This is a genomic window from Vibrio hangzhouensis, assembly GCF_900107935.1.
Classification (GTDB): Bacteria; Pseudomonadota; Gammaproteobacteria; order Enterobacterales; family Vibrionaceae; genus Vibrio; species Vibrio hangzhouensis.
Genome location: NZ_FNVG01000017.1, coordinates 57,672 through 101,652 on the forward strand (window position 1 = coordinate 57,672; position 43,981 = coordinate 101,652).

Sequence of the window (43,981 nt, forward strand, 5' to 3'; positions counted from 1 at the left end):
TAACTCGCGCTCATTAATTTGTTTCCAGATTGCGCAAGTGTTTCCGCTGTTTTCATCATGCGGATTTGCATCTCAAAGTTGCGGGTAAGTGACATCACACTGAGCAATTCATCAATGGCTGACACGTTACTGCCTTCAATGTGCTCAGGAGCCAGATTTACGGTGGCATCCGCAGCAAAAGGCTGGCCATCAAGGCTGTGCAGCAAACTGTCACTCTCTTTTTGCAGTTGATTTCTCTCCGGCTTTACCAGCTTCAGAGTGCCGACTTCCACTTCCGCGCCGCCTCCCGGTGGAATAACGCTGACCCGGCCACGCTCACTGATTTCTACCTTCTGGAATTCCGGTAGAACCATCGGACCGTTATCACCGATGACAGGGAAACCATTGATACTCATCGCACCCAGTTCATTCACTTTGATATTACCGGCACGGGTATAGGCTTCGTTGCCTGCAGGTGTCTGAACACTGATGTAACCTTCACCCATAATGGCGATATCCAGTGCCCGACCCGTTTTCACTACATCGCCAGAATCAAAGCGCGTCGCAGCAGAGTTGGTGACAACCATGGTGCGTCCATCAAAGCCTGAACCTTGCAGCGGAATGCTTTTCACGCGTTCCATATCGGCGCGAAAACCGGCCGTATCGGCATTCGATAAGTTATTGGAGCGAACGTGCTGCGCCTTGAGTACGCGACTCGCTCCGGTTGTGGCTGTGAATAACAAGCTATCCATGCGCTAACTTCCTATACCGCGTTGAACAGGGCTTGAGTCAGCTTGTCAGACGTCGAAATCGTCTTCGCATTCGCTTGGTAGTTGCGCTGAGCCGTCATCAGGTTCACCAGTTCAGAGGTCAGATCGACGTTAGAGCCTTCCAGCGCTCCCGGCGTCAGATCACCTAACACGCCTGTACCTGGCGTCCCCATCACTGGTGCGCCTGAGCTGTAGCTCTGAGTCCAGGCCGTTCCATTGGTCTTCGCCAGACCTTGAGGGTTGGCAAAGTTTGCTAAAATGACTTGTCCTTGCAATTGAGACTGGCCGTTGGTGTAAGTCGCAAACAGCATGCCGTTGTCTTCCACTCGAACCCCTGCCAGTTCACCCGAGGTATAACCGTTAGGATTGTTGGTGCTCACGCCAAATGCGGCGCCAAATTGTGTGCTGCCAGCCAGACTGATATCGATGCTCATGGCATTGGCACCCGGAGCCGGGAAAGCGACGTTGAAGGAACCGGCTGGTGACGCCAAGGTACCATCGGTATTAAAAGTCACAGGTACGGTTTGTACTGGCGTGCTGCCACCATCCACCTGCACATTGACTTCCCAGGTGTTATCAGCCGTTTTGGTGAAGTACTGAGTCACCGTGTGTGAGTTGCCCAGTGAGTCATACACTTTCGAGGTGTAAGAAGAGTTAAATGAGTTGGGATCAGCAGGGTCAAACGGATTGACCGCCTGATCTATCACATCGGAGCTGGCATCAAAATTGGCCACAAAATCCAGCTTGTCCGTCGCTTTCGCCGCCAGTGAGGAAGTGCTGATCTGCAGATCGCCGACCGAACCTGTCAGCAGGTTATTGTTGCTGTCGACGCTGTAGCCCTGAAGTTTTGCCCCTGTGTTACCGACAACATAGTTGTTTTTATCGGTACCGAATACGCCCGCGCGGGTATACAAAGTCTGGCCCATATGGTCTTTGGTCACGAAAAAGCCGTTGCCATTGATCGCCATATCCATAGAGCGACCCGTGCCCGACACTGAACCATTCTTGTCGAAATTCTGAGAAATCGCCGCGACTTCCACCCCACCAGGTTGCATGCCGTTGTAGACTGCGGAGAATTCAGTACGTGACTGTTTAAAACCATACGTGGAAGCGTTGGCAATGTTATGGCTGATTGTATTTAGCTGAGTATTGGTGGCGTCCAGGCCACTTAATGCAATATTAAAGCTCATAATGTCCTCTGATTCTGATTATTTTTCTCGTTAGAATGTGAGCGCTATGCGCCGAACTGACTGATTTTGTAGAACGGTACGCTGCCTACTCCGGCAACATTCACCATGGCAGCGCCGCCGGTACTAGGAATACGCACTTGCTGGACTTCCCCTGCCAATAACAGGTTCGGACTCGCTTGCCCTTCCTGTACTTCGACAGACACGGTGTAATTACCCGGTTTCAAGCCCAGCTCTTCCGGGTCAATGTTGAAATCCACATCACCCGCGGGGTGTGCACCAAGAGGCACTTTGGTTTTCTGGCCAAACTCATCTTCCACCACTAAAGTGACCTGATTAGAAGGATGCTCCAGCTCGATTCGTCCCTTTTGAGTCCCTTCAGCCAGTTCAAATTCATTGCCGCTGACGTACACGGTCTGACCCACCAGCCCCGCTGTCGATAACACTTGCATGTTGTCGAGCAGAACCATGCTGTTTTGCATCAGCATGGACATATTTTCAGTACTTTGTACCTGAGAGAATTGCGCCAGTTGGCTGACATACTCAGTACCATCCAGTGGATTCAAAGGGTCCTGATTCTGGATTTGTGCCACCATCAAGGTGATGAATTCGTTTTGCAGCGAGCTTGCACTGTTCATATCTTGCGGGTTAGCCGCGATCCCCGGATTACTCTGGGTTGTCGTTGGCGTATCCGTGTCCAGCGCAGTAAATTGAGCAATACTCATTAGCGTCCTTCTCCTAATCTCAGCAGCCCTTGCTGCATGCTTTTCACATTCGCCAGCACTTCCACATTGGTCTCGAAACTGCGCGTCGCCGACATCATGTCTGCCATTTCCGCCACCACATCGACACCAGGGTAATAGACGTAACCCTCTTCGTTGGCTAGCGGGTTATTGGGTTCAAATCTTTGTTCAGCCTTGGCGTCACTTTGCACCACATCGACAATTCGCACTTCCGCATTGGGGTAGACATTTTGGCCTGCGGCCAGCTGAGTCTGGCTATACACCGTGGCAAACACAGGTTTTAGTGCTTTGTAGGCATCGTCCGGGTTCGCTGACACTGCATCAGCATTCGCCAGGTTACTGGCTACCGTGTTGAGACGAACGGTTTGCGCTGTCATTGCCGAGCCCGCGATGGAATAGATATCAGTGAATGACATGATTAACGTCCCTCTATCGCTTTAGCCAGACCACTGAATTTCATATTCATAAACGTCAGGCTGGTTTGAAAATCCATGTTGTTTTGCGTGAATTTGGCTTGCTCCACGCCCAGTTCTACCGTGTTGCCATCTTTACTGTTCTGATATGGCACAGAATACTTGGTTGAAACGTCCAGCTTCGGTGTTGTCGCGTGCACACCATTTGGATTGGCCTGCTTCATAACCGTGGTAAAACTCAAGTCTTTGGCCAGGTATCCAGGCGTATCGACATTTGCTAAGTTACTAGCAAGCACCTTGGTACGCTGAACCCGAAAGTTGAGTGCCTCTGGGTGAACCCCTAATGCACTGTCAAAACTGATTGCCATGTCTCTGTCCTTAAATGGGCGAAGTACTAAGGGGTATAACAAGATACATGCCAATTTTTTTATAAAGCAAAAACAATGACTTATACAAAAAACAGGAAGCGAAACTTCCGTTTCACGGAAGCCAGAACAGGGATGAGGAAGTGGGTCGGAAGCATTGTGATATTGCTCGCAACGTGGTCTGGATACGCTGCCGAAGAAGCCAAAATGACCACCCAAGCGCTCGAGACTGCGGTCCATCTTTCGCTGCAAGAAGAAATTCAACGAGTCGCCCAGCAGCAAAACTGGCAGCACCATCAGATGCATCTCGTGATATTCGTTCCAGAGTCTGCAAAACATCTGGCACGGTGTCAGGGGCCGCTAATTGTTTCCAGCCGTGACAACCAGACCTTGCCCGTTGGCAACTTAAAGCGAAGTGTAAGCTGTCAGGATGGATTCAATGATTGGCGCATCAACACCAGCGCAAAAGTAACCCTTTCCGTGCCAGTTGCTGTTGCGACCACCACACTGAATCGCAACAGTCAAATCAATGCCAACTCCGTTAAACTGGAAACCCGAACCCTCACCCGGGCTATCCATTTTGTGCCAGAGCTCTCCCAGTTGATCGGTAAACAGGTATCAAGACGCATGCGCTCTGGCCAGATCATTGATGCCAGTTTTGTCTCTAACCCACCACTGGTCGAGAAAGGCAACGAGGTAGTGATTATTGCTGCCAAAGGCAAGCTCAATGCCAGCACCAAGGGCATTGCTCTGGAAAACGGTGGAGCAGGAGAACAGATAGATGTGCAGAATAGTCAATCAAAGCAGGTGATTCGTGCCGTAGTGACTGGCTTGAATCAAGTTCATACGCAATTCTGAGCACAGGTCAACACACCCAATTCAGCCAAACCCATAACCGACACCAATGGTTACCGTTTGTCATATTGTTAAATTTGAACACGGGTTCCAAAAGTCACGCCAGTCGTTTTATTGCAGCAAGTTATCGTAGAAGAAAAACAACGCTTATTTCAATAAAACAAAAGTGGTGGTTATGTATAAATCAACCTTCCCCAGGTGCAAAACAATAGGGTTCCTGACCCTGGTTGCGCCGTTTTCACTTGCTGCAAGCACTCTAAATATCGAGTTTGAAGATTACGACACAGGTGGCCAGAATGTTAGCTACTTTGACAGCTCTCCGGGCAACGATGGCGGCAAATATCGTGACGACGATGTCGATATCAGAAGCAACGGTTCTGGCGGTTATGCCGTGGGCTGGGCCAAAGATGGCGAGTACCTGAACTACACGGTGAATCTGGCTCAGGCAGGAAAATATCGCCTCGACGCTCAGGTCGCAGGCAGCAATACAGAACCGATGTCACTGAGCTTCCACCTCACCGATGGCAGCCACTTGGGAACGTTAACTTACTCGCCTCTGGTTGCCGATGTGCGCAGTTTTCAAACCGAAACTCTATCCGATATCTGGCTACCACAAGGGGAAATCACCGTTCAGGTTCGCTTGCACAGCGGTGCCTTATCCCTCGACAGCTTTGCCTTCATCTTAGATCAGGCCGCTTCCGCCGCCGATACTCAATATGGTGCGGGCTCAAGCCTGGTCAATTACGCCCGATTACCTGGAGACTTCATGGCGGCCGATTACAGTGGCTATTTTGATACCACCACAGGCAATGCTGGCGGCGGATATCGTCAGGACGATGTCGACATTCGAGTCAGTAATCAAACCCCTTTGGTTGGCTGGACTCAACCTGGAGAATATTTAAAGTTTGAAACATCCGTAGCACAGAGCGGTGCTTACGATGCTGTTTTCAACCTCGCGTCAGATAGTACAAGCGATAAAACGTTGGAGCTTAGAGACGAAACTGGCAACCTGCTAAGTCAGTTAACTTTTAATACTCAAGGCGCTGGTGCCTATAACCTCGAGCCGTTTACCATGACAGGGATAACACTGCTTGAGGGCCGCCAACAACTGGAGGTTCGCTTTACCAGTAGTGGCTTCCGCATTCGAAACATTGATATTGTCTCCTCGCCCGATCGCGACGGTGACTGGGTCGGCGACAACGCCGATGCGTTCCCTGATGATCCTGCCGCCAGTATCGATACCGATAAAGATGGCTACCCCAATGCTTGGAACGAAGGCAAGACTCAACAAGACTCTACGACTCCTTTAACACTGGACGCCTTCCCCGATGACCCAAATGAGCAGATCGACTCCGATAAGGATGGCGTCGGTGACAATGCCGATATTTACCCGTTGCTGCCAGATCTTTGGGTCGCACCGGTAATGTCAGTACCGGGTAGCATGCAAGCTGAACACTTTCAATATGGAGAAAATGGCGAAGCTTACTTTGACTTATCCACAGGCAACGCTAAAGAACAACATCGTTTAGACGTAGATGTGGACATTCACAATAATAACCAACCTGATAGCTCTGGTAACCCGACCTACGGCATCGCCTATATCGAGGATAGTGAGTGGTTGATGTATGATCTTGATGTAAAACAAGCGGGACTGTATCAGCTCACTCTGACCGCTGGCAGTGGCCAAATCAGCAAACCAGTTGAACTCTCCGTCCACATTAATGGCGACAGCTACCCACTTGAATATACGGCGAATGTCGCCGATCCTCGCCAATATCAAACGGTCATGCTGGATGCCGATATTCCATTGTCGACTGGCAAACAGCAATTAATGATACGTTTTGATGACGCCAACGGTGCCTCACTGGATGCTTTCTCACTGACAACTCTCGTCGATAGCGATAACGACGGTGTTTCTGACGGTCGCGATGCCTTCCCTAACGATCCGAACGAATGGTTAGATAGCGATGGCGACGGCGTGGGTAATAATGAGGATGCCTTTCCCTATAACGCCGCTGCCAGTATCGACTCTGATAGCGATGGTTACCCTGATGAGTGGAACGAAACGTGTGACTATTCATGCCAGTTAAACTCTGGTTTGAGGCATGATGAACTACCGAACGATCCTAATAACTATCGTGACAGCGATAAGGACGGCGTGGGTGATAACGATGACCAAGACGATCAGCGCTTCCATCACACCGCTTTTGCCAGCGACACGCTGCTTTTCGAACGATTTGAAATTCAGACTCGCTCTCAGAGCGGCACAGAAGTGATCGGTCGAATCCAGCCTGTCAGCAATCGCTTCGCGCCAGAATCGGCACCCGATTCCGATCTCGCCTTTGCTCTTACTCGCGATGACAGTGATCTGTTCACACTCACTAACATTCGAGATCAGGACGGCCGATTGTTCGGGGTACTGACACTGAAAACGGATGACAGCGTAGATTGGGATAACAACCATCTGGTTGAAATTGAGCTCCGGCAAGCAGGCAGCGCCATTGCCCGGGTGGAAACCTTAGTCGAAGCACTTAATACCACAGCATGGAAACAGTTCTTTGACCAGTTCTATCTCTATGCCACAGACGAAGCCTATCGCCTACACAGCGGCAGAGACTATGATTATGCTTTGGTGAGCGACCAGGTAAACACTCTGGCCAGCAACAACTATCAAGTCCGCTATGGATTTAAGAGCACCAGCTCTGGCTGGGCAGAAGACAGCAGCCTCACCATTAACTTCTATGATTATCCGAATGAAGATGATCTCGCTTATTACGGTCAGCAAGTCGTCAGCAAATCGATTTTGGCCGATGAACTTGAGCAAAGTGCGCTGCATCTTGCGGCTCTGGCTCGTGCCTATACTCACCTGCCCGAGTATCAGTCAGGCTCAGAGCGTAGCGCGTTAAAAACGACCTTGTTACATACGTTAGAGGCATGGCTTGACGCTTTCCCGAGTTCCGACTTTGGTAACTACGCCGGCGTTGAATACAACGACACCACCCATGCCTGGCGCTTCACCGACCCAATATCTGGCGTCATCATGGCGCTAGCCGACGACATCCATGAAGGCCGGGCGCAAGACAAGAGCCTGTACACGCGGGTATTTGATAAGACCAGCCAGTTCCTGTCTGAGGTGGCTTTTGACTTGCCTGTCGGTGAGGCCTCCATCGATTACCATCGCTACTACAATGCTAAGGATCTCGCCTCCTCTCCAGGAGCCTGGGCCGACGCTAACCGTGCACACCGACTCAGAACATGGGCAGCCATGGTAGCCTTCTATAAAGACTACAACCGCCCGATTACTTACAACGCATTATGGTACCCAGACTACGAGGGCAATCAGCCCGGACTTGGCTGGCAATCACAAGGAACAACAATATTACCTGGGTGGAGTCCTCAAGGCAGCTTTGGCGACCTAAAGCACTGGATCGACACCAATGGCATCAGTGCACAAAGCTATGGCCGCTCCGGTTTGTTACCAGACGGTACCATGAGTCACCACGTTGGATTAAGACAAGACTTAGCCATGTACGCCTATGGCTATGAATGGTTGACCGAGGAACCTTATGTGTTTGCCTCTTACCTGAAGGGCACCGCCTTTGAAGCCTCTCACACACCTTATGAGTTTTCACTGGATGTTCTGAACTACATCATGCCCTGGCTCATTTACGGTCAGTCGACCGACTTCCAGGCCGTCGGACGCAGTCACTATGGTAATCATATCGATGACTTTGGTAGTTATATCTTGAGTCGGGATGCAGAACTGCTCACCCACTCCGCACCATACTCTACCGATCAGGGTGCTATTACTCGATTGACGGAGTTGACCTCAAACATTAACCAAAACACCCATCAGCAACTGGGCAGCAACGCCTTTTGGGCTAATGATTATCTGATTCACCGCCGGGAGAAGTTTGATTCTAACAGCTCGGAGTACAAAGAATGGTTTAGCTCAGTAAAGCTTGAATCTCAGCGCACCCGTGGCGCAGAAAGCTTCTCTGACAGCGCATTCGGCTTTATGAACGGGCGTGGCGTACTGCAAGTCAAAACCAATGTTCAGGATTACAGTAACATTCGTTATGACTGGGACTGGCATTTGCTTCCGGGAGTCACCGAGTCATGGCGACAGGATAGCCTGCCGTTGCAATCGAGTGAAAACGCTGGCAACCCTTCAGCATTCTCGTCGGTACTCACTAATGATGCTCAGGATCCGGCTGATGCCTATGCCATGGCGGCATTCGACTACGCCAGCGATCACAGTTACTCCACAGTCACAGCCAATAAGTCCTATTTCTTCCTGGATGAAATGGTTGTCGCCATGGGCAATAACATTCAGCGAGTGAGAGACGATCTATCAACCAATGGAGGCAACTCGCCAATCTTGACCGTTATCGATCAACTGGAATGGTCCACGCCATTTACCTATAACCCGGGACAAGGGTCGAGTGTCGGTACTGACGGCGTGAAAGTGGCGCAACTGCAAACCAACTGGTCTTCCAACCCAGCCAATGATCCAACGCTGACTGAATCAGAACAGGTGATGTGGTTCCATCAGGGCAACAAAGGTTATGTCATTCTGCCGCAAAATGGGCAGAAAGTGAGAACCTACCTACGAGGAGGGGACGCCATTCCGGATTCGGATGACAGCACACAAGGTGGTGAAAATGGTGAGCGTCTGACGCCGCTTCTGATTGCCATCAATCACGGAACGGATACATCAGGAGCGGGTGAGCAGAGTCACTACACCTACCTGACTCTGCCATTCGTTAGTGCTGATGATATGCCGGCTAAGGTACAGCAGATATTGACTCAGTTGGAAGTCCATCAACTTCCGGACTCGGGCATTGAAGCTATTTATTATCAACACCCGGAAACCGACAAAGAAGTGGTTCAGATAGTCTTCAGGCAAAGCGGGGAAGTGACATTTGACAATGGCCTCAAGGTCTCTGTCAATAAGCCAGCACTAGTGCAGATGAATGAAGTCAGCTCGGGTGAATGGGATATTACTGTCACCGATCCAAACGCTCATGACGATCCTGATATCGAGGCTCCGACTAAGAGTTTCAAACATATCGCTCTTACAACCAACAATGAAATTGTTTTGAACGTAAGTCTCAACTTTTCGCCAGGCACATACTCTTATCTGACTCAAGGTATCAAAAAGGAGGCGCTGACCTCGCAACAGGTAGGGGTTTCAAGTATCAATAACGGTACCGAACTGACTTTCCAGCTGCCCGATATTAATGATAGTGAAGACTATCAGGGGAGAGAAAATCTTTACCTTGGCATGCCGGCAAGTATTCGCATCAACGAAATCAACTGATGTAGCCTAATCACAGGCAAACAAATTGTTTAATACTTTTTGTTTGCCTGTCGCCCTATACTGTTAACAACAATGCAGACAGGAATTTTGTGATGAAAATCGATAAGGTGGCAGGGGGTCATGTCCCGCAAACCAACTTCAGTCAATCGAAAACACAGGCCACAGCAGAAGCACCGACTCGAACGTCCACGACCGAGACGGCATTCAATGCGAATACTGCCGCATTAGACAAAGCGCAGGCTGAACTGTCAGCCATGCCGAATGTCGATATGGCGAAAGTCGAAGCGGTGCGCAACGCACTTGCGAAAGGTGAACTCGGGCTGGATGTTAAAGCGTTGTCTCAGGCAGTGATGCGTTTTCATACCGGACACGAGTCTTAATGATATTAACGCATTAGACATTGGGGCAGCGCCCCGGTAAGGGAGCAACACTCATGGCCGCAACAAGGACAGAGCTAGTCCAGCAATTTGTGCTATCGATAACCGAAGACATTCGGTTGTATCGCAAACTGCTCGCATTGCTACAGCATCAAAAAGCACTCTACCTTAAATTTGATGGTGAGGCGCTAAGCAACAATATCCACGGCCAGCTTCCAATACTTAAGCAACTCAGCCACAATGCCAGCAAACGCAGTCAGGCGTTATTACAACTGCAACTACCTAGCTCTGAACTGGGCGTCAAAAAGCTGATTCGTGCACTGCCAACCAAACTGGCTGACAACATTAGCAAACAGTGGCAGATGCTGGCGTCACTGATTAAAGAATGCCAAAAATACAATCACGATAACGGCCAAAGCTCCGCCGCTTTCCATGAATTGCTGGGCGAACTCACGGGCAAAGAGCGACATTCCTATGAGGAACATATCGGTTAACGTTTCGGTTTGCCGTCTCTGGCTGCACTTAGCCATTTGGTTAGTGGCGGGAATGGTTTGCTTATGGCCACCAGCTGTAAGCGCGGGCTCTGCCCCGCCAGATAGCGCCATCCAACCTCACTTAGCCAAGCTTCAGCCCTATCAGAGACAAATTCTCAACAAGTTTGAAGAGTTCAATCCGTTGGTGAGTGAAATCTTTAGTCAGCTATCCAAACGATCTCTGCCAGAGAGTTTGGTGCTAGTGCCCATGTTAGAATCATCCTATAACCCTAGCGCAATTTCGCCCGCAAAGGCGGCCGGACTGTGGCAATTAATGCCCGCTACAGCAAAACGCTTTGGTCTGACCGTTAATGAGCAGCAGGACCAACGATTTGACATCGCCCCCAGTACTCAGGCCGCGATGCAATACCTCGACTTTCTGTACCGAAAATTCAACGGTGACATCAACCTGACTCTGGCCGCCTACAACGCAGGGGAAGGGCGTGTGCAAAGGGCGATCAAAAGGGCTGGCAGCCATCAATTTGCCGATCTGCACCTCCCCGAAGAAACCATCCACTATGTGCATCGATTTCACGCTCTGCTGACTCTGGTCGACCTGTCGACGCTGAAACACGATCGCGTCAGCACCCTATGGCTTTTTGCCAGCGAAACACAATGGCAACAGACACCACTCATTGATCTGACCCCGTTACCACCTCTGATTTCGTTGTAACCCTATTATAAAAACGAAAAATTGGCTGTTTTCAGCCCACTATTCACTGGTAAGATGCTGACATTCTAATCCATTCATCCTTACTGACTTTCATGCAAAACGAACGCAAGGCCCTCCTGTTTGGCCTGTCCGCAGTACTCCTGTGGTCGACCGTTGCCACAGCCTTTAAGCTGACATTGGCAGAATTCACCCCAGCACAAATGGTGGCAGCAGCTTCTCTAGCCTCGACCGTTGCTCTGATTGTCATCTGCGCGGCTCAGGGGACACTTGCTCAGGTTAAAACAACCTTTTTATCCAACCCATTTTATTATCTGTTGCTGGGCCTGATTAACCCTCTGGCTTACTACCTGATCTTATTTAAGGCCTATGATCTGCTGCCCGCCTCTCAAGCACAGCCCATCAACTACAGCTGGGCCATTACTCTGACTCTGATGGCGGCCGTCTTCCTGAAGCAAAAAATCCGACCACAGGACTGGTTTGCCTGTGCGCTGGGTTATCTGGGGGTCGTGGTGATTGCAACCAAAGGCGACGTACTGGGGCTTCAGTTCGACAGCCCGCTGGGCGTGGGTCTGGCCCTGCTGTCTACATTACTCTGGGCAGGTTATTGGATCTTGAACACCAAAAACACAGCCGATCCGGTTGTTGGTGTACTGCTTGGATTCCTTGTCGCCCTACCCTTCGCCTTTGCCGTCGCTCTATACGAAGGGGCAGCGTGGTCTGCCATTAGCCTCAAAGGCTGGCTGGCGGTTTCTTATGTCGGACTCTTTGAAATGGGCATTACGTTTGTGCTGTGGCTCAGCGCTCTGAAATCGACACAAAATACGGCTCGAATCAGCAATCTGATTTTTGCCTCTCCTTTTATTTCCCTGATGCTACTGGCATCGGTGATTGGCGAAGAGATCCATCCTTCAACGCTGGTTGGCCTGGTACTCATTATCGTAGGACTGGTCGTGCAACAGTTTAAACGCAAAACTTAACACCCCGTCGCGGTTGCAGCGCGACATCATGTGCGCTGCAACCACCTGCGATTTTTTTCCTACTTTTTTTAACTGGTTCTCAAAAACTTAGCATCAAAAGCCACTGCCATTAACGGAACAAACCACTACTTTCATTCTTCCTGCCGCTATTTCACTCCAAAACCACAAACCCAGCCACCTTGATGGCATTGCATCACTCTGAAAAACCTGTAGAAATAATAGGGTTATTAAATAATTTCAATTCAAAGTGTAAATTTTTTATTACAGCCCAATCATTCTCATCTACGGATAATAATTACAAAGGATTTCTGCCATGGAGAATTCGATCTCTTCTTCGCCACCGGCCCGTTCCGGTTTGTCTCAGTTACTACGCTCACTTGGCCCGGGTATTATGATGGCCGCCGCCGCTGTCGGCGGCTCACACTTAGTGGCTTCTACTAAAGCCGGGGCCATCTATGGTTGGCAACTGGCTGCGCTTATTCTGCTTGTAAACCTGTTTAAATACCCGTTTTTTAGAGCAGGTGTCCAATACACCATGGGAACGGGAGACAGCTTAATTCAAGGTTATGCCAATCTGGGACGTGGATATCTGTGGGTATTCACCATACTCAATGTCATTTCTGCCATCATAAACACTGCCGCACTGTTGCTGTTCAGTGCCAGTCTTCTGGGCTATTTCCTGCCCTTTGAACTGTCTTCGCTTGTGCTGTGTGGCATAGTTCTGGTGACCTGTGTAGCGATTTTATTTGCCGGACACTACAAAGCGCTGGACGGCCTGTCGAAAGCCATTATGGCAACCCTGACGATTGCCACTGTGACAGCGGTCATCATCGCAGCCTCAAATGGCAGCGTAGCACCGGCCGACTATCAGGCTCCCTCACCATGGACCATTGCCGCGATCGGCTTCATTGTGGTCACCATGGGCTGGATGCCTGCACCGATTGAGATCTCCAGTATCACTTCAATGTGGCTTAAGAGCCAATGTAAGAAGCAGCAGGTCACCGCAGAGTCCGCTCTGTTTGATTTCAATGTAGGCTACATCGGGACTGCAATACTGGCTATCGTGTTTGTGGCTTTAGGTGCCCTGGTCATTCACGGCTCGGGGACGGAACTGTCTGCCTCTGGCGTTGGCTTCTCTCACCAGTTAGTCAGTATGTATGCCAGCACCATCGGTGAGTGGTCGCGCTACCTGATTGCAGTGATCGCTTTTTTCTGTATTTTTGGCAGCACCATTACCGTCATTGACGGCTACTCACGAGCTATCGCTGAATCACAACGCTTGATACAGAAACAAACTGAGGAGAACCCCAAGACCTATCAGGCCTGGGTCATCGTAGTCTCTGTCGCAGCTATCTCGATCGTGGCATTCTTTGCACAAGCACTGATGCCCATGCTCAACTTCGCGATGATCATGGCGTTTGTCACCACTCCCGTATTCGCGCTGCTGAACTACCTTCTGGTCTCCAGAACCGAGCTGCCACCTGCGCTCAAGATGGGCAGCAAGCTCAAAATTCTTTCCATTCTGGGTCTGATTTACCTGTTTGGGTTTTTGGCCGTCTTTGTATGGTGGAAATGGATGATGTAATAAAAACGCCGAGCATCTGCTCGGCGTTTTTCTGTTTTACCATCAGAGGGGACTAGACATGCTGACCCGCCACGAACCCTGACGACCAGCACCACTGGAAGTTATATCCACCAAGCCAACCTGTCACGTCCATTACCTCACCGATAAAGTACAAGCCCGGGATCGATTTACACTCCATGGTCTTCGACGACAGATGGTCGGTATTCACCCCGCCTAATGTTACCTCTGCAGTGCGGTAACCCTCGGTACCATTGGGCGCAATCGTCCAGTTCTCAAGTGACTCCCGAATGGACAGCAACTCTTTGTGGTTATATTGTTTTAAAGGCTTGTCCGCAAACACCTTACGCTCAATAAGCACCTCTACCAAACGCTTTGGCAGCACTCGTGCCAGAGTGTTCTTCAGGCTTTGGTTTGGGTGTTTCTCAAGCGATCGAGTCAGCAACTCATCAATATCTGCTTCGGGTACCAAATTCACTGACACATTTTGCCCAGGTTTCCAGAACGAAGAGATCTGCAAAACCGACGGGCCGGACAGTCCGCGATGAGTGAACAACAAAGCCTCTTTGAAAAGCGTGCCATCATTCGCTGTGATCTCGGCAGGAATGGCGATGCCAGACAGTTCAGCAAAATCTTCCTTGTCTTCTTTATGCAAGGTAAACGGCACCAGTCCTGCTGTAGTCGAGACCACCTCAAGACCGAACTGCTCGGCGATTTTGTATCCAAAGGGCGTCGCGCCCAGCTTTGGCATCGATAGTCCACCTGTCGCTACCACTAATGATGCACATTCAATCACATCAGTATCGGCGTGCAGAGAAAAGCCCGTCTCGGTTTTCTCAATGCTGTGCACATCCGCCTGATAACGGAACTGTATATTCGGTGACTCACACTCAGAGAGCAGCATCTTAACGATGTCTTTTGCCGACTCGAGGCAGAACAGCTGCCCATGATCGCGCTCTTCAAACTCAATGCCGTATTTACTGACAAGCGAGATAAAGTCCCAGTTGCTGTACTGCGACAACGCCGACTTCACAAAATGTGGATTCTGACACAGGTAGTTGTTAGCCGAGACATCGTAGTTAGTAAAATTGCACTTACCGCCACCAGAGATGAGGATTTTTCGGCCCGGTTTCTTGGCATGATCCAGCACCAGCACGGAGCGCCCACGCCTGCCTGCCTCTGCTGCACACATAAGACCCGCAGCACCAGCACCAATTACTACTACATCAATTTTCTGACTCATCACGATGTTCCGACTCGACATTCAATAAAAAAAGGATGTGCGTATTGCACATCCCTTCAACAATCTGGCGCTATTCTAACGACTTCGCAGAACAAAGCCAACTCTCCGACACACAGCTATCGGATATCAAGTACTTTTGCGCTCAAGCTTGCGGCTACAACAAGAAGCCCGCAAACAAGGTAACCCCTATCAAGGCGACACAGAGTACGAACAACTCTCTCACTCGGTCACATTTTCCAATAAACACCGGATCGTGGTGGTGATGGTATTCTTTGCTTTTGAGGTAGTGAAACAGCCTCACCTGCTTGGCCATGTTACCGTGAGTGGTGAAAAAACCGCGACCATCTACTTGTTGGTACAAGAGCGGATGCGCCTCACGCATGATGAAAATAAGTGAGCGTAGAGCTGTAAGATACCGGGCCATATTGACCGAGGTAATGAGCATCAATGCTAATAGAATAGTGTCTCCACTGATCATCTTTTCCTCCCTACATCTTCCCAGATGCCCAAGAGAAAAAGACGACCAGTCGACTTTTAAACGCTGATGTTACTCAGCAGGGGCATCCATAATGGAAGACGAACCTTCTTTCGCTAACGTTGCTAAGTCCTTATCGATGAAGAACAGCGCCTGTCCGTTCTCACCTACGAGTTCTAGCTTATCTAAGATCCCTTTAAATAATTTTTCTTCTTCATGTTGCTCGGCAACGTACCACTGAAGAAAATTAAACGTTGAGTAGTCTTGAGCTGTAAACGCAACATGAGCCAGTTTGTTGATTTTTTCCGTAATCATCTGCTCATGTTTGTAGGTTTCGCGGAACACATCACCCAAGCTGTCAAAGTCATGTCGAGGCGCTTCAATACTGCCCAGAATCGGCAGGGCACCCGTCTCGCTGACATACGTAAACAGTCTTTGCATGTGTTGCATTTCTTCGTCCGCATGCTTACGAAGAAATTCAGCCGCACCTTCGAATCCTTTGTCTTCACACCAAGCACTCATTTGTAAGTATAGATTGGATGAGAAAAATTCGAGGTTAATTTGCTCGTTCAGATGCTGAACCATTGCTGGAGAAAGCATTTACGACTCCTAATTTCGTAACTGGAATTAACGCTACTATAACATAACTTACTGAGGAGTCTCTGATCTCACACCCAAACTTACAATGCGCTAAGCACACTACCCTTACTTTGAGTCTAGAAAACTTTTAAGACTTTGCTCACCAATTCCAGTCTTGTTGTTGAGAAAAAACACAGTCAAACTGAATTGCAATAACGGCCTCAATCACCAAGGTGTCATTAAAGCAGCCTGGCTCTATTTGTACTCCTGATGACGATTTGAGATCACATCAGCATAAATGTCGAACGATAAGTGCTATGTTTTCTATAGAATAAACGTCAGGAGGATTGCGTTATGAGTTATAAACATATCTTGGTCGCATTGGATCTCTCAGAAGAAAGTAAAATGCTGATCGACAAAGCGGTCTCTCTCGCCAAGCCGCTGGATGCAGAGGTCTCATTCATTCACATCGATGTGAATTACGCTGAACTGTATACTGGTCTTATTGATCTCAATATGGCTGAGACACAGCACCAGGCAATGGAAGCCTCTATGACCCAACTAAAACTGTTCGCTGAGTACGCGGATTTCCCCATCAAGCACTCTTTAGTGGGAAGCGGCGATCTGAGCAACGAACTGCGTGATACCATCGGAGAATACAACGTTGATCTCGTAGTGTGCGGTCACCATCAGGATTTCTGGAGCAAAATCCTCTCCTCGACTCGTCAACTGATCAACACCTCTCCAGTTGATATGCTCGTCGTTCCTATCAAGGATTAATGCAACAAAACGCAATCTAACAGGCTTCTTCGGAAGCCTTTTTGCACTCATGCCTGCGAAGTTTCACAAAGGTGTTACAATAGCCCCATCTTTCACTCCATAGATAATAATGTACGATGGGTTATCTCTATTCTGTCACTCTGCTTTGGGCGTTTTCATTTAGCCTTATCGGTGTGTATCTGGCGGGTCAGGTCGACTCGTGGTTCTCAGTATTAATACGCGTAGTACTCGCGGCATTGGTGTTTTTGCCTTTTACCAAGTTCAAACAGGTTCCGGGCAAACTTAAGGCAAAACTGATGGCCATTGGTGGCATTCAGTTAGGGCTGATGTACTGCTTCTACTATCAGTCTTTTTTGCTGCTCTCAGTACCTGAAGTATTGCTGTTTACGGTGTTTACCCCTATTTATGTCACGCTATTTTATGACTTTTTGAAAGGGCGTTTCTCACCCTGGTACTTCGTCACCGCCGCCATTGCGGTAGCTGGTGCCGCCTTTATCAAATTTGCGGGTATCAACGACAACTTCGTCACCGGATTTCTCGTCGTTCAGGGCGCGAACCTGTGTTTTGCCATTGGTCAGGTTGGCTACAAATTCGTCATGGAACAAGAGCAGAGCGAATTACCTCAACACAGTGTTTTCGGTTATTTCTATTTCGGTGCAACTGTCGTGGCGACCATCGCTTTCACCCTGTTTGGTAATCTGGAAAAAATGCCAACTACTGGTGTTCAATGGGGCGTGCTGCTCTACCTTGGTACCATCGCATCAGGTCTGGGCTATTTCATCTGGAATAAAGGCGCGTGTATGGTCAACGCGGGTGCATTGGCGGTCATGAATAACCTGCTGGTGCCTGCCGGATTGATTGTGAATATCGTGATTTGGAATCGTGATGTGGACTTATTGAAGCTGTCCATTGGCGGAGGCATTATCTTGCTGTCACTGGTGGTGAATGAGCTTTGGGTTAAGCCCAGAGCGGAAGCCCAGTTTAATAACGCCTAAACTTCCCTCTATACCGTCACTCGTTAGTGCAGCTGTTCTGGCTGCACTTTTATCATCTGTTCGTCTACCACTGCAGCGGCCAAATGATACTTTTGCTCCAACTTGCTCTGCTTTCGTGCCAGTTTTTGACTCTTTTTCAGCAACTTGTGCAGCTTCTTCTGTGCTTTTTCCTGTAGCTTTAACGCTTTTTTCGCACGTTTTGCCGCTTTTTTATCGATCGTATCGAGGTTAGACGCATCCGCCGCTTTTGCCTTGCGCTGCGATTTTGAGTTCGACGTAGCGGACACACTATCGGACCGGGCTGGCAATGCTTCTGCTAACACACCGCACTGTTGCTGTTGTTCGAGCGGCTTGTTCTGACAAGAAGCTGGCGGGATTGCAGCAGGTTTACAAAGGGTAGATTTGTCGGCAGACGAGCGCGAGCAGGAGCGACACAAATACTTAGGCTCCGCCACCAAACGGTGAATGTCCCCCAGATTGGCGCTAATATCGCGACGATTTAACTTACACAGACGTTTCGTCATACCACTCTCCAACTCACCAAAACGAAAACAGGAATGATTCTTAGTTAGATATAAGGTCTATTGGCTTGGGTTTCAAGTAACTCGCTCCAGTTACAGTAAGCAATTTACTCAAAAAATGAATACAAGGCTACTAACTCATTGATGCGTTGACATAAACGTCGAAGCGATTTTTTTTGGTTTCAATGGCCATGGTGGGTTTCTTGTCATCCAGCCAATTCGCATAGTCCGGGCGTTTGACCACGACACGCTTAGTCGCCAGCTTCAGTGCTGGCACCAGAAGACCATCGGCGTCCGTGTCAGCACCAACCAAAGACTGAAATACGCGCATCTCCTTTTTAACCAGAGCCGATTTTTTCTTGTTCTCTGGGTGTGGGTACATAGGATCCAGGTACACCACGTCAGGCTTGATGAATGCGTTATCATCGGCAAGCTGTCCCAGTGCGTCCAGGCTGGAGGCATGCAGTAGCGACAGTCGCTCACTGACCCACTCACCAATCTCGGCATCTTGCTTAGCACGCTCCAGACCGTCATCTAATAGCGCGGCAACCACGGGGTGGCGCTCGACCATTTGCACTTTACAGCCCAATGATGCCAGAACAAAGGCATCCCGTCCCAGGCCCGCCGTGCCATCCAGGACTGTCGGCGTGGCGCCTTTGTTTAACCCTGCAGCTTTGGCTATCGCCTGCCCCTTGCCACCGCCAAATTTGCGTCGGTGCGCGACAGCGCCACCGGCAAGGTCGACATAAATCGCCCCCAACTTAGGTTCATCCAGTTTGCGAAGTTCCAGCCTTTCTTCGGTCAGTACCAGCGCAAATTCAGAGTCTTCCGATGCTGTAAGCCCCCAACGTTTAGCCAGTGCCATAAGCTGTGGCTGACGTGACTCTTGTTCGCAGATAAGTTGAATGTGCAAGATAGACTCCGAAAAAGGGATGGCGGTTTGGCGCCAGTGTACCTCAAGTCGATACCTTGACCAATAAGCGTGATCGACACAGAGACGACAACACAAAAATAGTGATAAGCTTTAGCCACAATCTTGTCACTAGACACTCCGTCAACAACCAAGGATTCAATATGCATGGCACCCATGGTCTTGATGATCTAGACAAAGCAATCCTGAAAACTCTCATGGAAGATGCCCGTCGTCCTTATGCTGAGATGGCAAAACAATTCGACGTCAGCCCGGCCACTATCCACGTCCGAATTGAGAAGATGAAAGCGGCAGGCATCATCGAAGGAACGGAAGTGGTCGTGAACACGAAAAAACTCGGCTACGACGTATGCTGCTTTATTGGTATCAATTTATACGCAGCGCGAGACTATCACTCTGCTCTTGAAAAGCTGAATGCGCTGGATGAAGTGGTTGAAGCCTACTACACCACTGGCGCTTACAATATTTTCGTGAAGCTGATGTGCCGATCGATTGAAGAGCTGCAACATGTCTTGATTGATAAATTGCAGGCGATTGAAGAAGTGCAATCGACGGAGACTCTGATTTCGCTGCAAAACCCGATCAGTCGTAATGTGAATCCCTAAAACGACAGAGAAAGAACAACAAAAAGGCGCTCAAATGAGCGCCTTTTGATTTTCATCGTTCCAGTGTTAAACCCACTTCGTCTTAGTGGCTTCTTTCACTGCTGACATCACCAGCGTCGGTAGCGATGCAGCCATGATGACACCAAACAAGTGACCTGCTGCCAACGCCTCCGTGTTAAAGATAAGCTGACCCAGACCTGTATAGATAACCCCGAGCGATAGGATCGCAGACACCGCGACCGCACCCAGTAGGTACGGGTTGGTGAATGGATTTCGGCGGTACAGCGACGTAAACGTGCGCGAGTCAAACAGGTGCCATAGCTGTGCAAAGACTAACATCGCAAACGCCATGGTTTGTGCGTAGTTTGCGGAGAAACCATTGGTCAGTGCCCAGTTAAATGCCATGTAACTCATACCACCCAGTGCCAGACCGCGAGTCAGGATACGAGTTCCCAAATGGTCACTGAAGAAGCTCTCGTTACGTTTGCGAGGCTTACGCTCCATCAGATCTTTCTCTTCTGGCTCTACACCCAGAGCAAGTGCTGGCAGACCATCAGAGACCAGGTTGATCCATAGAATCATCAGTGGCGTCAGCGGCAAGATCGCTTCCGGGCCCATCATTAGAAACGCAAACAGAATGACTGAAACTTCACCCACATTGGCAGTCAGCGCCTGACGGATAAACTTACGCAGGTTATCGAAGATCTGACGACCCTGACGCACCGCTTTCACTATGGTGCTGAAGTTATCATCCAATAAAATCAGGTCGCCTGAGTCTTTCGCAACCGAGGTACCGGTAATACCCATCGCCACACCAATATCAGCGCGACGCAGCGCAGGTGCATCGTTCACACCATCCCCAGTCATCGCCGCCACTTCGTTGTTGTACTGTTGAGCCTGTACGATGCGCAGCTTGTGCTCAGGAGTGACACGAGCAAATACAGCAACCTGAGGACAGATTTCACGCAGCTTATCATCGTCCATCTCATCGAGCTGCGCGCCAGTCACAACAAGGTCTTGCTCATTGCGGATAATGCCGATATCACGAGCAATCGCAGCAGCTGTGAGTGCGTGGTCACCCGTGATCATCACCGTTCTTACCCCTGCCTGATAACAGCTCTCTATCGCACCGCGAACTTCCGGGCGTGGCGGATCCATGATGCCGTATAGACCGAGGACAGTAATGTCTTTCTCAAGCTCTGTATGATCACGATCTAGATCGGCTTCTGTCAGCTCTTTAAAGCCAACCGCCAGGGTACGCAGTGCATCTTGAGCAAAGTTCTCAATCGCAGCTTCGTAGTTAGCCACAATCTCTTCGCTTGGACTCGCCGCCAGCGCAAGGTTACCGTCGGTTGCCATTGGCGTATGATCAACGGGCATGCCATCAACCATAAAGCCGGCAGCATTTCTAAGAATCACATCTGGCGCACCCTTAATAGCCAGGAAGTGCTTACCTTCCGGATCTCTCACAATTACCGAGGCCATCTTACGAGATGAGTCGAACGGAAATTTCTCAACAATCGAGTAGCCCCCAGAAGCGAGCATTTCAGACTGATTCAGGCCCGCTTTGGCTGCAGCGACAATCAGCGCCCCCTCCGTTGGGTTACCACGAACGGTCGAGCTGTCGCCATCCATGATGTACTCCGAATCGTTACATAGCGTTGCCACGACAAGACCCTTCATCATCTCTGGGCTGTGCTTGGCATCTGTACTGTGTGATAGCGGCTTAAACTGCCCTTCAGGGCTAAAGCCTTTACCGCTCACTTCCCAATAACGACCGCTCGCATCGTATGCTTTCATCACCTGCATTTGGTTTTGGGTCAGCGTCCCGGTTTTATCTGAGCAGATAACCGTAGTTGAACCGAGCGTTTCGATCGCAGCAAGCTGCTTAGCCAGTGCGTTGTTCTTCACCATGCGAGTAGAGCCCATGGTCAGGACGATAGTAATAACGGTAGGAAGTCCTTCAGGAATCGCCGCTACCGACAATGAGATACCCGTATTGAGGATCTCCAGCCAAGGCATGCCATAGTAAAGACCGATCGCACATACAACGGCGACCACACCCAATGCCACCAGCATCAGTGTTTTGGCGATGGTATCCATACGCTCTTGCATTGGCGTTTTGGTTTCTTCGGTATTTGCCATCAGGTCAGCGATGTGGCCCACTTCGGTCTGCATACCTGTCGCCACCACCAATCCCAAACCCGTGCCCGATGTCACCATCGTCGTCATAAAGCCCATATTCAGCTGGTCACCAAGACCTACGGACTCATCGTCGATGACTTTGGCCGTTTTATCCACGGGCTCCGATTCACCCGTCAATGCCGCTTCGTCGATGGACAGACGATTGGCTTCCAAGATACGAACATCGGCCGCCAGAATGTCGCCGGTGCTGATTTTCAGGATGTCACCCGGCACGATGTCGCTGGCGGGAATATCGATCCATTCGCCATCACGCTTAACTTGTGCCGAGGGTGCCGCCATTTGGCGCAGCGCTTCCATACCTTTCTGAGCTTTAAACTCTTGCCAGAAAGCGATGAGCGCGTTGATAAAGATGATCGCCGTAATCGCGATCGCATCCACCAGATGGCCGGTAAAATAGGAGACAACCGCGCCAACACCAAGGATAAAGATCAGTGGGTTTTTGAATTGATGGGCAAACAGCTCAAGTGCCGACTTGCCAGCTTTTTCTTGAAGCTCATTTTTGCCGTATTGTGATTGACGCTCGGTGACGTCCTTTGAAGTCAGGCCTTGTTCCGCCGAAACGCCCATCATCTGCTGGGTATTCTCGACAGTCTCTGTAAACCACTTTTTAGTCATGGGGTAACTCTCCAGGTAAATTCAGTCGACATCGGTAGAATGAAAAACCGATAAAAAGCAATCGCTGAATCAAATTATGAAATGCCCGCCCTGCATGTTTATTAACATTTAGTGCGTAAGCAAAAATCCAAATTAAGTTACCTGAAAGCCGATATCCTTGTAATTAAGTTTCGACGCGCTGACATGCACTCTAGGACGCTTCTTTGACTTAAGACAAACTTAGATTCCATTCCAAAACCAAACCAATAAAGGCTTTGTAAGCAAGTTTTAATGACACCTAATTTTGGCGGAAATAACACTTCTGTTTTTTCGAATAATGAAAACGGGCTACATTAATGAGGACTTCATTGAAGATTACATTTTTATAACCAATCTAATATCACGCCAACTTATTCAATAAATATTCACTTGCAAGATATATCGTTTAAACTTGGTTTTATCTCAATAAAAAAGCCTCTAGCTAGAGGCTTTACAATGTGAAGGTTTATAAGGTTAGGCGCTGATACCAGAGTGGCGTAACAACGCATCTATCTCAGGCTCACGTCCACGGAAGCGTTTGAATAACTCCATTGGCTCTTCGCTGCCCCCCATTTCGAGAATATGGTTCAGGAAGCTCTGACCCGTCTCTTTATTAAAGATCCCCTCTTCTTCAAAGCGCGAGTACGCATCTGAAGACAGGACCTCTGCCCAAAGGTAGCTGTAGTAGCCTGCACTGTAGCCACCAGCAAAGATATGACTGAAGCTATGTGAGAATCGGTTCCATTCGAGGCTTGGCAAAACCGCTACTTTGGATTTCACCTCTGCCAGAGTTTCCAGAACGCGAGCACCGATGTCCGGATCGTATTCCGTGTGCAGCGTGAAATCGAACAGACCAAATTCGAGCTGACGCAGGATAAACATAGCCGACTGGAAGTTCTTCGCCGCCAGCATCTTGTCGAGCATCTCTTTCGGCAACGGTTCACCGGTTTCATAATGGCCAGAAATAAAGGCCAGCGCTTCTTCTTCCCAACACCAGTTTTCCAGGAACTGACTTGGCAGTTCAACCGCATCCCAAGGTACACCATTGATACCGGAAACGGCTCCGGTATCGATCTTAGTTAGCATGTGGTGAATACCATGACCCGTTTCGTGAAATAGCGTCACCACCTCATCATGGGTGAACATCGCAGGCTTATCACCGACCGGTTTATTGAAGTTACAAGTCAGGTAAGCCACAGGCGTTTGCAGCTCACCATCGATACCGGTGCGACGCACACGACACTCATCCATCCAAGCACCACCACGCTTATGTTCACGTGCATACAAGTCAAGATAGAAGCTGCCACGTAAAGTGCCTTCTGCATCAAAAATATCGAAAAAACGTACCGACTCATGCCAGGTATCCACACCTTCACGTTCCTCGATGCGCATGCCAAAAACGCGATCCAGAACTTCAAACAGGCCACTTACCACTTTTGATTCTGGGAAGTATGGACGCAACTCCTCGTTCGAGAACTGGAACAGGTGTTGCTTTTGTTTCTCACTGTAATAAGCGATGTCCCAAAGGTTAAGCTCAGTGACGCCAAATTCTTTTTCAGCAAACTGGCGCAACTCTTCGACTTCACGCTCACCTTGTGGCTTGGCTTTTTTGGCCAGATCATTGAGGAACCCCAATACCTGTGCCGGAGTTTCGGCCATTTTCGTCGCCAGTGATTTTTCACTGAAGGTACCAAAGCCTAACAAACGTGCTATTTCATGGCGCAGCTTCAGTTGCTCCGCAATGATTTCCGTGTTGTCCCACTTTCCGGCATTCGGTCCGCGATCCGAGGCACGTGTCACGTACGCTTCATACAGCTCCTTGCGCAGTTCCTGATTATCGCAGTAGGTCAATACCGGCAGGTAAGAGGGAATATCCAGTGTCAGCAGGTAACCGTCGAGCTCTTTTGCTTCGGCGGCGGCTTGTGCGGCTGCGAGCGCCGACTCCGGCATCCCCGCCAACTCTTTTTCATCAGTAATGTGCTTTGTCCAACCCATGGTGGCATCAAGTACATTGTTGGAGAACTGCGAGCCCAGCTCAGACATACGTTTGCTGATCTCCCCGTAACGGTGCTGCTCATCGGCAGGCAAGCCGATGCCTGACAGCTCGAAGTCACGCAGGGAATCTTTGATGGTTTTCTTTTGAGCTTGCGACAGCACATCGAACGTGTCGCTGGCTTTGATTGCCTTATAAGCTTCATACAGCCCTTTATGCTGACCCACCCAGGTACCGTACTCCGACAGAATCGGCAGGCAGCTTTCATAGGCTTCTCGCAATTCGTCGCTATTCACCACAGAATTCATATGACTCACGGGTGACCAAAGACGGCTAAGCTTGTCATCAATGTCTTCAATCGGAGCAATGACATTGTCCCACGTTGGATGGTCATTGCCCTCGAGCACTTCACCAATTTTCGCCCTACATGCTTCAATCGCTTGTTCGACCGCTGGCTTTACGTGTTCCGGTTTGATTTGTGAAAAAGGAGGTAAGTCGGTAAACGTCATTAATGGATTTGACATGCAGCATCCCTTTTTAATTATTGGATTCCCTCACTCAATCAGAAGGCAAGTGAGCGTAATTAATAGATAAATGTAGACTCGAACAGCCGTTTTCAATCCTTTGTATGCCAATTACGTCAATTCAAAGCGGCAAGATCTCTGCCGCTTAGGGCTAGAAGAGGTTATAATCCGTCCATTCTTGTCCAACTGAGTCTTTATTTTGCTGAGCTATCGACACAGCTTTCACGCCGGTAACCATGCCGATGTTGTGAAGCACATAGTACAAAGTCTTATCCTTAATTCACTAAAAAACAAGGAAAAGCCGTTCGTTTATCACGACACCCATTCGGGCGTGGGTCGCTATGACCTGACTCATGAATGGTCGGAGAAAACGGGCGAATATAAGCAAGGTATCGGTCGTATTTGGGGCAACCCAGACATTCCCGAAGATATCGCCAGCTATATTGAGTCTATCGATACGCTGAATAACGGTGAAGCTCTGCGTTACTATCCCGGCTCTCCACGTGTGGCACGTGCGCATTTGCGTCCGCAAGACCGTATGGTGTTGACCGAGCTGCATCCAAGCGACTTTCCGCTGCTAGAGCAGGAGTTCCATCGCGATCGTCAGGTAAAAATCTTTAAAGAAGATGGTTTTAAACGTCTAAAAGCCAGCCTACCTCCAGCAGAGCGTCGTGGTCTGGTGTTAATCGACCCTCCGTATGAACTCGCAAAAGAGTATCGCGATGTGGTGACCGCGATTGCGCAAAGCTACAAGCGCTGGGCAACCGGTATCTACGCCATTTGGTATCCAGTAGTGAATCGCTACGACATTGACGACATGATCGAAGGCCTCGAAGGTCTTGGTATTCGTAAAATTCTGCAAATTGAATTGGGTGTCTCCCCCGACACCAACGAACGAGGCATGACCGCATCAGGCATGATTGTCATCAATCCGCCGTGGATGCTCGAGCAGCAGATGAACGCGATTCTCCCTTATCTGAAAGAAAAAATTGCCCCAGCCACCGGCCACTTTAAAGTGGAATGGATTGTGCCTGAATAGCAAACCTCTCAGGTTCACATGTCGCGGGGTGAGACGCCCTGCGACCTCCTCTCTTATTAATCGTTATTAGTCATAATCAACACAACTTTTTCCCATTGGATAAAGTTGCTAGACTCGATTTACTATAAAGACAGAGACTGTAAACAGAGAGTCGGGATCGTTGAGTTATCTTAACTGCGCCCCAATATGCTTTGTTATCAGCAATCAAAATATCTATAAGCTTCTGGAGAACGTAATGGCAACGCATTTTGACTATATCTGTATTGGTGGCGGCAGTGGCGGCATCGCATCGGCAAACCGCGCAGCAATGTATGGCGCTAAAGTCGCACTAATTGAAGCACAAGACCTGGGCGGTACCTGCGTAAACGTTGGGTGTGTACCAAAGAAAGTGATGTGGCATGGTGCGCAAGTTGCTGAAGCGATGAACCTGTATGCCGAAGATTATGGTTTTGATGTCGACGTTAAAAGCTTCGACTGGAGCAAATTGGTTGAGAGTCGCCAAGCATACATTGGCCGAATTCACCAGTCTTACGACCGCGTACTTGGCAACAACAAAGTCAACGTAATTCGTGGTTTTGCTAAGTTTGTTGATGCTAAAACCGTAGAAGTGAATGGTGAGCACTATACTGCTGATCATATCCTTATCGCGGTAGGCGGTCGTCCAACGATTCCAAACATTCCCGGCGCAGAATACGGTATCGATTCCAATGGCTTCTTTGAGCTAAGCGAGCAACCAAAACGCGTTGCGGTTATCGGTGCTGGCTACATTGCCGTTGAGATCGCGGGGGTGCTACATGCACTAGGCACGGAAACCCACCTGTTCTGCCGTAAAGAATCACCACTACGCAGCTTTGATCCTATGATCATCGACACTCTGGTTGAAGTGATGAACACCGAAGGTCCAACGCTACATACTCACTCGGTTCCTAAAGAAGTGGTCAAAGAAGCGGATGGTAGCCTGACGCTACATCTGGAAAATGGTGAGAGCCAAAATGTTGATACCTTGATTTGGGCGATCGGTCGTCACCCAGCGACAGATGCGATTAATCTTGGTGCCACAGGCGTGGCAACCAACGATCGTGGCTACATCAAAGTCGATGAGTATCAAGCAACCAACATAGCAGGCATTTACTGTGTGGGCGATATCATGGAAGGCGGCATCGAGCTTACCCCAGTTGCCGTTAAAGCAGGCCGTCAGCTTTCTGAGCGCCTGTTTAACAACAAGCCTGACGCCAAAATGGACTACGACCTGGTCCCAACAGTTGTCTTCAGTCATCCACCTATCGGCACCATCGGTCTGACAACCCAGGAAGCTGAGGAAAAATACGGCAAAGACAATATCAAGGTTTACACCTCTGGCTTTACCGCCATGTACACTGCGGTAACGAAACATCGTCAACCATGTAAGATGAAGCTGGTTTGTGCCGGTCCAGAAGAAACCGTTGTCGGCTTGCACGGCATCGGTTTCACCGTTGATGAAATGATTCAAGGTTTTGGCGTGGCGATGAAGATGGGCGCGACCAAAGCAGATTTTGATTCCGTTGTCGCCATTCACCCTACGGGTTCTGAAGAATTCGTTACCATGCGTTAATGCGAATTTCCTGACGATTCAAAGCCCAGCCGATGCTGGGCTTTTTCAGTCTTAGCGTTAGCTCTCACACCCTGAAGTAACTTTGCTGTTTATCATTCATATTGCGCTTGAAATGCGTCGCAATGAGCAACATTGTGCTTCGGAAATAATGGTTTTAACAGTTACCAGAACATAGCCTTTTCTAAAGTTTTTTCTGCTGACGAACAGAGCACCATCAGCATGATGGCTTTGCATTTCAGCGTAATCCAATAAAATAGAAAAGGAACGTCAGATGAACATCCCTCAATGGCTGCTGGCAGCCAGTGCAGCAAGCATCACTCTCCCGGCACTTGCGGTTAATCCCCAGCCCGACCCAGACAATCCAACCGGATATATACTGCTTCGCACTGAAGTGCAGGTTAGTGAAGCGGCCCAAACACATGATCCGATGTACTCAGCGTGGGCCAATGCTTTGGCGACAGCCCCTAACAGTATGGTGGAGCAGATTGATGAAGGCCTGGTCGCAAATCCCGACAATGTGAAACGTGCTGAACGTGTCTTTTCGCGGGGAGATTGGGACTTTCTCACCCAGATGGCCGCCCCGGAATACACCTACCAGCGATTTTTACAGGCGATAGGGAAATTCCCGGCATTCTGCGGTGATTATGGTGATGGTCGTGATGCCGATGCGATTTGCAAACGCTCCATCATTACCGCTTTCGCCCATTTTGCTCAGGAGACTGGTGGTCACGTGGCCAAAGACAACGCCTGGGACAACCCACTCGCTCTTGAGGAGTGGCAGCAAGCGCTGGTGCATGTCAGGGAAATGGGTTGGTCCGAAGGTCAGGAAGGATACACCACCGGGTGTGGACAAAATGACTGGCAGAACCGGCGCTGGCCATGTGCGGCCAATCAAGGCTATTTTGGCCGCGGCGCCAAGCAGCTTTCCTACCATTTTAACTACGGTCCTTTTTCCGAAGTGATGTTTGCAGGAGATGCCACTGTGCTGCTCAATAATCCGGCATTGGTGGCAGACTCATGGCTCAATCTAGCTTCAGCCATCTGGTTTTTTCTGACGCCACAAGCGCCCAAACCGGCTATGCTGCACGTGATTGACCGTACCTGGGTCCCTTCACAGCGTGAGATTGATGCTGGCATTGGCTATGGCTTTGGTACCACCATCAATATCATCAACGGCGGCATTGAGTGTGGCGAGCAAAACAAAACCAAAGGTCAGCCCGTCAATCGTATTCGCTATTGGGAAGGACTCGCGGCCCATTACCAAATCCCCATTGAAGCCGATGAAGCCAACACCTGCTGGCAACAAACACCTTATGGCAGCCTTAACCTCAATGGTGCGACCGATGTGCTTTATACCAACTGGGAAGCAAGCTGGAAGTATCATGCCGATCGCCCAGGAGGCGTCTCATTTGAATGTAACTTAGTCGGTTATCAAACTGCCTACTCGGCACTGGTTCCTGGCGACTACGAAAAGTGTGTCACCAACTTCTACGGCTCTCATGCCAACTGGCCAGAAGTGCGCATTGTCGATACATTGCCAACGGATGGTGGCGCTGGTGGCGGCACTGGTGGTGGCGACACAGGTTCAGGCACACCGTCTGGGATCATTGTTTGGGAGGCTGGCGTCACACAAGCCAATGTCGGTGATACCGTTATCCACCAAGGAAAATGTTTCACCGCCCAAAATCCTCCCGGCGTCTGGGAAACGCCAACCCAATCAAACTGGTTCTGGAAAGAGGTATCCTGCCCGGTAGGCTAAAACTTAAGCCACTGCCCCTCGGGGCAGTTTTTACACAACTTTTAAGTTCGTTCCCTTTTCAAATTGTAAATATCCCTTATAGTTTGCGCAGACTGTAAGGAGTGGTTAATGGACAAAAAACACATCTTTTTCTTTGACGGGATGCGCTGTGTGGCGGCGCTTGCTGTCATCGTTATTCATGCACTGGGACCTTACCGTCATGAACTGGGGCAAATACCCATGGGGGAGTGGATCACCGCCATCACCTTCAATGGATTCAGTCGCTGGGCCGTGCCAGTCTTCATACTGATTACCGGTGCCCTGATGTTAAGCGATAAGCGACCGTTCGATATGAAGTATTATCTTTCCCGCAGATTGGGCAAAGTCCTTATCCCTTTTGTCGTCTGGTCGCTGTTCTATGCCTATCTATCAGGCTGGACTATCGAAGGGTTTAGTGGGGATACGGTTAAAGAGGCTCTGGCGCAAAGCTACCATCATCAAACCTATTACCATCTGGGATTCTTCTACTATTTTATTCCGCTGTATGTGGCGATTCCGTTTCTGCAGTTATTGGTGCGTAAGTTTGATGATTCTGCCCTCTACGCACTGACTGGTGTCTGGCTGTTAACCACATTACTGTTCTTGCTCCGCATTGATGGTCCATGGAGTGAACAGTTCTGGCTTTACATGGGGTTGCTGCCACTTGGTTATATCCTGTATCAGAAACTGCCAGTGACTCAAGGGGTAGTTATCACCGCCGTCATCCTTGGGGTAGGCGCGATGATATTAAGCAGCTATATGGTGGTACAGGGCAGCGTTGAGGAAGGGCGTTATTATGTCGGGCGCTGGTTTTCATACAAAACACTGAATACCGCTCTCGCTGCCAGTATGATCTTTATTGTATGCAAAGCCTACGCCGAAAATCTGGCGCCTTCGGCCAAGCGCGTGGTCCGCTTTATCAGCAAATACAGCCTGGGCGTATATCTTCTGCACCCTCTGTTTTTGTGGCCAATGAATGAGCTTGGACTTCATGTGGGACACCCGGCGTATATGGTCCCTTTCTGGGTGATAGTGAGTGGCAGTCTGGCGCTCGCAACCAGTTGGCTGCTGTCCTTGAGCAGCAAAACACGCTGGCTACTCCCCTGACTAACTTCACCGACCAACGCAAACAACATTCAACAAGGTGTTTCCCTTTAACGGGGACACCTTTCCGTTGGTAAACAACCCCTTTTGACCATCTCCCCAATATGGCATTTGCAATGGCCATCGCTCCGTCTGCATCTTGCCTGACGCGACCAATGTCTGCCACTCGTCATTACTGGCCAAATGCATATCCATATCACTGCATACTTTAATGGCCGTGCGGTAATTGAGTCGATTCCAGGCTTTATCATGCTCCATATAGAACTGATGATCGTTATTTGCTATGTAAGGAATGATGTAGCGCTTGCCTTTTACCTGCGTGGTCAAGCGCACCGTTATAGGGGCTGGTGCGGATTGAGCGAGTGGCTGAATGGTTGTCGCTTTTTGGTTTGACATCACCTTCGGGGTCGTTAAGGCATCGGCTTTAACCGATGCTGACGCAGACAACTTAGCGGGTTTGGCCTTAGGGGCAGACGATGAAGTGTCCGGCTCGACATGTCGGATAAAGGCATCGTGATAGCCAGACAGCGACTTCACTTGGGTTAGTTCCTGCTGTGCCAGCGTGGCATCCTCATAGGGGCCGATCAGACAACGATAGCTGCGACTTTGCGGCAACATCCAGATATCGGTAGTGATTTGGCTATAGAGTTTTTTGGCCTGCTTCAATGGCATTGGCTTTTCGAGAATACCGCACTGAATCCAGTACAGCGAAGTAGGACTCATCGGAATCTGCTTACCCCAAACCCCTTCTCCGATAGGGCAATGCTTATCCAGAATGGGCAGTTCGTTCATTGAGGGTTGTGAGGCATCACACAACACTTCGTTTTCTGCGGAGGCAGGTAGGGCGTGCAACAAAGCCGCAACCACAGCAACCAAAGACCAGCCACCAAATCTCTCTACCCGATAAAAAGAGCCCATATACATCCTCTGAACACTCACTTGTTATTTGCAGCACAAATAAAAAGAGCCGCATTTATGTGCGACTCTTAGTGTAGTGAGGATTGGGCTTAAAAATCAATCACTCTGGATCACCCTTTGTAGATTTTCGGGTTAAATACATCACGTAGCCAGTCGCCCAACAGGTTAATAACCAGTACAAGCGTAATCAACACGATACCCGGGAAGACAGTAATCCACCATGAACCGGAGAAGATGTAGTTAAAGCCGATGCTGATCAGAGAACCCAGTGAAGGCTGGTCTACCGGAAGACCCAGACCCAGGAATGACAGCGCGGCCTCTGACATAATGGCATTCGCCACCTGTACCGTTGAAATAACCAGAATCGGTGACAGACAGTTAGGAAGAATATGACGGAACATGATACGCGGTGATTTAAAGCCCATGACTCGCGCTGCTTCGACGTACTCTTTCTTCTTCTCAGCCAGCACTGACGCACGAATCGTTCGAGCGTACTGTGGCCACTCAGCAACACCGATGATCACCACCAGCATGGTCACCGCGTATTGGCTGTAGAATTCGCTACCAAAGCTCGCCTTAAAAATTGCCGAGACGATAATGGCAACCATCATAGTAGAGAATGACAACTGAACATCAGCAAAACGCATCAGGAAGCTATCAATTCGGCCACCGAAGTAACCTGCAGACAGGCCGATCACTATGCCCAAAAACAGTTGCAAACCCACCGCCAGGAAACCAATGGTCAGCGACAGACGTGAACCATAGAGAATGGTCGACAGAATATCACGACCCTGATCGTCGGTACCCAGCACAAAGCTCTCATCACCCTCTTCCATCCAAGATGGCGGCAACTCAGAGTCCATGATATCGATCGACGACAAGTCGTAAGGGTCAGTTGGGGCGATCAAAGGCGCGGCTAATGCCATCACCAGGAATAACATAAATACGGTAAAACTCGCCATCGCGACTTTATCGCGCTTGAAATAGTACAAGAAGTCCGAGTTTTTAAAGCGCTCCCATGCCGAAGGAGCAGCGGCTGTATTGGTTTGACTCATGATTATGCTCCTTTTCCAGTCAAGTTCACGGTTGGGTTTATCAATCCGTACAACAAGTCAACGATAGTGTTGGTTACAACGAAAATCAGACCAACAAAAATAACGTAAGCGGTAATAAGCGGTGTATCTACACGGTTAATCGCTTCTAGGAAAAGGAAACCAGTACCCGGCCACTGGAACACAGTCTCGGTAAGGATGGTGTACGCCACCATGGTACCAATCTGCACCCCACCGACGGTCAGTACAGGAAGCATGGTATTTTTCAGGGCGTGTTGATAATAGATTTTGTTAAGAGGTAGCCCTTTTGCTTTGGCAAACTTGATGTACTCCGAGCTGAGCACTTCGAGCATTTCAGAACGAACCAGACGGATAAACAGTGGCAACATGATAGACGCCAGTGCGATACACGGCAGAATCAGGTGCTTAATCCCATCGATGGTAAAGAATCCAGACTCCCAACCCAGAACATTCGCGGTTTCTCCCCGCCCATATGACGGCAGCCAACCCAATTCAATCGAAAACACGTACATCAGCATGATTGCTGTCAGGAATACCGGGATAGAGATACCGACGCTACTTCCTGCCATCACTAGCTTGGTAAAAAAGCTTTTAGGGTGGATGGCCGAGTACACGCCCAGCGGTATCGATAAGAAAATAATGATTAATGTCGCGCCGAAAACAAGCTCCAGTGTCGCCACCAGCTTGTCGAGAATCACCTCAACGGCAGGACGCTTAAAAAAGTATGAAGTGCCAAGATCGCCTTGCAGCGCTGCACCAATAAAACGAGTGTATTTAGTAATGAAAGGATCGTTGAGGCCTAACTCATCACGCAGTGCCTGACGCTCCGCTTCCGAAACCGACTGACCTACAAGCTCACGTAGCGGGTCACCCAGGTTATCCTGAATGGCAAACGCCACCAAACTGATCACAAACATCACTATCAGTGCCTGAAACAGGCGCTTGACCAGAAACGAAAACATTCCTTGCCCCTTAACTATCCATTAATCTCATACGAGAGAGAAATTCAGTCTTAACAACCACCCAATCCGACTGAAATAAAATTGAGCTGAATTGAGGAGGGGAAGACTCCCCTCCTACATCACAGTATATTGTGATTACTCAACCACTAGGTCGCCAAAGTAAGGCATAACCATTGGGTTAACAATGTCGGCAGCTTTCACGTTAGACTTCGCGCCCCACGCTTCACTTTGCCAGTGTAGCGGAACAAATGCTGCGTCGTTGTATAGCGTCGCTTCAACGCCTTTCAGCATTTCAGCACGCTTAGCAGGATCCGTTTCTACGTTCGCCGCTTCAACAATGGCATCCATTTCTGGGTTAGAGTAGTGACCACAGTTATACTGACCACGACCTGTTTCTTCGTTACGAGTCATTGTCAGGAACTCGTTGAAGTTCGCTGAATCTTCCGTATCTGAGTGCCAGCCGATCATCATCATGTCTGCTGCACACACGTCAAACTCTGGCCAGTATTGCGCTTTAGGCATTGTCTTCAGATCAACTTTGATGCCGATCTTAGACAGCATCGCTGCCGCTGCCTGCGCTACTTTCGCGTCGTTCACATAACGGTTGTTTGGCGCCATCATAGTTAGCGTGAAGCCGTCAGCGTAACCCGCTTCTTTCATCAGCTCCTTCGCTTTCTTAAGATCGTAGCGTGGCACTAGTGTTTCGTTGTGACCAACGTAACCTTCAGGGCTTTGCTGACCTGCCGCCGTTGCGAAGCCTTTCATGATCTTCTTAACGATACCTTCGTTGTTGATTGCGTGAACAATCGCCTGACGAACACGAACGTCTTTCAGCGCTTCGTTGCTGTTTTGGTTCATTTGGAACGTGATGATACGTGTACCTGGAAGTGTCACCAGATCCACACCTTTTGCTTCTGATACACGCTTGTGATCGTTTGGAGCAACCGGGTGAATCATATCAACACCACCAGAAAGAAGTGCCGCTACACGGGTCGCGTCTTCTTTGATTGGTACTAGTGTCAGCTTGTCAACGTTACCTTTAGACTCCTTGTCCCAGTAGTCTGCGAAACGCACAAAATCAACCTTAACGCCTTGCTCACGAGCCGTCACGATAAATGGACCTGTACCCGACACGTTGGTAGACGCAAAAGAGTTACCGTGCTTCACTAGCTCAGATTTATCTTTGCCATCTGATGTCTTACCAGAATAGAACTTGCTGTCCATTGGGAAGATATACGTGGCTGTTTGCAGTACAAGTGGGTATGGGCCTTTTGTAACAAGATCAAACGTGTTGTCGTCAACTTTAACGATCTTCTCATATGGGTCGAAGATAGCTTTAAAGTCAGGAGAGCTTTGTAGACGCTTAAATGTCCATACAACGTCGTCCGCTGTTAGCGTGTTACCAGAGTGGAACTTAACGCCTTCACGCAGTTTAAAACGAACTGTCGTGTCGTTTACGCGCTCCCAGCTTTCTGCCAGGCGAGGCTCAAAGTCCATTTCTTGAGTGAAACGAACTAGTGGGTCAAATACCATGTGTGACATCTGCAGTGTGCCACCAGACAGTTGCTCATGCGGGTCAAGAGATACTGGGTCAGCTGCGTAGCCAACTTTGATATCTGCTGCCAAAGCATTGAAGCTCAGACCTGCCGCCATTAGCGCCACTGCTAATTTGCTTTTCATGGTTCTCATTTGCATAACTCCTTCATGCGGGGATCCGGATCCCTTGTTGTTGTGTTTGCTTCTGTTTTCGAGTCCCAATAGGGAATTGTTTGGCTTACGCCGTTTTTACTACGTCTTCTCTCAACCCTGTAAATTCAGGCATCAAGGAAATCAGTTGTTTGCTGTACTCATGCTGTGGGTCAGTGAACAGTTGTTCTGTTGGAGCCACTTCCAAAAGTGTTCCCATTTGCATCACACCCACTCGGTCACACATTTGACGAATAACCGGCAAATCGTGACTGATAAACAGCATAGTTAGGTTCAGTTCTTGTTGTAAGTCTTTTAGCAGGTTCAGAATTTGTGCCTGAACCGATACATCCAGTGCCGATGTCGGCTCATCACAAATCAGCAGACGTGGACGCGTTGCCAATGCACGAGCGATAGAAATACGCTGGCGCTGACCACCAGAGAACTCATGCGGATACTTCACACCCGCCATCTTGCCCAGACCCACGTGCTCAAGCAGATCTTCAACAATCTGTTTGGTTTCTGACTCATTGGCAGTCAATTTGTGGAAACGAATTGGCTCGGCGATGATGTCGTAAATCTTCATCCGTGGGTTCATTGAAGTATATGGGTTTTGGAACACCATCTGCATCTGACGACGCATTGGACGACGCTCTTTCTCCGATTTGAGAGAAGTCAGGTCGATACCTTCAAAGGTCACCTTGCCTGAGTTAGGCGTGTACAGACCAGCAATAACCCGAGCAATCGTCGACTTACCGGAGCCTGACTCACCCACCAGACCAAAGGTCTCACCTTCGTGTACTTGAAAACTTACGTTGTTGGACGCTTGCACGTACTCGCGTCGGCTTTCAAATAGCGAATCTTTAGTAATAAAACGCAGGTTGACGTTCTCAACATTAAGAAGTGGACCTGTATAGGCACGATGGTCCTGACTTTGACCTAACCAGTGGTTTTTCACGTCCAACGGTTCCATCTCATGAGCTTCTTCGATGTAGCTCACAAGAGGGAAACGGTCCAGCTTCATATCTGAACGCGGAACCGCCGAAATCAGGCTGCGAGTATACGAGTGATCAGGTTCACCCAATACTTTCGCGGTTGGGCCAAACTCAACCAAATCACCACGGTACATAACCGCGACACGGTCTGTCACGTTAGACACCACACCCATATCATGGGTTACCAACATACAACCGACATTATTCTTGATACACAAATCGCGGATCAAACCCAGAATTTGGTCCTGAATGGACACATCAAGAGCGGTCGTTGGTTCATCGGCAATGATGAGATCAGGCTCACCGGCCAGTGCAATAGCAATGACCACACGCTGACGCATTCCCCCAGAGAACTGGTGCGGGTACTGCTTCAGGCGGTTCTCAGGTTGTGGAATGCCCACTTGGTTCATCAGGTTAAGAGCGCGTTGATACGCCTCTTCATCCGACACCTTCATATTGGCGTGAATGGTTTCTTTTAATTGCTGCTCAACCGTGAACAATGGATTTAGAGAGGTCATTGGGTCTTGGAAAATAAACCCGATTTTTGAGCCACGAACTTTGCGCATCGCTTCTGGAGACAGGCCGGACACCTTTTCTCCATCGAGGAAAACCTCACCGTTAGCGATGACGCCAGGAGGAGACAGCAAATCAATAACCGCGTTACCGACGGTAGACTTACCAGCTCCGGATTCACCGACCACACCAACTATTTCACCGCGCTCAATATTGAACGACAAAGATTTAACCGCGGCATGTACCCCATGGCGTGATGGGTATTCGATACGAAGATTCTTAACTTCTAATAGTGACATTACCAGACCTCTACTGCTTTGGCAGTTTTCTGCCCCTGTCTGAAAAATTGATTCCGTTCCTAATCAGCATTTTGTGCTGACTATTTATAAGGGCATCAATTTGGCAAATCTTTCACAGAAAAGCAACAAAAATAGGATAAAAATTCGAAATTGAGCAAATCTAAAGCAGTATAAATAAATATATATGCACGATAATTACATATAGTAGTGGCAACAATGATTGAAAAAGTTGATATCTACTGAAAAAACCGCACTCAATAACGATGACAAAACGCTACCGTTCACGTTATTAGCAATATTTATGACTAATTCACCACGAATATTTATGCTGCAATCAATTTAACACTATAGAAACATAAATTTTGTGATAATGCCGGTAACAGCACTAAAGTCTAGATCTTAATCACATTTACTGACCATAATGCTTTTGATGCTTGAATGAACCAAATTTTCCGCTACCCCGGTTTGCAACATCTTGTCTTCAGGTTTTTTAGAGAAAACTCTACATTAATTATTAAATACAGAGTTTTTCTCCATTTCTTGCTCAAAGAGAATCGTAGAAATGTTATTCATGGTGGTGGATATTGGACAATTCACCCTGATTTTTCACTTTTGACACCGCCAGCACAAGCCTCGATTCTGCTTCATATTTAGCCTTGAACGGGCGACACTTCATCAAACCTAAAGATCGCCTCTATCTTTCCCCATAACTGCTCGCCGGCAATGAACAGAGCAACCACAAAGATGACGTCACAGCTGATCCCCAGCCACTGCCTGTAACCGATCCATTCAGGAAAGTAACCCGGCAGATAAAACAAGATGACATTCATTATCGGTCCGACCAACATCATTAAGCCAAGTCCGGTATAGTAAAGTCGCCTTGTAGAGCGTCGACTGGGTTTCAGTTTGAATAGGGTTTCAAGCAACCAGATTTTAAACCGCTGTAACCGCTCCCGCCCCAGCAGGAATATCGCAGCAATCGTCGCAACCTCGGGCACACCAAATATCATCGCACCACTGAGTAGTGCTTTCTTACTGCCACAAATGTCCAGTGTCGTTATCACCGGAATCAAAAGAGGACTCATCAATGCCATTGCAAACGCTGAAATTCCAAGGATAAAACGCAAATTGTGGCTTACTGTTGACCAAATGGTCTGTATACATCGCTTCATATCGTGTTTCCAGACAGCCCCTTTAGCAGCAAGAGGGCATGATTTTCGTATCAACATATCTCTCGACGAATCACCGAAGTTTTACAGCGTATACCACCGCTGAGTTTGGCATGATACTCAAAAGGTACTGTCACAGGCGTCACGCCTTTCTCTGCCAGCAACTGGTTAAGTCGCGGTGTCGACTCCGGCATCAGAATATGTTGATGGTCCAGCATGACAGCACAGGGACCGGTTGCCCGTGTCTCAGCACGATTAGCCCAAATGACATCGAAATCACTCATACACTCAGGGAGCCCTGCTGGAAACGCATCTTCATAGGCAATAACCAGTTTGGGTCCAGCTACGCACATGACCGCAAACAGATGGTGGATCCCCACCTCAGGCAGTTCTAGGATGGTGACCTGATAACCATCATGTTCTAGCATGCGTTTCACCCACTGTGCCCCTCTCTGATTAGTGGAAGATGGCCCTGTTGCCACCAGCACACGCCCATCACCAAGATTCAGTACGTCGCCACCTTCATAGATATAGTCTCTTTGCGTTGTCGGACGAGGTGCTGTGTAATGCAATATGTTGTGGTCATCATCGATAAACGGCTGGTGTCGCTCTCGCACTGGCTCAATACTGGCCCAGGCAACGTCACTGGCCCAGACATTTTCCAACACATTTCGACCTACGACCCACAGCGGCTCTGCCGCAAATACTTGTGTAAAATCTGCCGTCGGTTGACAGGCTAAGATCTCAGACTCTGACATTTCGCGTGCGAAATGGACCTTGACACCAAATTGCTCATAAGCCTTGGCCAGCGCCTGTGTTTCTTTTTGCAATCCAGCCAGAAACTCAGGGTAACTTTCCGACAGTAACTGCCCGCCGGCCTTATCACACATGTCAAATAACTCGTGTTGCATCACACTGTGATACGTCGCTCTAATATCTTCAGAGAGCTGCGGTAAACGCATATTCTGACTGCTGCCAAGAATCACTTCCCGCAACTTCCCATACAGGTTGAATTCTCCGTAGCTTTCTTTGGTAATTGCTGGCATAAACACGCGGTTGAACTGTTTCGCTATCGACATATTGCCTCTCTACTTTGTGGAAAAATAGAGACTCCCTTCTCTAATGAACCCACTCAGGATATCGCCACCTGCCGGTTCCAAAAAGTCAGTGTATGTCGTAACTATCATTCGCTCTCAGAGGGCAAATCAGTGGTCGTAACTCTCGCTCGATAAAACACATCATGATTTAGCGAGACGCTGGCAAATTCATTGATAGGGGTTGTCAGGCTAGGTAGGGTCAGCTGGTTGTGGTTCTCAGGCAAGCTGATCTGTCGCTCCATAAAGGTATAGCGCAAGGTCGCGACGTTATCTTGTACAGAAGAATCACTGATAAGCCATAGTTCCGTGTCACCGACTTGTTTGAGGAGCCGGTGCTCTTGTAAGCCCATAACCAGATTACCTTGATACTTTTGGTTAACGTGAATCGTAAGCTCTGCCACGTAGTGGGCCTGACAGCCAAAAGGCGCTATCAAAGCCCCCATTACCCACATTCGGTAAATACCGTTGAACATCGGTCCGCTCTTGTTTTACAAAACCATCAGGCTGAAGGAAAGGACTTCAGAAACCAACACGGACTCTGCATAACATTGCTGACACAGCGAGCTAAGTTACAGCTGAAAAGAGCGGCTCAGCTGAGCCAGCTTTGTGAGTAAGCGTCGTTCACGTTGCAGAGTGTGGTGCCAGATAAGGCGGTACTCCATGCTGACACTCCCGCGCCCCGTTGTGACGAGCTGACAGGCATCAATCGCACTTGCAACCTGCGCCTTGGGCAACCAACCCTTACCGTGAAACGTCAGTATTGCCCGCAGCATCTGAGCAGGCTGGTTGAAAGAAAGGGCATTGGTCGGTATCTCCTCAGCGAAATGCCACAGCGGCTGTCCTTTTGGTCCATGAACGAACATCTCTCTGTGGGCTTGACCCTGAGTTATTGGGGAACACACTTCAATAAACTCGCGCTGGCCAACCGACTCAGAATGAAGGTGTGGAGCAAGATGTTGAAACGGAAGAGTGATGGCCATATCGATCTCTTGTTTGACCAAAAGGCGCTGAATTTCGTTATTCTCTGCTGAAAACAAATCCAGGCTGCGTAGAGGGCACTCTCGCAACAACAACATAGATAGCGCACTGATCTCCTGTTCAGACACTCCTTGCTCGAAACAAACCCGTAAGGTTTCAGCCGTCTGACACTGCGAAAATGTCTCTGTGAGATGGAGCAAATTCTCCAGTTCTGTTGCCTGTCGATAAAACCGCTGCCCAAATTCGCTCAGTCTGACTGGCCGGGTTCCTTTAATAAACACATCAGCGCCCAAACTGGCTTCCAAACGGTGGATAGCCGAGGTGATCGCTGGCTGGGACTTACCTAACGCCCGAGCCGCCTTACGCATACTGCCGCTGTGTGCAATGGCGACAAAGGTTATTATTTGATCAAGCGTCACGGTTGTTCCTCCCTTGTCTGGATTTATCTATGGCCCAATGTTCCAGTCTTTCAAGTACAGAGGTTCCAGACAGATGTTCACTCCAGAACACCAGCACGCCCCATGTCGCTGTCAGATGTGGTTCACCACGGGTCGTGATCGTCGGAGAATCTACGATATTGGCAGCAATGGCCGACGTATGACTGGGGATGGCATTGAGAATGGCAGAGACCTGTGAATAGTCGGAAACACGAACTTGCCATGGGCATGGAAAATCGAAACGCTTATAAATGGGTGCGTTATCGCGACCGGGATGGGCAAGACTCAATTGCGGCAGGGTCATAAGTTGACCCGTGTCGAAAGTGGATGCCTGATTAGCCGCCGCTTTTGACGAAGGTTCATGACTGGTGAACAGTTGGCTTTCAACCTGACCCACTGCAAAAAAATGGCGGGTTTCTGGCCAGGGGAGATCGGCCAGCGTGACGATCCAGTCCAATCGCTGCTGATTGAACGCCGAAATCAGTTCGTCACTGGGCATGGTGTTGATACTGAGGCGGATATCGAGGTCCCACAGAATGGCGATAATCTCTTCGAGCCAGGTATTGGGGAGGTGACTGTCAATGCCCACGGCAACTTCTGTGATAACACCTGAGCCCAGAGAGTTCTTTAACTCATAATAACCACCAACGACAGCTTTAGCCCAAGGCAGTAATGCTTGCCCTCTCTTTGATAACTGCCGTTTACCATTACCTGTCACAAACAGCTCACCCCATCGATCTTCCAGACTTTGAATGGCCAGACTGACCGGGCCATGAGTCTTCCCCAACCGCTCTGCAGCCGCGACGATAGATCCTGACTGTGCAACAGCGACAAAGCTTTCCAGCTGTTCAATTGATGCCAAGTGATAACCTTTTTAAACCATTTATAGTGAATATTAGTTTATCAGGGATATTTATCATAACCCCACTTTTCAGGGAACGAGCAAAGTACGGCGACTTAATCAGTGCCCGGATGGCATGAACTCAACGTCTTATTAATGAATTTTTGAAAAGAGGTCATCATGAATATTCACGCCATTAAAGCCTTTGTCCTGACCACTGAGTTAGGCTCCATTTCTGCAGCGGCCAAAGCGATGAACAAAGGGCGCGTTCAGGTCAGTCAGTGGATTGCAAACCTGGAACTCGACTGGGGGTTAGAACTGTTTGACCGAACAGGCCATAAACCCATTCTCACTGAGCCAGGACATGCGCTGCTTGAAAAAGCCACTTCGATGATAAACCTGTCAGAAAAACTGGCGTCTCAAATCGAGACGATTAACGGCACTGGTTGCCCCCGAATACGTCTTGGGATCACCAGTTACATTGACCCTCAACTGGTTTCGCGCTTAGTGCTACAACTAAGAGAAATTGAACCCGCCACCGAACTGTTGATTGAATTTGCGCCCTGTGACGATCTGATCGCCTCAGACCAATACGATTTTATTATCAGTCACTACCCGCACTCTGGGATAGGCCAATGGGAGTTTCTCAATATCAGCCAGCGCCAGTTTGTCTCGGTCTGCTCGCCCGAGCACCCCATTGCCTTAGTGGATGATGTCACCACTGAACAGCTCGGCCAGCACCTGGCGATCAGCGTCACTCAACAACAAAGTGAATCTCTATGGAGCAGCATTAAATTCGACACACTGGCCGTTAATAACCTGACCACCGCTATTCAACTGGCAAAGGATGGAGTCGGCTGGCTCTGCCTCGATCAGGCCTCTGTCGCGGATGAACTCAGTAACAACCAACTCATGATCATCAATCACAGAGAAGCGATTCAGCGCTGCAAATTTGGACTTGGCTACAAAGACGCTCACACCATGATTGACGTCAGAGAAGCGCTTTATCACACCCTGCACCAGTACATTCGACGTTAAACATATCTGTGTAGATAAACCCCAACGGAGTCTGATTTTTTTAAATCAGGTACAGCCAATACTATGCGATTCGAAACAAAGACCAGGCCCTTTGGCCAATTTTTAGTGAGGAAACGATGAAAAAAGCAACTTTGAAAACAGCCACTATCCTAGCGCTTGCCACTGCCGTAGCCGCGCCCGCACTCGCGTCCAACGACTCTGGGTTTTATGTCGGCTCGTACATTGGGGCAATGTCCGCCTCCAATAGCGATACTGCGACAAAAGGGGAGAAAGACCAGAAAATCAAAGGTAACTTTCGCTCTCTTGGAGTAAAAGCCGGTTACGACTTCAACTCCATATTTGGAGCCGAACTTCGCTATAGCCGAGACAATGGCAAAGTACAAAAAAAATCAGGTCAAAGCCTGGCTGTCGACCATCAAACAGGACTCTACGGTAAAGCAAAGTTCAATGTCACGAACAACATTGAGTTATATGGTCTTGCCGGTGTGAACAATATTCGCCTCAAGCAAGCCGGGTTTGCCAGTAACGACAATAAGAAAACCATTAACTCGTTTTCTTATGGGGTCGGAGCTCAGTACAATTTCAGCGATTCACTGGGTGCTAACGTTGAGCTGATGAAACTGTCTAACCACAAGCAGTTTGATGCTCAATCTATTAACCTAGGCCTCAACTACCGATTCTAACCTTCAACCCCAACCAAGTTTGCAGGGATGCAACTTGTTCCTTTCTGCCAGCAGATCCAAGCACTTACCCTCCGACACAAACACCGAGTTAAAGCTACCTCTCTCCCCAAGACACATAAAATAATCGTTCAAGATGACCGATTCATACTAATCAATGAACAGGGTCTCGATAGGAGTAAACATGGTGATTGGGCTTCCAAGAGACAGGCCACCGACCCGAATGCGGTTTCCTCAAACCTTTTTAATACACATACGAAAAAAGCCCCGACTTTCGACGAGGCTTTAAATAGTGGTCGGTGAAAAGGGATTCGATTGGTTCGACACTCGAGGACTGGGCTTCCATGGGACTGGCCACCCAGCCCCCGACTAGCATGGGCTTTCCCTAAAACCTATAAAACCATATACGAAAAAGGCCTTGTCTTTCGACAAGGCCTTGAATGGTGGTCGGTGAAGAGGGATTCGAACCCCCGACCCTCTGGTCCCAAACCAGATGCGCTACCAAGCTGCGCTATTCACCGAC

General features: G+C 49.0%; 38 protein-coding genes and 1 tRNA gene (1 of these 39 running past the window's edge). 16 read left to right on the forward strand and 23 right to left on the reverse strand.

Translation table 11 applies throughout. The features are described from left to right. The 5 genes in view from C4S60_RS16230 to flgB are tightly spaced (at most 44 nt apart) and all read right to left on the reverse strand, a layout consistent with a single transcriptional unit that may run on beyond the window. Positions 1-731: the 5' portion of a flagellar basal body rod protein FlgF gene (locus C4S60_RS16230; protein WP_103881407.1), read on the reverse strand. It extends 1 nt beyond the left edge of the window; 731 of the gene's 732 nt are visible here — the first part of the coding sequence; the start codon lies at positions 729-731; the stop codon is cut by the window's left edge — 2 of its three bases fall inside, at positions 1-2. Positions 732-742: 11 nt separating this feature from the next. After that, positions 743-1,939 (reverse strand): flagellar hook protein FlgE, encoded by a 1,197-nt coding sequence (gene flgE / locus C4S60_RS16235; RefSeq protein WP_103881408.1) that lies wholly within the window; start codon positions 1,937-1,939, stop codon positions 743-745. A gap of 44 nt (positions 1,940-1,983) precedes the next feature. Beyond that, on the reverse strand, positions 1,984-2,661 hold the full coding sequence (flgD, locus tag C4S60_RS16240) for a flagellar hook assembly protein FlgD (protein WP_103881409.1): 678 nt from the start codon (positions 2,659-2,661) through the stop codon (positions 1,984-1,986). Beyond that, positions 2,661-3,095: a flagellar basal body rod protein FlgC gene (gene flgC, locus C4S60_RS16245; protein WP_103881410.1), complete on the reverse strand. Its 435-nt coding sequence runs from the start codon at positions 3,093-3,095 to the stop codon at positions 2,661-2,663. Before flgC ends, flgD begins: the two co-directional genes overlap by 1 nt. 2 nt (positions 3,096-3,097) lie before the next feature. Continuing rightward, positions 3,098-3,460 carry a flagellar basal body rod protein FlgB gene (gene flgB, locus C4S60_RS16250; RefSeq protein WP_103881411.1) on the reverse strand — a complete coding sequence of 121 codons (363 nt, stop codon included), beginning with the start codon at positions 3,458-3,460 and terminating at the stop codon, positions 3,098-3,100. A 75-nt stretch (positions 3,461-3,535) separates the two neighbouring features. Between flgB and flgA the strand changes: the two genes are divergently transcribed. The 7 genes from flgA (at position 3,536) to C4S60_RS16285 (ending at position 13,780) form a co-directional block, all read left to right on the forward strand. Next, on the forward strand, positions 3,536-4,315 hold the full coding sequence (flgA, locus tag C4S60_RS16255) for a flagellar basal body P-ring formation chaperone FlgA (RefSeq protein ID WP_167390991.1): 780 nt from the start codon (positions 3,536-3,538) through the stop codon (positions 4,313-4,315). 172 nt (positions 4,316-4,487) lie between these two features. Continuing rightward, entirely contained in the window at positions 4,488-9,635 is a 5,148-nt protein-coding gene (locus C4S60_RS16260) for a polysaccharide lyase family 8 super-sandwich domain-containing protein (protein WP_103881413.1), read from the forward strand. 92 nt (positions 9,636-9,727) lie between these two features. After that, positions 9,728-10,015 carry a flagellar biosynthesis anti-sigma factor FlgM gene (gene flgM, locus C4S60_RS16265; RefSeq protein ID WP_103881414.1) on the forward strand — a complete coding sequence of 96 codons (288 nt, stop codon included), beginning with the start codon at positions 9,728-9,730 and terminating at the stop codon, positions 10,013-10,015. A 53-nt stretch (positions 10,016-10,068) separates the two neighbouring features. Next, the gene (gene flgN / locus C4S60_RS16270) at positions 10,069-10,506 is read left to right on the forward strand and encodes a flagellar export chaperone FlgN (RefSeq protein ID WP_103881415.1); all 438 of its coding nucleotides are present in this window, start codon (positions 10,069-10,071) and stop codon (positions 10,504-10,506) included. Positions 10,507-10,558: 52 nt separating this feature from the next. Beyond that, the gene (locus tag C4S60_RS16275; RefSeq protein ID WP_425275143.1) at positions 10,559-11,218 is read left to right on the forward strand and encodes a lytic transglycosylase domain-containing protein; all 660 of its coding nucleotides are present in this window, start codon (positions 10,559-10,561) and stop codon (positions 11,216-11,218) included. A 92-nt stretch (positions 11,219-11,310) separates the two neighbouring features. Beyond that, entirely contained in the window at positions 11,311-12,195 is an 885-nt protein-coding gene (locus tag C4S60_RS16280) for a DMT family transporter (RefSeq protein ID WP_103881417.1), read from the forward strand. 313 nt (positions 12,196-12,508) lie between these two features. Then, positions 12,509-13,780 carry an NRAMP family divalent metal transporter gene (locus C4S60_RS16285; RefSeq protein WP_103881418.1) on the forward strand — a complete coding sequence of 424 codons (1,272 nt, stop codon included), beginning with the start codon at positions 12,509-12,511 and terminating at the stop codon, positions 13,778-13,780. A gap of 52 nt (positions 13,781-13,832) precedes the next feature. On the opposite strand, the gene C4S60_RS16290 is transcribed toward C4S60_RS16285, so the two are convergent. The 3 genes from C4S60_RS16290 to ftnA form a co-directional block, all read right to left on the reverse strand. After that, entirely contained in the window at positions 13,833-15,020 is a 1,188-nt protein-coding gene (locus C4S60_RS16290; protein WP_103881419.1) for a BaiN/RdsA family NAD(P)/FAD-dependent oxidoreductase, read from the reverse strand. 154 nt (positions 15,021-15,174) lie between these two features. Next, entirely contained in the window at positions 15,175-15,498 is a 324-nt protein-coding gene (gene uspB / locus C4S60_RS16295; protein ID WP_103881420.1) for a universal stress protein UspB, read from the reverse strand. A gap of 69 nt (positions 15,499-15,567) precedes the next feature. Further along, positions 15,568-16,095 carry a non-heme ferritin gene (gene ftnA, locus C4S60_RS16300; protein ID WP_103881421.1) on the reverse strand — a complete coding sequence of 176 codons (528 nt, stop codon included), beginning with the start codon at positions 16,093-16,095 and terminating at the stop codon, positions 15,568-15,570. A 333-nt stretch (positions 16,096-16,428) separates the two neighbouring features. Between ftnA and C4S60_RS16305 the strand changes: the two genes are divergently transcribed. After that, a complete protein-coding gene (locus C4S60_RS16305) occupies positions 16,429-16,854 on the forward strand; it encodes a universal stress protein (RefSeq protein ID WP_103881422.1) in 426 nt (141 codons plus the stop codon). 116 nt (positions 16,855-16,970) lie between these two features. After that, positions 16,971-17,849 carry a carboxylate/amino acid/amine transporter gene (locus tag C4S60_RS16310; protein WP_103881423.1) on the forward strand — a complete coding sequence of 293 codons (879 nt, stop codon included), beginning with the start codon at positions 16,971-16,973 and terminating at the stop codon, positions 17,847-17,849. Positions 17,850-17,872: 23 nt separating this feature from the next. Here the strand turns inward: C4S60_RS16310 and C4S60_RS16315 are convergent, their stop codons facing one another. Together C4S60_RS16315 and C4S60_RS16320 are read right to left on the reverse strand one after the other, a co-directional pair. Beyond that, complete coding sequence (locus C4S60_RS16315; protein ID WP_103881424.1) at positions 17,873-18,373, reverse strand: hypothetical protein; 501 nt, start codon at positions 18,371-18,373, stop codon at positions 17,873-17,875. A gap of 130 nt (positions 18,374-18,503) precedes the next feature. After that, positions 18,504-19,283 (reverse strand): class I SAM-dependent methyltransferase, encoded by a 780-nt coding sequence (locus C4S60_RS16320; protein WP_103881425.1) that lies wholly within the window; start codon positions 19,281-19,283, stop codon positions 18,504-18,506. Positions 19,284-19,444: 161 nt separating this feature from the next. Here C4S60_RS16320 and asnC point away from each other — a divergent pair, with 161 nt between their 5' ends. Beyond that, positions 19,445-19,906 carry a transcriptional regulator AsnC gene (gene asnC / locus C4S60_RS16325; RefSeq protein ID WP_103881426.1) on the forward strand — a complete coding sequence of 154 codons (462 nt, stop codon included), beginning with the start codon at positions 19,445-19,447 and terminating at the stop codon, positions 19,904-19,906. 66 nt (positions 19,907-19,972) lie between these two features. Here asnC and C4S60_RS16330 read toward each other — a convergent pair whose 3' ends face one another. Both C4S60_RS16330 and prlC read right to left on the reverse strand, forming a co-directional pair. Further along, on the reverse strand, positions 19,973-22,726 hold the full coding sequence (locus C4S60_RS16330; RefSeq protein ID WP_103881427.1) for a cation-translocating P-type ATPase: 2,754 nt from the start codon (positions 22,724-22,726) through the stop codon (positions 19,973-19,975). A gap of 492 nt (positions 22,727-23,218) precedes the next feature. Beyond that, entirely contained in the window at positions 23,219-25,261 is a 2,043-nt protein-coding gene (gene prlC / locus C4S60_RS16335; RefSeq protein WP_103881428.1) for an oligopeptidase A, read from the reverse strand. 199 nt (positions 25,262-25,460) lie between these two features. On the opposite strand from prlC, the gene C4S60_RS16340 reads away from it, so the two are divergent. From C4S60_RS16340 to C4S60_RS16355, 4 genes are all read left to right on the forward strand, one after another. Next, on the forward strand, positions 25,461-26,300 hold the full coding sequence (locus C4S60_RS16340; RefSeq protein WP_103881429.1) for a 23S rRNA (adenine(2030)-N(6))-methyltransferase RlmJ: 840 nt from the start codon (positions 25,461-25,463) through the stop codon (positions 26,298-26,300). A gap of 235 nt (positions 26,301-26,535) precedes the next feature. Then, a complete protein-coding gene (gene gorA / locus C4S60_RS16345; protein ID WP_103881430.1) occupies positions 26,536-27,891 on the forward strand; it encodes a glutathione-disulfide reductase in 1,356 nt (451 codons plus the stop codon). Positions 27,892-28,162: 271 nt separating this feature from the next. After that, positions 28,163-29,650, forward strand: coding sequence for a glycoside hydrolase family 19 protein (locus C4S60_RS16350; protein WP_103881431.1), 1,488 nt, complete (start codon positions 28,163-28,165; stop codon positions 29,648-29,650). 108 nt (positions 29,651-29,758) lie between these two features. Continuing rightward, entirely contained in the window at positions 29,759-30,775 is a 1,017-nt protein-coding gene (locus C4S60_RS16355; RefSeq protein WP_103881432.1) for an acyltransferase, read from the forward strand. A gap of 6 nt (positions 30,776-30,781) precedes the next feature. Here C4S60_RS16355 and C4S60_RS16360 read toward each other — a convergent pair whose 3' ends face one another. The 10 genes from C4S60_RS16360 to C4S60_RS16405 all read right to left on the reverse strand — a co-directional run bounded on the left by C4S60_RS16360 (position 30,782) and on the right by C4S60_RS16405 (position 41,761). Next, the gene (locus tag C4S60_RS16360) at positions 30,782-31,690 is read right to left on the reverse strand and encodes an SPOR domain-containing protein (RefSeq protein ID WP_103881433.1); all 909 of its coding nucleotides are present in this window, start codon (positions 31,688-31,690) and stop codon (positions 30,782-30,784) included. 110 nt (positions 31,691-31,800) lie between these two features. Then, a complete protein-coding gene (locus tag C4S60_RS16365) occupies positions 31,801-32,745 on the reverse strand; it encodes an ABC transporter permease (protein WP_103881434.1) in 945 nt (314 codons plus the stop codon). A 2-nt stretch (positions 32,746-32,747) separates the two neighbouring features. Next, complete coding sequence (locus C4S60_RS16370; protein ID WP_103881435.1) at positions 32,748-33,725, reverse strand: ABC transporter permease; 978 nt, start codon at positions 33,723-33,725, stop codon at positions 32,748-32,750. Between the two features lie 135 nt (positions 33,726-33,860). Then, complete coding sequence (locus C4S60_RS16375) at positions 33,861-35,414, reverse strand: ABC transporter substrate-binding protein (protein WP_103881436.1); 1,554 nt, start codon at positions 35,412-35,414, stop codon at positions 33,861-33,863. An 85-nt stretch (positions 35,415-35,499) separates the two neighbouring features. Further along, positions 35,500-37,218 carry a dipeptide ABC transporter ATP-binding protein gene (locus tag C4S60_RS16380; protein WP_103881437.1) on the reverse strand — a complete coding sequence of 573 codons (1,719 nt, stop codon included), beginning with the start codon at positions 37,216-37,218 and terminating at the stop codon, positions 35,500-35,502. Positions 37,219-37,868: 650 nt separating this feature from the next. Continuing rightward, a complete protein-coding gene (locus tag C4S60_RS16385; protein ID WP_146060879.1) occupies positions 37,869-38,390 on the reverse strand; it encodes a hypothetical protein in 522 nt (173 codons plus the stop codon). Positions 38,391-38,440: 50 nt separating this feature from the next. Then, positions 38,441-39,466, reverse strand: a complete 1,026-nt coding sequence (locus tag C4S60_RS16390; RefSeq protein ID WP_103881439.1) for a dimethylarginine dimethylaminohydrolase family protein — start codon at positions 39,464-39,466, stop codon at positions 38,441-38,443. A 104-nt stretch (positions 39,467-39,570) separates the two neighbouring features. Next, positions 39,571-39,957 carry a hypothetical protein gene (locus C4S60_RS16395; RefSeq protein WP_103881440.1) on the reverse strand — a complete coding sequence of 129 codons (387 nt, stop codon included), beginning with the start codon at positions 39,955-39,957 and terminating at the stop codon, positions 39,571-39,573. Positions 39,958-40,053: 96 nt separating this feature from the next. After that, positions 40,054-40,881, reverse strand: a complete 828-nt coding sequence (locus C4S60_RS16400; RefSeq protein WP_103881441.1) for a LysR family transcriptional regulator — start codon at positions 40,879-40,881, stop codon at positions 40,054-40,056. Next, positions 40,871-41,761 carry a LysR family transcriptional regulator gene (locus C4S60_RS16405; protein WP_103881442.1) on the reverse strand — a complete coding sequence of 297 codons (891 nt, stop codon included), beginning with the start codon at positions 41,759-41,761 and terminating at the stop codon, positions 40,871-40,873. The genes C4S60_RS16400 and C4S60_RS16405 overlap by 11 nt, the downstream gene beginning before the upstream one ends. Before the next feature lie 159 nt (positions 41,762-41,920). On the opposite strand from C4S60_RS16405, the gene C4S60_RS16410 reads away from it, so the two are divergent. Continuing rightward, positions 41,921-42,778, forward strand: coding sequence for a LysR family transcriptional regulator (locus tag C4S60_RS16410; RefSeq protein WP_103881443.1), 858 nt, complete (start codon positions 41,921-41,923; stop codon positions 42,776-42,778). Between the two features lie 116 nt (positions 42,779-42,894). Further along, the gene (locus tag C4S60_RS16415; RefSeq protein WP_103881444.1) at positions 42,895-43,461 is read left to right on the forward strand and encodes a porin family protein; all 567 of its coding nucleotides are present in this window, start codon (positions 42,895-42,897) and stop codon (positions 43,459-43,461) included. Positions 43,462-43,902: 441 nt separating this feature from the next. On the opposite strand, the gene C4S60_RS16425 is transcribed toward C4S60_RS16415, so the two are convergent. Further along, positions 43,903-43,979, reverse strand: a tRNA-Pro gene (locus C4S60_RS16425). Between the last annotated feature and the right edge of the window lie 2 nt (positions 43,980-43,981).

Bases quoted from the DNA above. Each gene is read 5' to 3' on its own strand.
- flgC (WP_103881410.1), bottom strand. From the start codon at position 3,095: ATGTCATTCACTGATATCTATTCCATCGCGGGCTCGGCAATGACAGCG.
- C4S60_RS16355 (WP_103881432.1), top strand. From the start codon at position 29,759: ATGGACAAAAAACACATCTTTTTCTTTGACGGGATGCGCTGTGTGGCG.
- C4S60_RS16375 (WP_103881436.1), bottom strand. From the start codon at position 35,414: ATGAGAACCATGAAAAGCAAATTAGCAGTGGCGCTAATGGCGGCAGGT.
- C4S60_RS16365 (WP_103881434.1), bottom strand. From the start codon at position 32,745: ATGAGTCAAACCAATACAGCCGCTGCTCCTTCGGCATGGGAGCGCTTT.
- C4S60_RS16390 (WP_103881439.1), bottom strand. From the start codon at position 39,466: ATGTCGATAGCGAAACAGTTCAACCGCGTGTTTATGCCAGCAATTACC.
- C4S60_RS16275 (WP_425275143.1), top strand. From the start codon at position 10,559: ATGGTTTGCTTATGGCCACCAGCTGTAAGCGCGGGCTCTGCCCCGCCA.
- flgE (WP_103881408.1), bottom strand. From the start codon at position 1,939: ATGAGCTTTAATATTGCATTAAGTGGCCTGGACGCCACCAATACTCAG.
- flgA (WP_167390991.1), top strand. From the start codon at position 3,536: ATGACTTATACAAAAAACAGGAAGCGAAACTTCCGTTTCACGGAAGCC.
- prlC (WP_103881428.1), bottom strand. From the start codon at position 25,261: ATGTCAAATCCATTAATGACGTTTACCGACTTACCTCCTTTTTCACAA.
- C4S60_RS16260 (WP_103881413.1), top strand. From the start codon at position 4,488: ATGTATAAATCAACCTTCCCCAGGTGCAAAACAATAGGGTTCCTGACC.
- C4S60_RS16395 (WP_103881440.1), bottom strand. From the start codon at position 39,957: ATGTTCAACGGTATTTACCGAATGTGGGTAATGGGGGCTTTGATAGCG.
- C4S60_RS16380 (WP_103881437.1), bottom strand. From the start codon at position 37,218: ATGTCACTATTAGAAGTTAAGAATCTTCGTATCGAATACCCATCACGC.
- asnC (WP_103881426.1), top strand. From the start codon at position 19,445: ATGCATGGCACCCATGGTCTTGATGATCTAGACAAAGCAATCCTGAAA.
- C4S60_RS16385 (WP_146060879.1), bottom strand. From the start codon at position 38,390: ATGAAGCGATGTATACAGACCATTTGGTCAACAGTAAGCCACAATTTG.
- C4S60_RS16305 (WP_103881422.1), top strand. From the start codon at position 16,429: ATGAGTTATAAACATATCTTGGTCGCATTGGATCTCTCAGAAGAAAGT.
- flgN (WP_103881415.1), top strand. From the start codon at position 10,069: ATGGCCGCAACAAGGACAGAGCTAGTCCAGCAATTTGTGCTATCGATA.
- C4S60_RS16290 (WP_103881419.1), bottom strand. From the start codon at position 15,020: ATGAGTCAGAAAATTGATGTAGTAGTAATTGGTGCTGGTGCTGCGGGT.
- C4S60_RS16310 (WP_103881423.1), top strand. From the start codon at position 16,971: ATGGGTTATCTCTATTCTGTCACTCTGCTTTGGGCGTTTTCATTTAGC.
- C4S60_RS16410 (WP_103881443.1), top strand. From the start codon at position 41,921: ATGAATATTCACGCCATTAAAGCCTTTGTCCTGACCACTGAGTTAGGC.
- C4S60_RS16360 (WP_103881433.1), bottom strand. From the start codon at position 31,690: ATGGGCTCTTTTTATCGGGTAGAGAGATTTGGTGGCTGGTCTTTGGTT.
- C4S60_RS16285 (WP_103881418.1), top strand. From the start codon at position 12,509: ATGGAGAATTCGATCTCTTCTTCGCCACCGGCCCGTTCCGGTTTGTCT.
- C4S60_RS16330 (WP_103881427.1), bottom strand. From the start codon at position 22,726: ATGACTAAAAAGTGGTTTACAGAGACTGTCGAGAATACCCAGCAGATG.
- flgB (WP_103881411.1), bottom strand. From the start codon at position 3,460: ATGGCAATCAGTTTTGACAGTGCATTAGGGGTTCACCCAGAGGCACTC.
- flgM (WP_103881414.1), top strand. From the start codon at position 9,728: ATGAAAATCGATAAGGTGGCAGGGGGTCATGTCCCGCAAACCAACTTC.
- flgD (WP_103881409.1), bottom strand. From the start codon at position 2,661: ATGAGTATTGCTCAATTTACTGCGCTGGACACGGATACGCCAACGACA.
- C4S60_RS16415 (WP_103881444.1), top strand. From the start codon at position 42,895: ATGAAAAAAGCAACTTTGAAAACAGCCACTATCCTAGCGCTTGCCACT.
- C4S60_RS16315 (WP_103881424.1), bottom strand. From the start codon at position 18,373: ATGACGAAACGTCTGTGTAAGTTAAATCGTCGCGATATTAGCGCCAAT.
- C4S60_RS16280 (WP_103881417.1), top strand. From the start codon at position 11,311: ATGCAAAACGAACGCAAGGCCCTCCTGTTTGGCCTGTCCGCAGTACTC.
- ftnA (WP_103881421.1), bottom strand. From the start codon at position 16,095: ATGCTTTCTCCAGCAATGGTTCAGCATCTGAACGAGCAAATTAACCTC.
- uspB (WP_103881420.1), bottom strand. From the start codon at position 15,498: ATGATCAGTGGAGACACTATTCTATTAGCATTGATGCTCATTACCTCG.
- C4S60_RS16370 (WP_103881435.1), bottom strand. From the start codon at position 33,725: ATGTTTTCGTTTCTGGTCAAGCGCCTGTTTCAGGCACTGATAGTGATG.
- gorA (WP_103881430.1), top strand. From the start codon at position 26,536: ATGGCAACGCATTTTGACTATATCTGTATTGGTGGCGGCAGTGGCGGC.
- C4S60_RS16350 (WP_103881431.1), top strand. From the start codon at position 28,163: ATGAACATCCCTCAATGGCTGCTGGCAGCCAGTGCAGCAAGCATCACT.